General features: G+C 70.2%; 55 protein-coding genes and 1 tRNA gene (1 of these 56 cut by a window edge). 35 read left to right on the plus strand and 21 right to left on the minus strand.

Features of this window, described 5'->3' with window-relative positions:
* Positions 1-353, plus strand: a 353-nt coding sequence (locus JOY88_RS23090) for a group II intron maturase-specific domain-containing protein (RefSeq protein WP_367269790.1), incomplete at its 5' end; no start/stop codon positions are given.
* A gap of 189 nt (positions 354-542) precedes the next feature.
* Positions 543-935, plus strand: coding sequence for a PaaI family thioesterase (locus JOY88_RS07090; protein ID WP_293501535.1), 393 nt, complete (start codon positions 543-545; stop codon positions 933-935).
* 2 nt (positions 936-937) lie between these two features.
* Here the strand turns inward: JOY88_RS07090 and JOY88_RS07095 are convergent, their stop codons facing one another.
* Genes JOY88_RS07095 through thiD form a run of 4 tightly spaced genes read right to left on the minus strand, consistent with a single transcriptional unit; the run spans position 938 to position 5087 of the window.
* Positions 938-1414: an ASCH domain-containing protein gene (locus JOY88_RS07095; protein ID WP_293501537.1), complete on the minus strand. Its 477-nt coding sequence runs from the start codon at positions 1412-1414 to the stop codon at positions 938-940.
* A gap of 45 nt (positions 1415-1459) precedes the next feature.
* Positions 1460-2833 (minus strand): UDP-N-acetylmuramate:L-alanyl-gamma-D-glutamyl-meso-diaminopimelate ligase, encoded by a 1374-nt coding sequence (gene mpl / locus JOY88_RS07100; RefSeq protein ID WP_293501539.1) that lies wholly within the window; start codon positions 2831-2833, stop codon positions 1460-1462.
* 1 nt (position 2834) lies between these two features.
* On the minus strand, positions 2835-4121 hold the full coding sequence (gene hemL / locus JOY88_RS07105) for a glutamate-1-semialdehyde 2,1-aminomutase (RefSeq protein WP_293501541.1): 1287 nt from the start codon (positions 4119-4121) through the stop codon (positions 2835-2837).
* A gap of 18 nt (positions 4122-4139) precedes the next feature.
* Positions 4140-5087, minus strand: coding sequence for a bifunctional hydroxymethylpyrimidine kinase/phosphomethylpyrimidine kinase (gene thiD / locus JOY88_RS07110; protein ID WP_293501543.1), 948 nt, complete (start codon positions 5085-5087; stop codon positions 4140-4142).
* Positions 5088-5269: 182 nt separating this feature from the next.
* Between thiD and JOY88_RS07115 the strand changes: the two genes are divergently transcribed.
* From JOY88_RS07115 to JOY88_RS07145, 7 genes are all read left to right on the plus strand, one after another.
* Positions 5270-5422, plus strand: a complete 153-nt coding sequence (locus JOY88_RS07115) for a rubredoxin (RefSeq protein ID WP_056199756.1) — start codon at positions 5270-5272, stop codon at positions 5420-5422.
* Between the two features lie 61 nt (positions 5423-5483).
* Positions 5484-5873: a response regulator gene (locus JOY88_RS07120; RefSeq protein ID WP_293501545.1), complete on the plus strand. Its 390-nt coding sequence runs from the start codon at positions 5484-5486 to the stop codon at positions 5871-5873.
* A 26-nt stretch (positions 5874-5899) separates the two neighbouring features.
* Entirely contained in the window at positions 5900-6265 is a 366-nt protein-coding gene (locus tag JOY88_RS07125) for a response regulator transcription factor (RefSeq protein WP_293501547.1), read from the plus strand.
* Between the two features lie 84 nt (positions 6266-6349).
* Positions 6350-6880 carry a chemotaxis protein CheW gene (locus JOY88_RS07130; RefSeq protein WP_293501549.1) on the plus strand — a complete coding sequence of 177 codons (531 nt, stop codon included), beginning with the start codon at positions 6350-6352 and terminating at the stop codon, positions 6878-6880.
* Positions 6881-6952: 72 nt separating this feature from the next.
* Positions 6953-9301: a methyl-accepting chemotaxis protein gene (locus JOY88_RS07135; RefSeq protein ID WP_293501551.1), complete on the plus strand. Its 2349-nt coding sequence runs from the start codon at positions 6953-6955 to the stop codon at positions 9299-9301.
* Between the two features lie 33 nt (positions 9302-9334).
* A complete protein-coding gene (locus JOY88_RS07140; protein ID WP_293501553.1) occupies positions 9335-15133 on the plus strand; it encodes a hybrid sensor histidine kinase/response regulator in 5799 nt (1932 codons plus the stop codon).
* A gap of 3 nt (positions 15134-15136) precedes the next feature.
* Entirely contained in the window at positions 15137-16174 is a 1038-nt protein-coding gene (locus JOY88_RS07145; RefSeq protein WP_293501555.1) for a GGDEF domain-containing protein, read from the plus strand.
* On the opposite strand, the gene JOY88_RS07150 is transcribed toward JOY88_RS07145, so the two are convergent.
* Entirely contained in the window at positions 16152-17636 is a 1485-nt protein-coding gene (locus JOY88_RS07150; RefSeq protein ID WP_293501557.1) for a cryptochrome/photolyase family protein, read from the minus strand. The two genes, JOY88_RS07145 and JOY88_RS07150, sit on opposite strands and share 23 nt — an antisense overlap.
* A gap of 14 nt (positions 17637-17650) precedes the next feature.
* On the opposite strand from JOY88_RS07150, the gene JOY88_RS07155 reads away from it, so the two are divergent.
* The 8 genes from JOY88_RS07155 (at position 17651) to JOY88_RS07190 (ending at position 23138) form a co-directional block, all read left to right on the plus strand.
* Complete coding sequence (locus JOY88_RS07155) at positions 17651-18238, plus strand: YqgE/AlgH family protein (protein ID WP_293501559.1); 588 nt, start codon at positions 17651-17653, stop codon at positions 18236-18238.
* Positions 18238-18636, plus strand: a complete 399-nt coding sequence (ruvX, locus tag JOY88_RS07160; protein ID WP_293501560.1) for a Holliday junction resolvase RuvX — start codon at positions 18238-18240, stop codon at positions 18634-18636. Before JOY88_RS07155 ends, ruvX begins: the two co-directional genes overlap by 1 nt.
* Positions 18633-19118: a bifunctional pyr operon transcriptional regulator/uracil phosphoribosyltransferase PyrR gene (gene pyrR / locus JOY88_RS07165; protein ID WP_293501561.1), complete on the plus strand. Its 486-nt coding sequence runs from the start codon at positions 18633-18635 to the stop codon at positions 19116-19118. Before ruvX ends, pyrR begins: the two co-directional genes overlap by 4 nt.
* On the plus strand, positions 19118-20080 hold the full coding sequence (locus JOY88_RS07170) for an aspartate carbamoyltransferase catalytic subunit (RefSeq protein ID WP_293501562.1): 963 nt from the start codon (positions 19118-19120) through the stop codon (positions 20078-20080). Before pyrR ends, JOY88_RS07170 begins: the two co-directional genes overlap by 1 nt.
* Positions 20077-21381: a dihydroorotase gene (locus JOY88_RS07175; RefSeq protein WP_293501563.1), complete on the plus strand. Its 1305-nt coding sequence runs from the start codon at positions 20077-20079 to the stop codon at positions 21379-21381. The genes JOY88_RS07170 and JOY88_RS07175 overlap by 4 nt, the downstream gene beginning before the upstream one ends.
* Entirely contained in the window at positions 21378-22109 is a 732-nt protein-coding gene (locus JOY88_RS07180; RefSeq protein WP_293501564.1) for a lysophospholipid acyltransferase family protein, read from the plus strand. Before JOY88_RS07175 ends, JOY88_RS07180 begins: the two co-directional genes overlap by 4 nt.
* A 62-nt stretch (positions 22110-22171) precedes the next feature.
* On the plus strand, positions 22172-22483 hold the full coding sequence (locus JOY88_RS07185) for an autorepressor SdpR family transcription factor (protein WP_293501566.1): 312 nt from the start codon (positions 22172-22174) through the stop codon (positions 22481-22483).
* Entirely contained in the window at positions 22476-23138 is a 663-nt protein-coding gene (locus JOY88_RS07190) for an SdpI family protein (protein WP_293501568.1), read from the plus strand. Before JOY88_RS07185 ends, JOY88_RS07190 begins: the two co-directional genes overlap by 8 nt.
* Before the next feature lie 66 nt (positions 23139-23204).
* Here JOY88_RS07190 and JOY88_RS07195 read toward each other — a convergent pair whose 3' ends face one another.
* Positions 23205-23390: a hypothetical protein gene (locus JOY88_RS07195; protein WP_293501570.1), complete on the minus strand. Its 186-nt coding sequence runs from the start codon at positions 23388-23390 to the stop codon at positions 23205-23207.
* A 140-nt stretch (positions 23391-23530) separates the two neighbouring features.
* Entirely contained in the window at positions 23531-24274 is a 744-nt protein-coding gene (gpmA, locus tag JOY88_RS07200; protein WP_293501572.1) for a 2,3-diphosphoglycerate-dependent phosphoglycerate mutase, read from the minus strand.
* An 88-nt stretch (positions 24275-24362) separates the two neighbouring features.
* Between gpmA and JOY88_RS07205 the strand changes: the two genes are divergently transcribed.
* The 4 genes from JOY88_RS07205 to JOY88_RS07220 all read left to right on the plus strand — a co-directional run bounded on the left by JOY88_RS07205 (position 24363) and on the right by JOY88_RS07220 (position 26781).
* Positions 24363-24773, plus strand: a complete 411-nt coding sequence (locus JOY88_RS07205) for a rhodanese-like domain-containing protein (protein WP_293501573.1) — start codon at positions 24363-24365, stop codon at positions 24771-24773.
* A 36-nt stretch (positions 24774-24809) separates the two neighbouring features.
* Positions 24810-25070, plus strand: coding sequence for a glutaredoxin 3 (grxC, locus tag JOY88_RS07210; protein ID WP_293501575.1), 261 nt, complete (start codon positions 24810-24812; stop codon positions 25068-25070).
* 116 nt (positions 25071-25186) lie between these two features.
* Complete coding sequence (gene secB, locus JOY88_RS07215) at positions 25187-25660, plus strand: protein-export chaperone SecB (RefSeq protein ID WP_293501577.1); 474 nt, start codon at positions 25187-25189, stop codon at positions 25658-25660.
* Between the two features lie 122 nt (positions 25661-25782).
* The gene (locus JOY88_RS07220; protein WP_293501626.1) at positions 25783-26781 is read left to right on the plus strand and encodes an NAD(P)H-dependent glycerol-3-phosphate dehydrogenase; all 999 of its coding nucleotides are present in this window, start codon (positions 25783-25785) and stop codon (positions 26779-26781) included.
* An 81-nt stretch (positions 26782-26862) separates the two neighbouring features.
* Here JOY88_RS07220 and JOY88_RS07225 read toward each other — a convergent pair whose 3' ends face one another.
* Both JOY88_RS07225 and JOY88_RS07230 read right to left on the minus strand, forming a co-directional pair.
* Positions 26863-27333: a tRNA (cytidine(34)-2'-O)-methyltransferase gene (locus tag JOY88_RS07225; RefSeq protein WP_293501579.1), complete on the minus strand. Its 471-nt coding sequence runs from the start codon at positions 27331-27333 to the stop codon at positions 26863-26865.
* A 68-nt stretch (positions 27334-27401) separates the two neighbouring features.
* Positions 27402-28157, minus strand: coding sequence for a ComF family protein (locus JOY88_RS07230; protein ID WP_293501581.1), 756 nt, complete (start codon positions 28155-28157; stop codon positions 27402-27404).
* A 23-nt stretch (positions 28158-28180) separates the two neighbouring features.
* On the opposite strand from JOY88_RS07230, the gene JOY88_RS07235 reads away from it, so the two are divergent.
* The 7 genes from JOY88_RS07235 to JOY88_RS07265 all read left to right on the plus strand — a co-directional run bounded on the left by JOY88_RS07235 (position 28181) and on the right by JOY88_RS07265 (position 34042).
* A complete protein-coding gene (locus tag JOY88_RS07235; protein ID WP_293501583.1) occupies positions 28181-29104 on the plus strand; it encodes a class I SAM-dependent methyltransferase in 924 nt (307 codons plus the stop codon).
* A gap of 180 nt (positions 29105-29284) precedes the next feature.
* Positions 29285-30463, plus strand: coding sequence for a cytochrome c oxidase subunit II (gene coxB / locus JOY88_RS07240; protein ID WP_524539191.1), 1179 nt, complete (start codon positions 29285-29287; stop codon positions 30461-30463).
* A 28-nt stretch (positions 30464-30491) separates the two neighbouring features.
* Positions 30492-32138: a cytochrome c oxidase subunit I gene (gene ctaD, locus JOY88_RS07245; RefSeq protein WP_293501585.1), complete on the plus strand. Its 1647-nt coding sequence runs from the start codon at positions 30492-30494 to the stop codon at positions 32136-32138.
* A gap of 10 nt (positions 32139-32148) precedes the next feature.
* Entirely contained in the window at positions 32149-32259 is a 111-nt protein-coding gene (locus JOY88_RS07250) for a cytochrome oxidase small assembly protein (protein WP_293501587.1), read from the plus strand.
* A 1-nt stretch (position 32260) separates the two neighbouring features.
* On the plus strand, positions 32261-32869 hold the full coding sequence (locus JOY88_RS07255; RefSeq protein ID WP_293501589.1) for a cytochrome c oxidase assembly protein: 609 nt from the start codon (positions 32261-32263) through the stop codon (positions 32867-32869).
* Positions 32866-33108, plus strand: coding sequence for a DUF2970 domain-containing protein (locus JOY88_RS07260; protein ID WP_293501590.1), 243 nt, complete (start codon positions 32866-32868; stop codon positions 33106-33108). Before JOY88_RS07255 ends, JOY88_RS07260 begins: the two co-directional genes overlap by 4 nt.
* 49 nt (positions 33109-33157) lie before the next feature.
* Positions 33158-34042 (plus strand): cytochrome c oxidase subunit 3, encoded by an 885-nt coding sequence (locus JOY88_RS07265; protein WP_293501591.1) that lies wholly within the window; start codon positions 33158-33160, stop codon positions 34040-34042.
* 58 nt (positions 34043-34100) lie between these two features.
* Here JOY88_RS07265 and JOY88_RS07270 read toward each other — a convergent pair whose 3' ends face one another.
* Positions 34101-34322 carry a DUF2909 domain-containing protein gene (locus tag JOY88_RS07270; protein WP_293501593.1) on the minus strand — a complete coding sequence of 74 codons (222 nt, stop codon included), beginning with the start codon at positions 34320-34322 and terminating at the stop codon, positions 34101-34103.
* 63 nt (positions 34323-34385) lie between these two features.
* Between JOY88_RS07270 and JOY88_RS07275 the strand changes: the two genes are divergently transcribed.
* From JOY88_RS07275 to JOY88_RS07300, 6 genes are read left to right on the plus strand one after another with little or no spacing between them, the layout of a single operon-like run.
* Positions 34386-35060 (plus strand): SURF1 family protein, encoded by a 675-nt coding sequence (locus tag JOY88_RS07275; protein ID WP_293501627.1) that lies wholly within the window; start codon positions 34386-34388, stop codon positions 35058-35060.
* Positions 35011-35709 carry an SCO family protein gene (locus JOY88_RS07280; RefSeq protein ID WP_293501595.1) on the plus strand — a complete coding sequence of 233 codons (699 nt, stop codon included), beginning with the start codon at positions 35011-35013 and terminating at the stop codon, positions 35707-35709. Before JOY88_RS07275 ends, JOY88_RS07280 begins: the two co-directional genes overlap by 50 nt.
* A gap of 7 nt (positions 35710-35716) precedes the next feature.
* Positions 35717-36805, plus strand: a complete 1089-nt coding sequence (locus tag JOY88_RS07285) for a COX15/CtaA family protein (RefSeq protein WP_293501597.1) — start codon at positions 35717-35719, stop codon at positions 36803-36805.
* A 2-nt stretch (positions 36806-36807) separates the two neighbouring features.
* On the plus strand, positions 36808-37713 hold the full coding sequence (cyoE, locus tag JOY88_RS07290) for a heme o synthase (protein WP_293501599.1): 906 nt from the start codon (positions 36808-36810) through the stop codon (positions 37711-37713).
* On the plus strand, positions 37710-38312 hold the full coding sequence (locus tag JOY88_RS07295) for an SCO family protein (protein ID WP_293501600.1): 603 nt from the start codon (positions 37710-37712) through the stop codon (positions 38310-38312). Before cyoE ends, JOY88_RS07295 begins: the two co-directional genes overlap by 4 nt.
* Before the next feature lie 48 nt (positions 38313-38360).
* Positions 38361-39641, plus strand: coding sequence for an alkaline phosphatase family protein (locus tag JOY88_RS07300; protein ID WP_293501601.1), 1281 nt, complete (start codon positions 38361-38363; stop codon positions 39639-39641).
* 75 nt (positions 39642-39716) lie between these two features.
* On the opposite strand, the gene rpoH is transcribed toward JOY88_RS07300, so the two are convergent.
* The 6 genes from rpoH to JOY88_RS07330 all read right to left on the minus strand — a co-directional run bounded on the left by rpoH (position 39717) and on the right by JOY88_RS07330 (position 48645).
* Positions 39717-40631, minus strand: coding sequence for an RNA polymerase sigma factor RpoH (gene rpoH / locus JOY88_RS07305; RefSeq protein ID WP_293501602.1), 915 nt, complete (start codon positions 40629-40631; stop codon positions 39717-39719).
* 254 nt (positions 40632-40885) lie between these two features.
* A complete protein-coding gene (locus tag JOY88_RS07310) occupies positions 40886-41386 on the minus strand; it encodes a chemotaxis protein CheW (RefSeq protein WP_293501603.1) in 501 nt (166 codons plus the stop codon).
* Between the two features lie 31 nt (positions 41387-41417).
* Entirely contained in the window at positions 41418-44624 is a 3207-nt protein-coding gene (locus JOY88_RS07315) for a CHASE domain-containing protein (RefSeq protein WP_293501628.1), read from the minus strand.
* Between the two features lie 82 nt (positions 44625-44706).
* Positions 44707-47268, minus strand: a complete 2562-nt coding sequence (locus tag JOY88_RS07320) for an ABC transporter permease (protein ID WP_293501604.1) — start codon at positions 47266-47268, stop codon at positions 44707-44709.
* 34 nt (positions 47269-47302) lie between these two features.
* Positions 47303-48247, minus strand: coding sequence for a PA2778 family cysteine peptidase (locus tag JOY88_RS07325; RefSeq protein WP_293501605.1), 945 nt, complete (start codon positions 48245-48247; stop codon positions 47303-47305).
* A complete protein-coding gene (locus tag JOY88_RS07330) occupies positions 48244-48645 on the minus strand; it encodes a PA2779 family protein (protein ID WP_293501606.1) in 402 nt (133 codons plus the stop codon). Before JOY88_RS07330 ends, JOY88_RS07325 begins: the two co-directional genes overlap by 4 nt.
* A gap of 144 nt (positions 48646-48789) precedes the next feature.
* Between JOY88_RS07330 and JOY88_RS07335 the strand changes: the two genes are divergently transcribed.
* Positions 48790-48863, plus strand: a tRNA-Gly gene (locus JOY88_RS07335).
* An 85-nt stretch (positions 48864-48948) separates the two neighbouring features.
* Here JOY88_RS07335 and JOY88_RS07340 read toward each other — a convergent pair.
* The 5 genes from JOY88_RS07340 to JOY88_RS07360 all read right to left on the minus strand — a co-directional run.
* Entirely contained in the window at positions 48949-49416 is a 468-nt protein-coding gene (locus JOY88_RS07340; protein ID WP_293501607.1) for a hypothetical protein, read from the minus strand.
* Positions 49417-49435: 19 nt separating this feature from the next.
* Positions 49436-51139: an FG-GAP-like repeat-containing protein gene (locus tag JOY88_RS07345; RefSeq protein ID WP_293501608.1), complete on the minus strand. Its 1704-nt coding sequence runs from the start codon at positions 51137-51139 to the stop codon at positions 49436-49438.
* 117 nt (positions 51140-51256) lie between these two features.
* Positions 51257-52195 carry a diguanylate cyclase gene (locus JOY88_RS07350; RefSeq protein WP_367269792.1) on the minus strand — a complete coding sequence of 313 codons (939 nt, stop codon included), beginning with the start codon at positions 52193-52195 and terminating at the stop codon, positions 51257-51259.
* Entirely contained in the window at positions 52192-54762 is a 2571-nt protein-coding gene (locus JOY88_RS07355) for a response regulator (protein WP_293501609.1), read from the minus strand. Before JOY88_RS07355 ends, JOY88_RS07350 begins: the two co-directional genes overlap by 4 nt.
* Positions 54763-54947: 185 nt before the next feature.
* Positions 54948-55324 carry the final stretch of a bifunctional metallophosphatase/5'-nucleotidase gene (locus JOY88_RS07360; protein ID WP_293501610.1) on the minus strand. It continues 1300 nt past the right edge of the window, so the window shows 377 of its 1677 coding nt (coding positions 1301-1677); the start codon falls outside the window, past its right edge; it ends in the stop codon at positions 54948-54950.

Genomic DNA, 55324 nt, shown 5'->3' on the forward strand with positions numbered 1-55324 from the left:
TGGGCGCCATTGGACGCCTCAGGAGGCTCGCCGGCTCAAGCCTAAGCCGAATCGCACGCCGACGCGCCGACGCCGCCAGCCGTCACAGCGAGAGCGCCGTTCGCGGGCTCGATGGAGAAAACGGATTTTGCAGGGCCGACTACCTACTGGGCTGGAAGGCGTACTTCGGCATGGCGCAAACCCCAGGAGTCTGGCGAAGGCTGCACGCATGGCTGCGCCATCGCCTGCGGGCCATCCAACTCAGGCAATGGGGGGGCAAGCACGATCTACCGGGAACGCAAAGCCCGCGGCGCCGCGCGAACCGTAGCGAAGCGGATGGCGGGCAACAGCCGGAGTTGGTGGCGAAACAGTGATGGTCTGCTCAGGACGGTGCTGACCATCGGCTACTTCGACCGGTTGGGCCCGCCCGGCTCTCATGACCTCAAGCTCTCGAACCGCCCGGTGCGGACCCGCATGCCCGGTGGTGTGGGAGGGGCGGAACCGACAATGGCCCCCCTGTCCCGATGCTCGCTAGCATGCGGGCCTCTGCACCAGGAAGCTCCATGACCAGCACGCCCGCGCCCTACCTCCCCGACCACCTCGGCATCGTCGTCACCGCCAATGCAGGCGGGGAGGTGCAGGGTGAGATGCCGGTGCGGCAGCAGCTGATGGCGCCCAACGGATTCCTGCATGCCGGCAGCGTCGTCACGCTGGCCGACAGCTGTGCCGGCTACGGCTGCCTGGCCCACCTGCCGGCTGGCGCCGTGGGCTTCACGACCGTGGAGCTGAAGTCCAACTTCCTGGGGACCGCGCGCGACGGCACGGTGGACTGCGTGGCGCGGCTGGTGCATGGCGGGCGCACGACGCAGGTCTGGGACGCGGTGGTGACGCACCGCGAGACGGGCAAGACGATGGCCCTGTTCCGCTGCACGCAGATGGTGCTGTACGGGAAGTAAGCTCAGCGCGCCTCTGGCGGGAACACCACCCGGAAGCGCTCGCAGACGACCGGCATGGTGGCGCTGGGCACGCGATCGATGCGGGCGCATTCGCCGGCAAAGAACTCGGTGTGCAGGACCCGCCACGACGCCAGCGTGCCGTCGCCCTCGCCCTCGGCTCTCGCAAAGTCCTCGGGCACGGCATCGAAGGGGAGAACGTCCACCGCGGTCGTCTCGATGATGCACAGCGGCTCGCCGGCCCAGGACGTCACGATGCTGAGATCGCCGCAACGGGGCTGCGGCCTCTTCTCGAACTCGTAGACCCAGGCCAGGCTGGCGGTGGCCCGCTTGGCGCCGGTGAGCACCAGCTCGGCCAGCGTCGCGGCCAGGTGCTCGCTGCCGCCGAATGCGAAGGCTTCCAGGAACCGATGGCGATCAAGCGCAACCTGCGCCCGCTCGGCAGCGGCCCAGAAGGCTTCGTAGCGGCTTGGAATCCCCATGGTCGGCAGGGCAGCGTTTCGTCGCGCCGCGGGCCGGCGGCCGCCTTAGGCGGCCAGGGCCGCCAGCAGCTTGTCGTGGATGCCGCCGAAGCCGCCGTTGCTCATGCACAGCAGATGGTCGCCCGGCCTGGCGGCCTTGACGACCGCCTTCACCAGCTCATCGACATCGGCGCCGACGACGGCCTGTGCGCCCATGGGCGCCAGCGCCTCCCTGGCGTCCCAGCTCAAGCCCTGCTGGTTGCAGAAGGCCAGGTCGGCCTCCTCCAGTGCCCAGGGCAGTTGGGCCTTCATCGTGCCCAGCTTCATCGTGTTGGAGCGCGGTTCGAAGATGGCCAAGATGCGCTCGGCCGGCGCGATGCGGCGACGCAGGCCGTTGATGGTGGTGCGGATGGCGGTCGGGTGGTGGGCGAAATCGTCGTAGACCTTGATGACGCCGCCTTCACGTCTCACTTCGCCGCGCAGCTCCATGCGGCGACGCACGTTCTGGAACTCGGCCAGCGCGGCGGCGGCTTGCTCGGGCGGCACGCCCACATGCTCGGCTGCGGCGATTGCCGCCAGCGCGTTGAGCTGGTTGTGTTCGCCGATGAGGCCCCACTCGACGCGCGCGACCTTCAGGCCGCCGCGCAGCACATCGAAGGACTGCGGCTCGCCGCGGGCCCGCAGCATGCCGGCCTCCTCCTTCTTGGCGCCGAAGCGCTGCACCTCGCTCCAGCAACCGCGCGCGATGACGCGCTGCAGCGCCTCCTCGCGGGCGTTGACGACGAGGCGGCCGCTGGCCGGCACCGTGCGCACGAGGTGATGGAACTGCGTCTCGATGGCGGCCAGGTCGGGGAAGATGTCGGCGTGGTCGTGCTCGAGGTTGTTCAGGATGGCCGTGCGCGGGCGGTAGTGCACGAACTTGCTGCGCTTGTCGAAGAAGGCGGTGTCGTATTCGTCCGCCTCGATGACAAAGGCCTTGCCCTCGCCCAGGCGTGCCGACACGCCGAAGTTCTGCGGCACGCCGCCCACCAGGAAGCCGGGCTTCAGGCCGGCGTGCTCCAGGACCCAGGCCAGCATGGACGTCGTCGTCGTCTTGCCATGAGTGCCGGCCACCGCCAGCACATGACGGCCCTGCAGCACATGCTCGGCCAGCCATTGCGGGCCCGAGACATAGGGCAGGCCCGCGTCGAGGATGGCCTCCATCAGCGGAAAGCGCTCGCCGCGTGTGACGACATTGCCGATGACGAAGACGTCCGGCTTCAGTTCCAGCTGTTCGGCGCCGAAGCCGGTGATGAGTTCTATGCCCAGCGCCTCGAGCTGGGTGCTCATGGGCGGGTAGACGTTGGCGTCGCAGCCGGTCACGCGGTGGCCGGCCTCGCGCGCGAGCGCCGCCAGGCCCCCCATGAAGGTGCCGCAGATGCCGAGAATGTGGAGATGCATGTCAGCGCAGGGCGGTGCGTGCGGCCGCCAGCGTCGCGTCGATGTCCGCCGCGCTGTGCGCCGCCGACACGAAGCCCGCCTCGTACAGGGCCGGCGCGAGATAGATGCCGGCATCCAGCATCGCGTGGAAGAAGCGGTTGAAGCGCTCCTTGTCGGTCGTCATGACCGTCGTGTAGTTCTGCGGCAGCTCTGGCAGCAGGAAGAAGCCGAACATGCCGCCCTCGGAGTCGGCGCTGAAGGGCACGCCGTTCTCGGCGGCCACGGCCTTCAGGCCATCGACGAGCTGGCGCGTCTTGGCGGACAGCGACTCGAAGAAGCCGGGTTTCTGGATCTCGCGCAGCGTCGCCAGGCCGCAGGCCGTGGCCACCGGGTTGCCCGACAGGGTGCCGGCCTGGTAGACGCCGCCCTGCGGCGCCAGATGCTGCATGACCTCGCGCTTGGCGCCGAAGGCAGCCAGCGGCATGCCGCCGCCTATGACCTTGCCGAAGGTGGAGATGTCAGGCGCGAAGCCGGGGATGAGCCGGGCGTAATGAGCCTGCGCGGAACCCAGGCCGACGCGGAAGCCCGTCATGACCTCGTCCAGCACCAGCAGCGCGCCATGCTGGGTGCACAGGCGCCGCAGCGCCGTCATGAAGGGCAGCGATGCCCGCACGAAGTTCATGTTGCCCGCGATGGGCTCGATGATGACGCATGCCAGCTCATGGCCTGCCTCGGCGAACGCGGCCTCCAGCTGCTCGACGTTGTTGTATTCGAGGACGACCGTGTCCGCCGCCGCACCGGGCGTGACGCCGGCGCTGGTGGGGTGGCCGAAGGTGGCCAGGCCCGAACCGGCCTTCACGAGCAGCGCGTCGGTGTGGCCGTGGTAGCAGCCCTCGAACTTGATGAACTTGTGCCGGCCGGTGGCGCCGCGCGCCAGGCGGATGGCGCTCATCGTCGCCTCGGTGCCGGAGCTGACCAGGCGCACCTGGTCCATGCTGGGCACCAGCTTCAGGATCTCTTCTGCCAGTTCGATCTCGCGCTCGGTCGGCGCGCCGAAGGAGAAACCCTCGATGGCCGCTCGCTGCACGGCCTCCAGCACGGCCGGATGGCCGTGGCCCAGGATCATGGGCCCCCAGGAGCCGATGTAGTCGATGTAGCGCTTGCCTTCGGCGTCGACGATGTAGGCGCCCTCGCCGCGGGCGATGAAGCGCGGCGTGCCGCCGACGGCGCGAAAGGCGCGCACGGGGGAGTTCACGCCGCCGGGAATGACGCGGGCGGCACGCTCGAAGAGCTCGGAATTGCTGGCCATGAGAGGGAAATCAGGAGGTCAATGCATGCGCCGCGGCGTTTTTGGCGGCTGCTCTGGTTCGGGATCGGGCTCGAAGTCGGGCGGCTCGCCGCCGTCCTCGTCCGCCGCGGGCAAGGCCCAGAAGAAGCGGTCGGGAATGACGTTGCCCATGCCGGGGCGGAAGCCCGCGTCCAGCGACTGGTCGAGGAAGGACAGGGCCTCGCTGACGGCCGAGTGCAGCTCGGCGCCCACCGACAGCAGCGCCGCCAGCGCCGCCGACAGCGTGTCACCCGCGCCGACGAAAGCGGTCTCGAAGCGCTCGAACTTCTCGCCGGTAATGGGGCCTTGCGCGTTGGCCAGCACGTTGTCCACGTACTGGTTGGGCAGTTGCACGCCGGTCACCAGCACATGCTGGGCGCCGGCCTGTGCGGCGGCCACCGCCAGCTCGCGCGCCGAGGGACTGCGTTCGCTGTCCCAGTCAGGCAACAGGAAGTCGGTCATGGTCTTGTGGTTGCCCACCAGCACGGCCGTCTGCGGCAGCACCAGCTCGCGCAGCGCGTCCAGGTAGCTCTGCTGCTCGTCCTCGTCGATCCAGGCGACCGAAGGCAGGTAGGTCACCAGCGGAACGTCCGGGTAGTCGCTCAGCACCTCGGCGACGGCGCTGACCGCCTCTGCATTGCCGAGGAAGCCGACCTTCCAGGCCGTGATGGGCACGTCCTCCAGGATGTGGCGGGCCTGTTCGGCGACCGTGTCGGCGTCGAGGTTCTCATGCTCGAAGACCTCGGCGGTGTCGCGCAGCACGATCGCGGTGACGACGGGCAGGCAATGCGCGCCCATGGCCGCGATCGTGGCCACGTCGCCGGCCAGGCCGCCCGCGCCGGAGGCGTCGCTGGCGTTGAAGCTCAGCACGCAGGCCGGCGGCGGGCTTTCCTGTTCGTCTTGGGGGGCATCGACCTCGGGGTCGGTGGGGTTGGGTGTTGGGCTCATGGGGAAGTCATGGCGGGCGCGGACGAGGAGCTGCCGCAAAGCGTGGAGTCTGCCGCTAAAAGGGCGCTTGCGAGACCCTGGGCACAGGCGTTTGCCCTCAGCATTGCGCTCTCGGGCCCTGGCTAGAATGATTTGATTGTAGTGAGCAAACTCTGAGCACCGTGAGCGAACCCAGTACCTGGATGTGCCTGATCTGTGGATGGATCTATGACGAAGCTGCGGGCGATCCCGAGCATGGCATTGCGCCCGGCACGGCCTGGGCCGATGTCGACATGAACTGGACCTGCCCCGATTGCGGCGCACGCAAGGAAGATTTCGAGATGGTGCGCATCTGACCCTGCCTCACAGGCGGCCGAATGGGCCTGGCCTCGAGCTGAAGTTCCCAGGAGACGACGTTTGAACGAGCAAGTTTCCGGTGCGGGACCCACCCGCATCCTGGTCATCGACGACAGCAACACCATCCGTCGCAGCGCGGAGATCTTCCTGAAGCAGGGCGGTCACGAGGTGGCCCTGGCTGAGGATGGCTTCGATGCGCTGGCCAAGCTGGGCGACTTCCATCCCGATCTCGTGTTCTGCGACATCCTGATGCCGCGTCTGGACGGCTACCAGACCTGCGCCATCATCAAGCGCAACCCGCAGTTCTCGGGAGTGCCGGTAATCATGCTGTCGTCGAAAGACGGCCTCTTCGACAAGGCCCGCGGACGCATGGTGGGCTCGCAGGACTACCTGACCAAGCCCTTCACCAAGGACCAGCTGCTTCAGGCGGTGCTGCAGCACCGGCCCTGAGCGGCGCCCATCGAGAGAGAACCGCCATGAGCATTCACAACATCCTGCTGGTCGACGACTCCAAGACCGAGCTGCACGCGCTGTCGGAGATGCTGGGCAAGCGCGGCTTCAATGTGCGCACCGCCGAGAACGGCGATGAGGCCATGAAGCGCCTGGCCGAGGCCAAGCCCGACCTGATCCTGATGGACGTTGTCATGCCCGGCCAGAATGGCTTCCAGCTGACGCGCGCCATCACCCGCGACGAGCGCTACGCCGGCGTGCCCGTGATCATGTGCACCAGCAAGGGCCAGGAAACCGATAAGGTCTGGGGCATGCGCCAGGGCGCCAGCGACTACGTCGTCAAGCCCGTCAAGGCCGAGGAACTGCTCGCCAAGATCAAGGCCCTGGGCTGATCCCGTGATGCAGCCCGCACGCTCAGTTCGCTTATCGCTCCCCGAAGGGGCAAATCAGCGCCTTCCGGCGGCCGGGCGGCGTTGATGGCCAACAAGACCGCCCTCCGCGAACTGCAGCAGCGCCTGGCGGAGCGCATGCAGGCGGCGCGCGAGCAGACGCTGATCGCGAACTGGCTGGCCGTGGAATGCGCCGGCGTGGGTCTGCTGTTCTCGCTCAAGCAGGCCAGCGAGATCTTCGCCCCCGTGCCCATCAAGGCGGTGCCCTATGCCAAGCCCTGGCTGGCCGGCGTGGCCAACCTGCGCGGCGGCCTGTTCACGGTGGTCGACCTGGCCGTGTACCTGGGCTTGCGAGACCCCGCGCCCGGCCGCGCCGTGCCGACGCAGAGCCGCCTGGTGTCGCTGGGCAGCGACCTGAACCTGAACTGCGCGCTGCTCGTGGACCGGCTGGCCGGCCTGCGCAGCGACGAGCAGCTGCCGCTTGCCACCCAGCAGCCGGCCGGGCCATTGCCGCGCTTTGCCGGCGCGCTGCACCGCGACGAGGCCGGACGCCCCTGGCAGGAGATCAATCTCGAGGCGTTGTCGCGGCAGGAGGACTTCCTGCACATCGTCGCCTGATGCGCGCTCTGTTTCCAAGCTTCATGCCGCGCGCGAGCGCGGACATCACAAACACTGAAGGACGAGGGTGAGATGAGCCTGCTGGACAAACTCAGGGGAAAGCCCGAAGCCGATGAGCAGCCGCTGGTGCCACCGGAAAGTGTCGACACGACCCTCGATTCGCGCGCCAACGCTGGCTTCGATGCCGGCCACCATGCCGACTCCACCCTTGTTGGCGACGAGATCCACACGCGCGCCGAGATGCCGTCCATCATCTCGCAGGCCCTGCCATCCGAGCCGGGGCCGATCAGCGAGTTCCCGCCCAGCGGCGCGATGAGCTTCGCGCCGACGACGCAGGCGGCCGACCCCACGCAACTGCCGCCCGCGGCCCCCGCAGGGAAGCCAGGCGGGTTCTTCGGCCGCCACCGCCAGCGCGTGCTGACGGGCCTGGTGGCGCTGGGTTTCATCGGCACGGCCGTCTCCGTCAGCCTGGTGCTGGCGTCGTCCAACCGCAGCGCGGCGCAGGTGCGCGCCTCCGGCCAGGCGCTGATGCATTCGCAGCGCATGGCCAAGTCCGTGTCCGCGGCACTGGTCGGCAACCCGGCAGCCTTCGCGGAGCTGCGCGAGTCGGTCAGCACGCTGAGTGGCGTCGTCAACAACCTGAGCACCGGCGAGGGTGACCTGGCCATCGCGCCGGCCGCCGTGCAGCCGACGCTGGACACCCTCAAGCCACTGGTCGAGCGCGCGGAGAAGAACGGCAAGGTCGTGCAGGCGCAGGAAAAGATCCTGACCCAGGTGGGCCAGGCGCTGCGTGCCATCAACCGCCAGTCCAGCGACCTGCTGGAAAGTGCGGAGGCCGTGTCGTCGCAGGCCCTTCAGATCGGCTCCTCTGCCGGCGAGGTCTCCGCGGTCGGCCAGCTCGTCATGCTGACCCAGCGCATCGGCAAGAGCGCCAACGAGTTCCTGACCCAGGAGGGCGTCAGCCCCGAGGCCGTGTTCCTGCTCGGCAAGGACTTGAATTCCTTCAAGCTCATCACCGAGGCCCTGATCAGCGGCAGCCCCGAGCTGCGCCTGAACGCCGCGCGCGACCCGCAGCTGAAGGAGCGCTTGCAGACCCTGCTCAAGCAGTACGAGCAGACCCGCACCCAGGCCTCCGCGATCCTGGGCAACCTGCAGGGCCTGGTGTCTGCGCGCGAGGCGCAGACGGCCATCCTGAACGACTCCGAGCCACTGCGCAAAGGCCTGGAGCAGGTCGCCGGTGAGCTGGAGAAGTCCGGCGGTGCCGGCTGGGGCCTGATCCTGGCGCTGGCGCTGTCGCTGATTGCGCTGGTCGCAGGCGCCGTCGGTTTCCTGCGCCTCTTCGTGGCCGACCAGTCCGAGCGCGCGGCGCTCGCCGAGGCACAGAAGCGCGAGGCCGAGGCGCAGGAGCAGGAGGCCAAGCGCGTCAACGACGCCAACCAGGCGGCCATTCTGCGGCTGATGAACGAGCTGGCCAGTGTCGCCGAGGGCGACCTGACGCAGCAGGCGACGGTGACGGAGGACATCACCGGCGCCATCGCCGATTCAGTGAACTACACGGTGGAGGAGTTGCGCAACCTGGTCGGCCAGGTGCAGGCCACGGCCGCCCGCGTGACGGACACGACCGGCGCGGTGGACCAGACCTCCACCGACCTGCTGGCCGCCTCCAAGGAGCAACTGCACGAGATCCGAGCGACCGGCGAGGCCGTGCTGGGCATGGCGAACCGAATCACCGAGGTGTCCGCCCACGCGCAGACGACGGCCGAGGTGGCGCGCAAGAGCCGTCAGGCCGCTGAGCAGGGCCTGTCCGCGATGCAGAACAACATCGCCGGCATGAACGCCATCCGCGACTCCATCCAGGAGACCTCCAAGCGCATCAAGCGCCTGGGCGAGTCGTCGCAGGAAATCGGCGAGATCACGGAGCTGATCTCGGACATTACCGAGCAGACCAACGTGCTGGCCCTGAACGCCGCCATCCAGGCCGCGTCCGCCGGCGAGGCGGGCCGCGGCTTCTCGGTGGTTGCGGAGGAAGTGCAGCGCCTCGCGGAACGCTCCGGCGACGCGACGCGCCGAATTGCCGCGCTGGTCAAGACCATTCAGACCGACACCCACGACGCCGTGGCCGCCATGGAGCGCTCGACGCGTGGCGTGGTGGAGGGTACGCAACTGTCCGACGCGGCCGGCAAGGCGCTGGAAGACATCGACAGCGTGTCGCGCCAACTGGACCAGCTGATCGTGCGCATCTCCTCGCAGGCCCAGCAGGAGGCGGCGCATGCCAACGACGTGGCCTCCAACATCCAGCACATCTTCGCGGTGACGGAGCAGACCTCGGAGGGCACGCGCTCCACCGCCCAGATGGTGCATGAGCTGTCCCGCTCCGCCGAAGCGCTGCGTACTTCCGTGTCCCGATTCAAGGTGGCCTGACCGGCCCCCCGCACCGAGCAGAAAGCCCACCGCATGGACAGCTCCCTGCGCGACTCCGAATTCCCGGTCGACCTCAGCCCGCTGGCCTGGGTCCAGGAGGAATTGCGCCGTTCCCTGGAGTCGGTACACAAGACCCTGCGCCGCCTCGTGCGCGATGGCGGCGACAGCCGGCTCGCCGCCTTTGGTGCCGATGCCCAGCCCAGCGCGCCGCTGCAGCAGGCAGCGGCCCAGTTGCACCAGGTCAGCGGAGTGCTGTCCATGGTGGGCCTGCCGGCCGGCGCCGGCGTGCTGCGAGCCGCCGAGATGGCCGTGGCCCGACTGGCCGAGCGGCCGCTGGAGATCGAGGCCAGCACCGTCGACACCATAGAGCGGGCCGACTTCGCGCTGCTGGCCTATGTCGCCCGCCTGCTGGCCGGCAACAAGGCCTCGCCGCTGTCCCTCTACCCGAGCTATCGTGCGTTGCAGCAGCTCAACGGCGTCGAGCGCATCCACCCGGCCGACCTGTGGCCCTTCGACTGGACCTGGCGCAGCATCCCGCTGGAGGCCGGTGCGCCGCCGCGTTCACCCGAGGCCGTGCGCGCGCCCTTCGAGGCCGCGCTGCTGCGCCATATGCGCGAGCCCAGCTCCACGCATGCGGCCAACCTGTCGGGCCTGTGCGCCGGCCTTGCCGCCGCGCTGCCGGAGGGCACCTCGCGTACTTTGTGGCAACTGGCCGCCGCAGTCTTCGAGGGCCTGGCGCTGAAGCTGCTGGACAGCGACGCGTATACCAAGCGCCTGGGCTCCAAGCTGCTGCACGAGCTGCGCAAGGTCGGTGCCAGCGGCCAGGGCGACCAGGCGGACCCCGCGCGTGAACGCCTGGCCCAGGATCTGCTCTTCTTCTGCGCCCAATGCCGCGTCAGCCAGGGCGCCGGCCCGCGCCTGACGGCCGTGCATGAGGCCTACCGGCTGACCGACGAGCAGGCTGGCGACTACGAGGACGCCAGCCTGGGCCGCATCGATCCCGCCTGGGTCGCGCAGGCCAAGCGCCGCGTGCTGGCCGCCAAGGAGGGCTGGTCCAGCGCTGCCGAGGGCGACCAGCACCGGCTGGGCGGCCTGGACGAGCAGTTTGCCGCGCTGGCCGACTCGCTGACCCGGCTCTTCCCCAGCGGAGAGGTGCTGGCCCAGACGCTGCAGCGCGCTGTCGTCGCGACGCTGCGCTCGCGTGCGGCGCCGCCGCCGGCCTTGGCGATGGAGGTCGCCACCAGCCTGCTTTACGTCGAAGCCGCGCTAGAGGATGCCGCCTTCGACCAGCCTGACCAGGCCGACCGCGTGCGCCGCCTGGCGCGCCGCGTCGAGGCCGTCGCCCATGGGCAGGCGGCGGAGCCGCTGGAAGACTGGATGGAGGACCTGTATCGCCGGGTCTCCGACCGCCAGACGCTGGGCAGCGTCGTGCACGAGCTGCGCGCCAGCCTGGCGGACATCGAGCGGCAATGCGACGAGTACTTCCGCAGCCCGACGCAGCGCGAGCTGCTGATCCCCGTGCCGGGACAGCTGCAGGCCATGCGCGGCGTGCTCAGCGTGCTGGGCCTGGACCAGGCCGCCCAGGCCACCGTGCGCATGCGCGACGAGGTCGACGGCCTGGCCAACACCGAGATCGACTTCAACCGCCCTGGTGCGCGCGATGTCTTCGAGCGCCTGGCCAACAACCTTGGCGCCCTGGGCTTCCTCATCGACATGCTCAGCGTGCAGCCGGCCCTGGCCAAGCGCATGTTCCGGTTTGACGAGGCCACGGGTCGTCTGGACGCCGTCATGGGCCGCCGCGAAGGCGCGGTCGAGCTGCCCGACTTCGAGGCCAGTGGCTTCCACGTCGACCTCGACGCCGAGCCGCCGGCCTCGCCCGCATTGGAGGCGACGCAGCCCCTGCATGTCGATCTGGGCAGCATGGACCTGCCCGACCTCAGCTTGCCCGACGTCGACCTGTCGCAGCCCGCGCCGGTCGTCGCGCCGCCGGCGCCCAGCGTCGCCGACGACCCGGAGATGCGCGAGATCTTCCTGGAGGAGGCTGACGAGGTCATCGCCAACGCGCGTACCGCGCTGGCCGAACTGCGCCAGCAGCCGGCCGACCATGGTCAGCTCACCGTCGTGCGCCGCGCCTTCCACACGCTCAAGGGCAGCGCCCGCATGGTGGGCCTGGACGACTTCGGCGAAGGCGCCTGGGCCTGCGAGCAGCTCTACAACGCCCGCCTCGCCGAGGCCGGCCCGCAGGCCGATGCGGCCCTGCTGGGCTTTACGGCCGAGGCACTGGACTATTTCGACCATTGGCGCCAGCAGATTGCCGGCACCGCGCCTGGCCACAGCCTGCCGGACCCGCTGCGCCGCAGCGCCGATTCCCTGCGCCTGCAGGGCCAGCCCCTGCCGCTGCACTGGCCTGCGCAAGCCCCGGCCATGGCACCGATGCCGGAGCCCGCCGAGTCCGCCGAGCGGGCCGAGGCTGCTGCCGAAGTGGTCGAGATGGAGGCGGCGCTGGCGCCCGACTTCGTGCTCGAGCTGGACGCGCCGCCCGCCGAGGTGCCGCTGCCGGTGCCGGAGGTGACGCTGGACCTCGACGCGCCCGAATGGCTGGACGACGAGCCCACCATGGACCTCGCCGCTGCCCTCGACGTGCCGGCCGAACCGCCGCCCGCGCCGCCAAGGGAGGAGCAGACGCTGGCCAATTTCGGCGTCATCCTCGACCTGGACCATGAGCCCGATGCCGTCGTGTCGGTCGATGAGGCGCTGGCTGAAGCGCCGCCCAGGCCGGAGGAGGTCACACTGGCCTTGCCACGGCTGGTGGTGGACAACGCGGCGACACCTGAGCCGGCGCCTGTGGACCCGGAGGAGGGCTTCAAGCTCATCGGACCGCTGCGCATCAGCATCGCCCTCTTCAACATCTTCTTGAACGAGGCCGACGAGCTCTCGCGCAAGCTGTCCATGGGCCTGGCCGAATGGGCGGCCGAGCTGAACCCGCGGGTGCCGCCGAACTGCGAGGCCCTGGCCCATGCGCTGGCCGGCAATGCGGCGACGGTTGGCTACGAAGAACTGTCCGCGTTGGCTCGCGAGCTCGAGCATGCACTGGGCCGTGCCCAGCGCGCCGTGCGGCACGAGGAGGCAGAAGCCGAGCTGTTCGTGCGAGCCGCCGACGACATCCGTCGACTGCTGCACCAGTTCGCAGCCGGCTTCCTGAAGCCAAACGATCCCGAGGTCGTCAGCCGCCTGCATGCCTACGAGCCGCAAGAGGAGTCGCTCACTGCCGCCTCCGAGCTGGACGGACTGCCCGTCGAAGCCGTCATCGCGATGCCGTTGGATGAGTCCATCGAGTTGACCGAGTTTGTCGAAGCCGCACCAGAGCCGCTGCTGGGCGTGGAGCCCGCACCCGAGCCCGAGCCCGAGCCCGCACCCGAGCCCGAGCCCGAGCCCGAGCCAGGCTTGCCCGACAACATCGAGCCCGACCTCTATCCCATCTTCGAGGAAGAGGGCCGCGACCTGCTGCAGCAACTGCACGGCGCGCTGCGCGACTGGCTGGCCCATCCGGGCGAGCTGGGCCGCTCCGACGCCTGCATGCGTGCCCTGCACACCTTCAAGGGCGGCGCTCGCCTCGCTGGCGCCATGCGTCTGGGCGAGCAGGCCCACCACCTGGAGTCGGCCATCGAGGCGCTGCTGCGTGCCGGCAGTGCCGACCACGCTCAGGTCCAGGCGCTGCAGCATGAGGGCGATGCGCTAGAGCATGCCTTCGAGGCTTTGGGCCGCAGCCTGACGGCCGCCGCATCGCCGCCAGCGCCCACAACCGTCGCACCACCACCACCTGCGCCGGCAGCCCGGCCCGTGGTCCCGGTCCCGGTCCCGGTCGAGGCGTCGCCGGCCCCGCCCGCCACGGCCGACAGGCCTGCCGAGCCGGCCCGCGAGATCGACTGGAGCCGCTTCACCGATGGCGCCGAGATCGCCGCCGGCAGCGACAACCTGGCGATCGGCCTGGCTCAGGTGCGCGTGCGCGGCAGCCTGCTGGAACGCATGGCCACGCAGGCCGGCGAGGTCAGCATCCGCCGCGCGCGCATGGAGTCCGAGCTGGCCCAGATGAAGAGCGCGCTGCTGGACCTGGACGACAACCTGGAGCGTATGCGCACCCAGCTGCGCGAGCTGGAGCTGCAAGCCGAGGCCCAGATGCACACCCAGCAGGAGCTGGCGCAGCAGGGCGGCCGCGAGTTCGACCCGTTGGAGTTCGACCGCTACACCCGCTTCCAGGAACTGACACGCATGCTGGCCGAGTCGGTCGGCGACGTTGCCACGTTGCAGCGCGCGCTGGGGCGCAACGTGCAGACCGGCGAAGACGAGCTGGCCGCGCAGTCGCGGCTGACGCGCGAGCTGCAGGACGACCTGTTGCGCACCCGGCTGGTCGAGTTCGACTCCGTCGGCGAGCGCATGCACCGCGTCGTGCGCCAGGCTGCCCGCGACGGCGCCAAGCAGGTCAGGCTGGAGATAACCGGCGGCCAGACCGAGCTGGACCGTTCGGTGCTGGAGCGCACGGCCGGCGCTTTCGAGCACCTGCTGCGCAACAGCGTCGCCCATGGCATCGAGTCGCCCGAGGCGCGTGCCGCGGCCGGCAAGGACCCGGTAGGCACGCTGCGCATCGACGTCGGCCAGCATGGCAACGAGGTGCTGCTGAACTTCTCGGACAACGGCGCCGGCCTCAACCTCGCCCGCATCCGCGAGCGCGGCCTGCAGCTGGGCCTGATCTCGCCCGACGACGCGCCCGACGAAGCCCAACTGCAGCGCCTGATCTTCGCGCCGGGCTTCTCGACGGCCAGCCAGGTCACCGAACTCAGCGGCCGCGGCATCGGCATGGACGTCGTGCGCGCCGAGGTCGGCACGCTGGGCGGCAGCATTGAAACCACGTCGACGGCCGGGCAGGGCACCAGCTTCCTGCTGCGCCTGCCGTTGACGACGGCGCTGACGCAGATCGTGCTGCTGCAGAGCGCGGACCAGGTCGTCGCTGTGCCGGCGGCGCTGATGGCCTCTGTGCAGCGCGTGCCGGTCGAGGCGGTCGAGCAGGCCTATGCCACCGGCAAGCTGCAGCATGGCGGTGTCGAGATGCCGTTCTACTGGCTGGGCGGCCTGCTGGGCCATGTCGGTCGTGGCCACACCCACGGCCGCCATGCCCACGTCGTGCTCGTGCGCAGCGCCCAGGCGTCGCTGGCCCTGCATGTGGACGAAGTCATCGGCAACCAGGAAGTCGTCGTCAAGAACCTCGGCGCCCAGCTCAACCGCGTGCCGGGCCTGGCGGGCATCAGCCTGCTGGCCTCTGGCGACGTGGCGCTGATCTACAACGTCGTCGCGCTGGCCGACTGGTATGGCGTCGAGGCCCGGGCACGCATGGTCGCGGCCCAGGCGCAGTCGTCGGCCCCGCTTCAGGCGGAGCCGGTGGCCGAGGTGGTGCTGGCACCGCTGGTGCTGGTCGTCGACGATTCACTGACGGTGCGCCGTGTGACGCAGCGTCTGCTTGAGCGCGTCGGCCTGCGCGTCATGCTGGCCAAGGACGGCCTGGACGCGATGGAGAAGCTGGCCGGCGACGAGTTGCCCGCGGTGGTGCTGTCCGACATCGAGATGCCTCGCATGGACGGCTTCGACCTGGTGCGCAACATGCACGCCGATGCGCGGCTTGCCGGCCTGCCGGTCATCATGATCACGTCGCGAATCGCGCAGAAGCACCGCGACTACGCTGCCCAGCTCGGCGTGGACCACTATCTCGGCAAGCCCTACGACGAGGACCACCTCCTCGGCCTGATCCAGCAGTACACCCAGCGGACCGTGGCGGCCTAGCCCATGTCCCAGGTCGTCGATCATCTTGCCGAGCTGACCGGGTTCCGTGACCGGGACGTCATGGACGTCACGCTTGTCATGGCATTGCGCGACCTGCTGGAGCCGGAGTCGGTGGCGATCTACCGCTGCGTAGGCGAGCCTGGCGAGGAGCGCTGGCTGACCCGTGCCCACCTGCGCGCTGGCGACGCCGTCGCGTCAGCCGACCCGCTGTGGGCCAAGCCCGCGGCGCTGCCGCCGGCCAGTGCCCATCCGCTACGCCTGGAGGCCATGCGCAGCCGCAGCGTGACGCAGGTGGCGCAGGCCGGGCAGTGGCTCTACCTGTTCCCGATCGCGACCGACCGCGACGTCATCGGTGTCATAGAGATCCTGTCCACGCGCCGCCTGGGCACGGGCGCGCAGCGCATGGTCAGCAGCGTGCTGCGCATCTATCACAACTTCCAGGGCCTGTTGGACTACTCCGAGCGTGACACGTTGACCGGCCTGCTCAACCGCAAGACCTTCGACGAGAGCTTCCTGAAGGTGCTGTCCGACATCCCGGCCAAGCACGCGCTCAAGTACGAGGCCGAAGACCGCCGCCACGAGACGGCCACGCCACACTATGTGCTGGGTGTCATCGACATCGACCACTTCAAGTCCGTCAATGACCGTTTCGGCCACCTGATTGGCGACGAAGTGCTGCTGCTGCTGTCGCGGTTGATGCGCGGCTCCTTCCGGTTCCACGACCTGCTCTATCGCTTCGGCGGCGAGGAGTTCGTGGTGCTGATGTGCTGCGACGAGGAGATCCATGCCGGCGAGGCCTTCGAGCGTCTGCGGGTGAACACGGAGCGCTACGCCTTCCCGCAGGTGGGGCGCATCACCGTCAGCATTGGCTTCACCGAGGTGCGCGCCGGCGATGCGCCGGCCGCCGCCTTCGAGCGCGCCGACAAGGCCGTCTATCACGCCAAGGCACATGGCCGCAACCAGGTGCACAACTACGCGGCCCTGATCGCCAGCGGCGTGATCCAGGAAACCGCTCAGCTCAGCGACGTCGAGCTGTTCTGAGTCCAACGGCCTCGCCGGGCGGCAGCGTTCGCGACTTGACGACGGCATAGCGCGCCAGCGTCCGTTCCCGAGCCAGGGCATGGTCGACGGCGGGCCGCGGGTAGTCCACGCCCGCCATCGCCAGCGGCGCCCGCTCCCAGGGCGCATGGATGGTCTTGTCGTCCAGGGCGGCCAGTTCGGGACAGTAGCGGCGGATGAAGCGACCTCTGGCATCGAACTTCTCGCTCTGCGTGGTGGGGTTGAATACGCGAAACCAGGGCTGGGCGTCGCAGCCGCTGCTGCTGGCCCATTGCCAGCCACCGTTGTTGGCGGCCAGGTCGAAGTCCAGCAACTGCCGGGCGAACCAGGCCTCGCCGCGGCGCCAGTCCAGGCCCAGGTCCTTGCACAGAAAGCTGGCCGTCACCATGCGCAGGCGGTTGTGCATGTAGCCGGTCTGGTGGAGTTGGCGCATGGCCGCGTCCACCAGCGGGAAGCCGGTGCGGCCCTCGCACCAGGCCTGGAAGAGGGCGTCGGCCTGCGGGCCGGTGTCCCAGCGAATGGCGTCGTACTCGGGCCGGAAGGAGGCCGTCATCGCGTGCGGGTGGTGGTGCATGACCTGGTGGTAGAAATCGCGCCAGATCAGCTCCGACAGCCAGACCTCGGCTCCATGGTCGCCGCCCTGCATGCGCTGGTGGGCCAGGCGCGCCAGGCGGCGCACGGACAGGGTGCCGAAGCGCAGGTGCACGCTCAGGTAGCTGGGCCCCTTGAGGGCCGGGAAGTCTCGTTGGGCGGCGTACCGGTCGATACGGTCCAGGAAGTCGTCCAGCAGCGCCCCGGCACCGCGGCTGCCCCGGCCCACATGCCTGCTCAGGCCGCCCGGCTCGAAGCCGATGTCCTGGAGCTCCGGCACGCCCCGGGCCTGGTCGCTGCGCGCGAGCGCCCGCGCATGCCGCTCGACCGGGTAGCCGCTCAGGTAGAACCCGTCCACCTTGCGCAGCCAGGCGTTCTTGTAGGGCGTGAAGACGCCGTAAGGCCCGCCCGCCGCCGTCATGACCTCGCGGCGCTCGAAGACGACATGGTCCTTGAACGTGCGCAGCTCGGTGCCGCAGTCACGCAGCCGCCCGGCCACGACGACGTCGCGTTCCAGGGCCTGCGGTTCGTCGTCGTGGTTGGCGAACACGGCCTGCACTCCCAGCTCGGTGGCCAGGCGCGGGATTTCGTCGGCGGCGAAGCCGTGGCGGACGATCAGCGCACCACCCAGTCGGCGCAAGTCCTCGTCCAGCACCTGCAGCGCGTCGAGGATGAACTCCACGCGCCGGTCCGTGCGGGGCAGGGCGTCGAGGATGGTGCGGTCCAGCACGAAGGCGCAGAACACCTGTTTCGCGCTCCGTAGCGCCCGATACAGCGCGGCGTGGTCGTCCACGCGCAGGTCGCGGCGGAACCAGACGAGGGCGCGGTCGACCTGATTGGCGGAGGGGTTCATACCCGCAGAATAAAATGGTTGCCATGCCCGCCGACCGGATCGTCCTGACCAACCAGTTCCTCATCGCCATGCCCGGCATGGCCGACGAGGCTTTCGCCGGCACTGTGGTCTACCTCTGCGAGCACAACGACAACGGTGCGCTGGGGCTGGTCATCAACAAGCCCATCTCCTTGACGCTGGGCACGCTGTTCGAAAAGGTCGAGCTGAGCCCGCCCAGCGAGCCGCTGGCAGAGACCCCGGTGTTCTACGGCGGCCCGGTTCAGACCGACCGCGGATTCGTGCTGCACGAGCCGCTGGACGAGGAGGGCGGCCACTACAACGCGACTCTGGCCGTGCCCGGCGGCCTGGAGATGACCACCAGCCGCGACGTGCTGGAGGCCTTGTCCAATGGCGCCGGCCCCAAGAAGCTGCTCGTCACGCTGGGCTACAGCGGCTGGGCCGCCGGCCAGCTGGAAGAGGAAATCGGCCGCAATGGCTGGCTGACGGTGGACGCCTCGCCGGCCATCATCTTCGACACCCCTGCCGAGCTGCGCTACGAGAAGGCCCTGGGCCTGCTGGGCATTGACCCGCGCATGCTCAGCTCGGACGCGGGGCATGCGTGATGAAGGCTGACGCCCTCACACCGGCCCACCAATCCTTCCTAGCTTTTGACTTTGGCACCCGCCGCATCGGCGTGGCTTCGGGCACGCGCCTGCTCGGCGCCGCCGAGCCGCGGGTGACGCTCAAGAGCGGCGACTTCGACGCCATCGCCGCCCTCATCAAGACCTGGCAGCCCGACGCCCTCGTCATCGGCGTGCCGCGCCACCCTGACGGCGCGCCGCACGAGATGACTGCCAAGGCGCAGAACTTCGGTCGCCGGCTCTGCGGGCGCTATCACCTGCCTGTCTTCGAGGTGGACGAGCGCTACACCAGCGTCGAGGCCGAGGCGGAAGGCGCGCACGACGTGGATGCCGCGGCCGCCGCACTGATCCTGGAACAGTTTTTCCGAGAACACCCATGAGTGAACTGCTGCTCGATGCCGAGGCCCTGTACCTCGAGCTCAAACGCGGTGTGCAGCGCCTGCTGACACCCGACACCGCCCTGGTGGGCATCTGGAGTGGCGGCGCCTGGCTGGCCGAACGCCTGGCGGCCGACTTCAGCGTCGCCTCCGGCACCATCTCCAGCGCCTTGCACCGCGACGACTTCGGCTCGCGCGGCCTGGCCAAGGCCGATCACACGACGCTGCCCTTCGACGTCAACGGCCGCGACATCCTGCTCATCGACGATGTGCTCTATACCGGCCGCACGACGCGCGCCGTCATCAACGAGCTTTTCGATTTCGGCCGCCCGGCGCGTGTGCAGCTCGCCGTGTTGGTGGACCGCGGCGGGCGCGAACTCCCCATAGAGCCGGCGTTCTCGGCGGCGCGTGTGACGCTCAGGGCCGACCAGAGCCTGCGCCTGGCCCGCGCCGACGGCGGTCGCTTCTCGTTCGAGGTGAAGTGATGCTCAGCAAACGCAATCCCCAGCTGAACAAGCATGGTGAGCTGATCCACCTGCTGTCCGTCGAAGGCCTGCCGCGCGCGGTCATCGAGCAGATCCTGGATACGGCGGGCAGCTTCCTGTCCGTCAACGACCGCGAGGTCAAGAAGGTGCCGCTGCTGCGCGGCAAGTCGGTTTTCAACCTGTTCTTCGAGAACAGCACGCGCACCCGAACCACCTTCGAGATCGCGGCCAAGCGCCTGTCGGCGGATGTCATCAACCTGGATATCGCGCGCAGCTCCACGGCCAAGGGCGAGACGCTGCTGGACACGGTAGCCAACCTCAGCGCCATGCACGCCGACATGTTCGTCGTGCGCCACAGCGAGAGCGGCGCTCCCCACCTGATCGCTCAGCATTGCGCGCCTCACGTGCACGTGGTGAACGCCGGCGACGGCCGCCATGCGCACCCGACGCAGGGCCTGCTGGACATGTACACGATCCGGCACTTCAAGAGCGACTTCCGCAACCTCACGGTGGCCATCGTCGGCGACATCGTGCATTCGCGCGTGGCCCGCAGCGACATCCATGCGCTCAGTATCCTGGGCGTGCCGGAGATCCGTGCGGTGGGCCCCAAGACGCTGGTGCCCGGCGACCTGCGCGACATGGGCGTGCGCGTCTGCCACGACATGGCCGAGGGCGTGCGCGACGCCGACGTCGTCATCATGCTGCGACTGCAGAACGAGCGCATGAACGGCGGCATGCTGCCCAGCAGCGGCGAGTTCTTCAAGCACTTCGGCCTGACGCCGGACAAGCTGGCACTGGCCAAGCCCGACGCCATCGTCATGCATCCGGGGCCCATCAACCGTGGCGTGGAGATCGCCTCCGAAGTGGCGGACGGCAAGAGCAGCGTCATCCTGCCCCAGGTGACATTCGGCATCGCGGTGCGCATGGCCGTCATGGCCATTCTGGCAGGGAACGAAGCATGAAGATCCTCATCAAGAACGGCCGTCTTGTCGATCCGGCCTCCAATCTTGATCGCGTCGGCGACGTCGCCATCGCCAATGGCCGCATCGTGCACTTGGGCGATGCGACCGATTTCGCCGCCGAGCGCGTGGTCGATGCGACGGGTCTCGTCGTCGCTCCCGGCCTGGTGGACCTGTGCGCCCGCCTGCGCGAGCCCGGCCATGAGCATGAAGGCCTGCTGGAGAGCGAACTCGCAGCCGCGGCCGCCGGCGGCGTGACCAGCCTCGTGTGCCCGCCCGACACCGACCCGGTGCTGGATGAGCCGGGCCTGGTCGAGATGCTGAAGTTCCGTGCCCGCAAGCTGAGCCGCTGCCGGCTGTTCCCGCTCGGCGCGCTGACGCGCCAGCTGGAGGGCGGCGCGCTGACCGAGATGGCCGAGCTGACCGAGGCTGGCTGCATCGGCTTCTCGCAGGCCGAGGTGGCCATCAAGGACACGCTGGTGCTGAGCCGGGCGCTGCAGTATGCCGCGACCTACGGCTACACCGTCTGGCTGCGCCCGCAGGACGCCTGGCTGGGCGGCGGCGTGGCCGCCAGCGGTGCGGTCGCGACGCGGCTGGGCCTGTCCGGCGTGCCGGCTGCGGCCGAGACGGTGGCGTTGCACACCATCTTCGAACTGGTCCGCGCGACTGGCGCCCGGGTGCACATCTGTCGCCTCAGCAGTGCGGCCGGCGTCGAGCTGGTGCGCGCCGCCAAGCGCGAGGGCCTGCCCGTCACGGCCGACGTGTCCATCAACTCGCTGCACCTCAGCGACGTCGACATCGGCTACTTCGACTCGGCCATGCGTCTGACGCCGCCGCTGCGCCAGGGCCGCGACCGCGATGCGCTGCGCGCCGGCCTGGCGGACGGCACCATCGACGCCCTGGTGTCCGATCACATGCCCGTCACCAGTGACGAGAAGGCCGTGCCCTTCGCCGAGGCCACGCCCGGCGCGACGGGCCTGGAGCTGCTCTTGAGCCTGAGCCTGCGCTGGGCCCGGGACGCCGGCCTGCCGCTGCAGCGCGCGCTGGCCGTCGTCACGGCCGAGCCGGTACGCGTGCTGGGCAGCGCACTGGGCTCGCTGGCGGCCAGCGCCGGCCGCCTGGTCGAGGGCGGCGTGGCCGATGTCTGTGTCTTCGACGCCGGCGCCAGCTGGGCCGTGACCTCCGAGGCGCTGACCAGCCAGGGCAAGCACACGCCGTTCGCGTTCGCTTCCAGCGGCTTCGAGCTGCCGGCACGGGTGCGCTGCACGCTGGTCGCGGGCCATATCGCCTACGGGGCTGAATGAGAAGCCTGGTCGCCGCCTGGCGCCTCGCGCGCCTTGCGCCCCACACGCTGCACGGCCTGTGGATCGTCAGGCGGCGCTTCGACCTGCTAACGGCGGCCGAGCGGCATGGGCTGATCCAGTGGTGGTCCATCAAGACGCTGCGCATCCTCGGCATCACGCTGGAGTCCGAGGGCCAGGCCGTGCCGGCGGGACATCTGATGGTGGCCAATCATGTCTCCTGGCTGGACATTGCGGCGGTGCATGCGGTGCTGCCGCAGGCCCGCTTCGTCTCCAAGGCCGACGTGAAGCATTGGCCGCTGGTGGGCGCCCTTGTCGAGGGCGCCGGTACCTTGTTCATCGAGCGCAGCAGCAAGCGCGACGCGCTGCGGGTGGTGCACCAGACGGCCGCCGCGCTTCAGGCGGGCGACTGCGTGGCCGTCTTCCCCGAGGGCACCACGGGCGCGGGCCCCGAGCTGCTGCCATTCCACGCCAACCTGCTGCAGGCGGCGGTGTCCGTGCAGGCGCCGGTACTGCCCGTGGTGCTGCGCTGGCATGAGCCGGACGAGCGCTTCAGCAGCGCGGCCCGCTTCATCGGCGACACGACGCTGTTGCAGAGCCTGTGGCGCATCGCCTCGGCACGAGGCCTGGCCATTTCGGTCCAGATGCTGCCCAGCGTCATGGCCGGGGACCAGGACCGACGCGGCCTGGGCGAGGTGCTGCGCAGTCAGATCGCCGCCCGGTTGGGCTGACTCGTGCCCCTCTGGCGCCGGGGGCTTGCCTTCTGTTTTGTTAATTTGCAAAATAGCGAATCATGGACAAGGTCTTCAAGGCATTGAGCGATCCGACGCGGCGGCGCATCCTGCAGTTGCTGCGCGAGCGCGAGATGACGGCCGGCGAGCTGGCCGACTGCTTCGACCTGTCCAAGCCGACGCTGTCGGGCCACTTCGCCGTGCTGCGCGAGGCCGACCTCGTGAGCTCCGACCGCGCCGGCACCACGATCACCTATCGACTCAACGTGTCGACGCTGGAGGAGGCCTTGCTGGGCTTCGCCGAGGTCTTCGGCATCGGCGAGACCAAAGTCAGATCCTCAACCCGCCGCAAGCCCGGAGGCTCACATGCTTGAACGATTCAGCACTCCCATCCAGATCGCGCTGATCGCGGCCATGGCGCTGGCGGGTGCCTGGGCTTTCGCCCAGCTGCCGGCGGGCGCCCTGGTGCCGGTGCATTTCAACGCGCAGGGCGAGGCCGATGGCTGGGCCAGCGCCGGCAAGGGTCTCTTCATGCTGCCGCTGCTGGCACTGGTACTCCTCGGCCTGCGGTGGCTGCTGCCGCGCCTGGATCCGCGTGGCGAGAACCTGCGCAAGTCGGGCAAGGCCATCTCGACGATCTGGGTCGCGGTCTCCCTGCTGCTGGCACTGGTGCAGGCCCAGGTGGTCGCGATGTCGCTGGGCCTGTCGGGGCCGGTGCCCAAGCTGCCGATGCTGCTGGTGGGCGGACTTTTCATCGCCATGGGCAATGTGCTGGGCAAGCTGCGCGCCAACTACACGGTGGGCATCCGCACGCCGTGGACGCTGGCCAACGAGCGTGTCTGGGACCAGACGCACCGCTTCGCCGGCAAGGCCTTCGTCGCGGCCGGCCTGCTGTTGCTGGCGCTGTCGATGTCGCCCCTGCCGGCCCGATGGCAGGCCGTCCCGATCTGCGTCGCAACGCTGACCGCAGCGCTGGCATCGGTGTTCAAGTCCTACTGGCTGTGGCGCCGGCAGGGCGGCGGGGACTGAGCTGGTTCAGCCCGGCCCGGCCCGCGTGTCGCCGCGGGTCCGCTGCCCCAGGCCGATGGCGCCGTTTCAGCTGCGCGTGACCTGCCGGGCCGGCTCGGCCGCGTACTCGTCCGCCTCGCGTTCGTTCCGGCTGTTGACGCCGGCGAGCTGGACGTGCTCCAACAGATCCAGGCCCAGCGCGCGGGCGAGGTGCCCCAGCGATTCGCCGACATGGGCGATGCGGTAGTGGTGGAGGTTCAGCTGCAACTGCACGCGCGGCGAGCCAGGCGCCGCCGGCCAAGTCCGGCGCCTGGGCCCGGCGGTGCGGCAAATCGCGCCGCATGAATCGCCCGGCATGTCGCGGCGGCTGATGGGCTCGACCGTCCGCGCCGGCCCCGCCAGCACCGCTTCGCTCAGGCCTTGCCCTGAGCCGCGACGGCGGCGGCGGCCTTGGCGGCCGCCTCGGCGTCGCCCAGGTAGTAGCTCTTGATGGGCTTGAGGTCGGCGTCCAGCTCGTAGACCAGCGGGATGCCGTTGGGGATGTTGACGCCGACGATGGCGTCGTCGGCGATGCCGTCCAGGTACTTCACCAGCGCGCGGATGCTGTTGCCATGGGCGGCGATCAGCACGCGCTGGCCGGACTTGATGGTCGGCGCGACGGTCTCGTTCCAGAACGGCAGCACGCGGGCAACGGTGTCCTTCAGGCATTCGGTCAGCGGCACTTCGCCGTCGGCCAGGCCGGCATAGCGGCGGTCGCCGCGCTCGCTGCGCGGGTCTCCCGCCTCCAGTGCCGGCGGCGGCGTGTCGTAGCTGCGGCGCCAGACAAGCACCTGTTCATCGCCGTACTGCTTGGCCATGTCGGCCTTGTTCAGGCCTTGCAGCGCGCCGTAGTGGCGCTCGTTCAGGCGCCAGGCATGGCGCACCGGCAGCCAGGTGCGCTCCATCTGGTCCAGGCAATGCCACAGCGTCCAGACGGCGCGCTTGAGCACCGAGGTGTAGGCGATGTCGAAGTCGTAGCCGGCTTCCTTCAGCAGCCGGCCAGCCGTCTTGGCCTGTTCCACGCCGGTGGGCGTCAGGTCCACATCGGTCCAGCCGGTGAAGCGGTTTTCCAGGTTCCAGGTCGATTCGCCGTGGCGGATGAGGACGAGCTTGTACATGGGCGGGATGCGCACAGAGGGTGGGAAGCCGCGGATTATCCGGCCCGGCGATAATGATCGGCTTCGTTGAATTACACGGGATGCTTGCTTGAACTTCCTGATCGAGAACTGGTTTCTGCTCGTCGCTGCCCTGGTGTCCGGCGGCATGCTGCTCTGGCCCCTGCTGGTGTCAGGCTCACAGGGGGCCGCCATCGGCCCGGCCGAGGCGGTGCAACTGATCAACCGCGAGAAAGGCGTGCTCATCGACGTCAGCGAGCCGGAGGAGTTTGCCAAGGGCCACGCGGTCGGCGCGCGCAACATCCCCTTCGGCCAGATGGAGGGCCACAAGTCCCTGCCCAGCAACAAGGCCCTGCCGCTGGTGCTGGTGTGCCCGACCGGCGCACGCGCCGGCCGCGCCGCGGGCATGATGCGCAAGCTGGGCTATGAGAAGGCCCAGGCGCTGGCAGGCGGCCTCAAGGCCTGGCGCGACGCCAATCTGCCGATCGAGAAGTCCGCCTGAGCGGATCATCGCAAGACTGCCCGAGAGGATTGGTGAATGGCTTCCGTCAAGATGTATACGACCCTGGTCTGCCCGTTCTGCGTGCGCGCCAAGATGCTGCTGAAGCAGCGCGGCGTGGAGCAGATCGATGAGGTTCGCGTCGACCTGAACCCGGCCGAGCGCCAGTCCATGATGGACAAGACCGGCCGCCGCACGGTGCCGCAGATCTTCATCGGGGACACCCATGTGGGTGGCTGCGACGACCTGATCGCGCTGGATCAGCAGGGCGGTCTGATGCCCTTGCTCCAGGCCGCGTGATTTCAAGCCCGGGCAAGCCCGATCGGCTTGTCACGGGGCCTCGCTCATAATCCCTTCACCGCCCGCAGCACAGCGCCTGCGGGCTTTTGTTTGACTTCTCCGCTCGAAAGAATCCCATGGCCGACGAGATCCAAGCTGCCCCCGAGGGCACCCCCGTGTTCCAGATCCAGCGCATGTACCTGAAGGATCTGTCGCTGGAGCAGCCCAACGCGCCGCACATCCTGCTGGAGCAGCAGCAGCCGCAGGTCGATATCAACCTGACGCTGTCGGCCGAAAACGTCACCGACGGCATCTACGAGGTCTGCGTGACGGCCACCGTCAACACCAAGGTCGGCGACAAGACGCTGTTCCTGGTCGAGGCCAAGCAAGCCGGCATCTTCGAGATCCGCAACGTGCCGCAGGACCAGGTCGAGGGCATCCTCGGCATCGTCTGCCCGCAGATGGTCTACCCCTATCTGCGCGCCATCGTCTCGGACGTCTGCACCCGCGCCGGCTTCCCGCCCGTGCTGCTGACCGAAGTGAACTTCCAGGCCATGTTCGAGGCCCAGCAGGCCCAGCGCGCCGCCCAGGGCGGCCAGTCGGTCAACTGAGCCTGGACCGAGGACAGGCCTGGCGGCCTGCGGGCCGGCGGGCATGAGCCCCGGCCGTGATGACGCCCCGCCGAGCGCGGGGCGTTTTGTTTTCTTGGTGGACACTTCCGCGCATGACGACGATGAAGATCAGCGTGCTTGGCGCCGGCGCCTGGGGCACGGCCATGGCCATCCAGGCGGCCAATGCCGGTCATGAGGTGAGTCTGTGGGGGCGCGATGCCGCAGCCGTGGCGCAGATGCGTGCGAGCCGCCGCAACGCGGCCTACCTGCCCGACAGCGATCTGCCTGCCGCGCTGGGCCTGACCGCCGACCGCGAGGCCTCCATCGCCCATGCGGCGCAGGGTCTGACCATCGTCGCCACGCCGATGTCCGGCCTGCGCGAGACGCTGGCCGCGCTCCCGTCCACGCAGCGCGTGCTGTGGCTGTGCAAGGGCTTCGAGGCCGGTACGGGGCGGTTGGGCCACGAGATCGCGCGCGAGCTGCAGCCGGGGATGCGCGTGGGCGTGCTGTCCGGCCCCAGCTTCGCGCAGGAGGTGGCGGCCGGCCGGCCCACGGCCCTGGTCGCGGCCAGCGAGGACGCCGACCTGGCCCAGGCCGCCGTCGATGCCTTCCATGGCGACCGGCTGCGCGTCTACACCTCCAGCGACCCCGCAGGCGTCGAGGTCGGCGGCGCGGTCAAGAACGTCATGGCCATCGCGGTGGGCGTCTGCGATGGCCTCTCGGGCGTCGCGCCGGATGCGCCGGGGCTGAATGCGCGCGCCGCGCTCATCACCCGCGGCCTGGCCGAGATGCTGCGCCTGGGCCAGGCGCTGGGTGCGCGGGCCGAGACCTTCATGGGCCTGTCGGGCCTGGGCGACCTCGTGCTGACGGCCACAGGTGACCTGTCGCGCAACCGCCGCGTCGGCCTGATGCTGGCGCAAGGCCTGGCCCTGCCGCAGATCCTGGCCCGGCTCGGTCATGTGGCCGAGGGCGTCTACAGCGCGCCAACCGTGCTGGCGCGGGCCCGCGCGGCCGGTGTCGAAATGCCCATCACCGAGGCCATGGTGGCCTTGCTGGACGGCCGGCTGCGCGTGTCCGAGGCGGTTGCGCGCCTGATGGGGCGCGACGCGAAGGCGGAGTAGGGCGGGTCCATGGGCTGAGCGCCAGGCCGTTCCCGGGGCTCGTCATTGCGAAGGTATTCCTTGGATGAGGGGCCTTGGGCCTCAGACTCCGCCGGCATAGCCGTTCTGCCGCCAGGCCTCGAAGACGGCGACCGCGACGCTGTTGCTCAGGTTGAGGCTGCGCTGGCCTGCGCGCATGGGCAGGCGCACGCGCTGCGCCGTGGGGAAGCCGTCGCGCAGCGCCGGCGCCAGTCCGGCCGTTTCGCTGCCGAAGACCAGCCAGTCGCCCGGCTGCCACGCGACCTCGCCAAAGGGTCGGCTGCCGCGCGTCGTGAAGGCGAACATGCGCGCCGGGTCGGGCGACTCGGCTGCGAGCAAGGATGCCCAGTCGGCGTGGCGCTGCACGCGGGCGTACTCGTGGTAATCCAGGCCGGCGCGCTGCAGCAGCCGGTCCTCCATCGAGAAACCCAGCGGTTCGATCAGGTGCAGGCTGCAGCCGGTGTTGGCGGCGAGCCGGATCACGTTGCCGGTGTTGGGCGGAATCTCCGGCTGGACGAGGACGATGTGGAACATGGTCGGGAGTATCGGGCCGGCCCAAGAGGGGGAGCCCGGACACATTGCGTCCGGCGGTCGCGAGCGCTTCATTCGTCCCCGGGCTCGGGCGTGCGCGCGATGACCCAGGCCTGCACGCTCATCACGCCGGTGTTGAGCAGCAGGCCGGCCAGTTCGAACAGTGTGGCGCCGCTGGTCATCACGTCGTCCAGCAGCGCGACGCTGCTGCCGCGCAGGCGGGCCGCGTGCAGCGGCTCGACGGCGAAGACGCCGCGCACATTGGCCGCGCGCGCCTCCAGTTGGAGTTCGGCCTGGCGACGGTTGTGGCGCACGCGCTGCAGCAGCTCGGGCTTGCAGCGCAGGCCGCGCCGCCGCGCCAGCGCGCGGGCCAGTTCGTGCGACTGGTTGTAGCCGCGCTCGCGCAGGCGATCGGCCGACACCGGTACGGGCAGCAGCCAGTCCGGTGCTTCGACCGCGGCCGCGCTCAGCGCCGTGTTCAGTCGCTCCAGCAGGCTCTCGCGCAGGTCCAGCGCCTGGTGGTACTCGTACTGCTGCAGCAGGCCATCCCAGGGAAAGCGGTAGTCCAGCGCGGCGATGGTGCGGTCCAGCGGCGGCGCCTCGCGCAGGCAGCGCCCGCATTGCGGTCGCGGCCGGCCGAGGAGCTCCAGCGGCAGGCGGGCCGCGCAGGTCCAGCAGCGCGGCTGCGGGCGGGCGTAGAGGGCCAGGCAGCCCTCGCAAATGGTCTGGCGGCTCCAGGTCCGGCAGACGGTGCATTGGCCGGCGCAGCGCAGCAGCACCTTCCCGATCGGTGCGGGCTTGCAGGCGGGCAAGGGACGCTCGGGCATCGCCTCAATATACTGAGCGGCCCATGAACGAGCCGGCATCGACCCCTACTTCAAACAAGGGGCCGCGGCCCCAGGACCTGGACGCGGCCGCGCTGCTCCACCACGCGCGGCGCCTGGCCGGAGCCCAGCAGTCGCCTTGGCTGCATGCCGAGGTGGCGGGCCGCATGGCCGAGCGCCTGGGCTACATCAAGCTCCAGCCGGCCCGCGTGCTCGACGCCTCGCCCACGTTGGGCGCCAGCGCGGAACTGTTGCGGCTGGCCTATCCGAGCGCCCAGCTGCTGTGGCACGAGGCGGACGCCGTGCTGGCCACGCGTGCCGCCCAGGCGCGCGCGCTGAACTGGTGGCGCAAGCTGCGTGGTGAGTCCCTGGGGCAGGTCGAGGCGCTGCCAGCCCGGCCCGAGGTGGACCTGCTCTGGTCCAACATGGCCCTGCATGCCTGTGCCGACCTGCCCGCGCTGCTGGGCGCCTGGCAGGCCAGCATCGCGGTGGGTGGCTTCGTCATGTTCTCCTGCCTGGGGCCGGACAGCTTCGTCGAGCTGCGCGCGCTTTACGCCCGCAACGGCTGGGGCCGGCCGGCGCCGGACTGGTGGGACATGCACGACATCGGTGATCTGGTGCTGAAGGCCGGCTTCGCCGACCCCGTCATGGACCAGCAGAGGCTTCGCCTGACCTGGGCCAGCCCCGAGAGCCTGCTGGCGGACTTGCGTGCGCTGGGCGGCAATCTGGCGCCGACGCGCTTCGCCGGCCTGCGCGGGCGCGCCTGGCGCGAGCGGCTGCTGGTGGAGCTGGATACGCTGCGCGACGCCGAAGGGCGGCTGGCGCTGACGTTGGAGCTGGTGTTCGGCCATGCCTTCAAGGCCGCGCCGCGGCTGACCGTCGCGGCCGAGACGCATGTGTCCGTCGACGCCATGCGCGCCTCGCTGCGCAAGGGGCGCGAATCGGGCTGAAGGTGGGTGATTCCCCGGGGCTGGCGCGCCCCTGAGGCGGGATGGGCCTGGGCTAAACTCTTGCGCCGCATCAAGGACTGGCACAAACCCGGTCCACTCCACGGAACTTGCGTTGCAAATCAGGTCGTATGACCGGATTGCAAGCCCCGCTTTTCAAAGAACCAAGTGACAACCATGACGATGATGAACGCACGAGTGCAGAGCGCCTCACGCGCTTGGGGCCGTTGGGCCGCGGCGGCGACGGCCCTGGCGGCGGGCCCGGCCCTCGCGGTGAACGACCTCAAGGGCGGCCCGGGCGTCAATCAGATCAATCTGCACGAGCCGGTGACCAACATCGCCCGTGACCAGATGTGGTTGCACAACTTCATGCTGATCGTCTGCCTCGTCATCTTCGTGGCGGTGTTCGGCGTGATGTTCTATTCCATCTTCAAGCACCGCAAGTCCAAGGGCGCGGTGTCCGCCAACTTCCACGAGAGTGTGGCCGTCGAGATCGCCTGGACCGTGGTGCCCTTCCTCATCGTCATCGGCATGGCGCTGCCGGCCACCAAGGTGGTCGTCGCGATGAAGGACACGACCAACGCCGACGTGACCATCAAGGCTACCGGCTACCAGTGGAAGTGGGGTTACGACTACCTGAAGGGCGAGGGCGAGGGCATCAGCTTCCTGGCCACGCTGGACACCGAGCAGCGCGAGCAGTCCAACTCCGGCAATCCCGCGCCGGTCGACGACTACCTGCTCAAGGTCGACAACCCGCTGATCGTGCCGGTGGACAAGAAGGTCCGCATCATCACGACGGCCAACGACGTCATCCACGCATGGATGGTGCCGGCCTTCGGCGTCAAGCAGGACGCCATCCCCGGCTTCGTGCGCGACACCTGGTTCAAGGCCGAGAAGGTGGGCGACTACTACGGCCAGTGCGCCGAGTTGTGCGGCAAGGAGCATGCCTACATGCCCATCCACGTGAAGGTCGTGTCCGCCGAGGACTACACCAAGTGGGTCGAGGGCAAGCAGAAGGAAATGGCCGCCAAGGCCGACGACCCGAGCAAGGTCTGGGAGCAGGCGGCCCTGATCGCCCGCGGCGAGAAGGTCTATGCCGCCAACTGCGCGGTCTGCCACAAGCCCGACGGCACCGGTGCCGGCCCGATCAAGCCGCTGGACAAGTCGCCCGTCGTGCTGGCCGAGAACCACCTGGAGCAGATCCAGGTCGTGCTGAACGGCCGCATGGACAAGGGCATGCCCGCCTGGAAGCAGCTGAGCGACACCGACATCGCCGCGCTGATCACGTACACGAAGAACAGCTGGTCCAACAAGACGGGTCAGACGGTGCAGCCGGCCGAAGTGGTCGCCGCGCGCAAGTAAGCCCGAACGCCGAATCAGAGGAAATCACATGAGTGCAGTGCTCCCCCCCCACGGCGTTCACGGTGGCCACGCTGGCGACCACGCCCACGACGATCACCACGACCATCACGCCCCCACCGGCTGGCGCCGCTGGGTCTTCGCGACCAACCACAAGGACATCGGCACGCTGTACCTGCTGTTCAGCTTCACGATGCTGATGATCGGCGGCATCCTGGCGCTGTGCATCCGCGCCGAGCTGTTCAAGCCGGGCCTGCAGTTCTTTAATCCTGAGCTGTTCAACCAGTTCACGACCATGCACGGCCTGATCATGGTGTTCGGCGCCATCATGCCGGCCTTCGTGGGCTTCGCGAACTGGATGATCCCGCTGCAGATCGGCGCCAGCGACATGGCGTTCGCGCGGATGAACAACTTCAGCTTCTGGCTGCTGATCCCGGCGGCCATCATGCTGGTCGCTAGCTTCTTCATGCCCGGCGGCGCCCCCGCCGCGGGCTGGACGCTCTACGCGCCGCTGACGCTGCAGATGGGCCCCTCCATGGACGCCGGCATCTTCGCGATGCACATCATGGGTGCCTCGTCCATCATGGGCTCCATCAACATCATCGTGACCATCCTCAACATGCGCGCCCCCGGCATGACGCTGATGAAGATGCCGATGTTCGCCTGGACCTGGCTGATCACGGCCTACCTGCTGATCGCGGTGATGCCCGTGCTGGCCGGCGCCATCACGATGACGCTGACGGACCGCCACTTCGGCACCGCCTTCTTCAACCCCGCGGGCGGCGGCGACCCGGTCATGTACCAGCACATCTTCTGGTTCTTCGGCCACCCCGAGGTCTACATCATGATCTTGCCGGCCTTCGGCATCGTCAGCCAGATCGTGCCGGCCTTCGCCCGCAAGCGCCTGTTCGGCTATGCGTCCATGGTGTACGCCACGGCGTCCATCGCGATCCTGTCCTTCATCGTCTGGGCCCACCACATGTTCGCCACCGGCATGCCGGTGACGGGTCAGCTGTTCTTCATGTACGCGACCATGCTGATCGCCGTGCCCACGGGCGTGAAGATCTTCAACTGGCTTGCGACGATGTGGCGCGGCTCGATGACCTTCGAGACGCCCATGCTGTGGGCGGTCGGCTTCATCTTCGTGTTCACGATGGGCGGCTTCACCGGCCTGATCTGCGCGATGGCCCCCATCGACATCCAGATCCAGGACACCTACTACGTCGTGGCGCACTTCCACTACGTGCTGGTGGCCGGCTCGCTGTACGCCCTCTTCGCCGGCGTGTACTACTGGGGGCCGAAGTGGACCGGCGTGATGTATTCGGAGACCCGCGGCAAGATCCACTTCTGGGGCTCGCTGATCTTCTTCAACGTCACCTTCTTCCCGATGCACTTCCTCGGTCTGGCCGGCATGCCGCGCCGCTATGCCGACTACCCGATGCAGTTCACCGACTTCAACCAGATCGCCACCATCGGCGCCTTTGGTTTCGGCCTGATGCAGGTGTACTTCTTCCTCTTCGTCGTTGTCCCCATGATGCGCGGCAAGGGCGAGAAGGCCGTACAGAAGCCCTGGGAAGCCGCCGAGGGCCTGGAGTGGGAAGTGCCGTCGCCGGCGCCCTTCCACACCTTCGAGGAGCCGCCCAAGCTGGACGCCTCGGCCACCCGCATCGTCGGCTGAGGGATATCGCATGACGCCCGAGCAACGCAAGGCCAACCGGCGGCTGGGTTTGATCCTGCTGTCGGTGGCGCTGGTCTTCGGCCTCGGCTTCATCGCCAAGATGACGCTGTTCGCGCACTGACATGCGCCTGCTCGACGCCCTGCGCCGCGACAACCGCCAGCTGCTCACCAAGCTGGCGCTCATCGTTGCGCTGATGTTCGGCTTCGGCTACGCGCTGGTGCCGCTCTACAAGGCGATCTGCGAGGCGCTGGGCATCAACGTGCTTTCGCTGTCCGAGCGGCAGACGCTGCTGGCCGACAAGGGCATCGCCAACGGCAACGGCCAGATCGACTACAGCCGCGAGATCACGGTCGAGTTCGACACCAATGCGCGCGGCCCCTGGGACTTCAAGCCGGCGGTGCGCCACATGACGGTGCACCCGGGCGAGCTGGGCCAGGTCATGTACGAGTTCCGCAACAAGCAAGGCCGCACCATGGCCGCGCAGGCCATTCCCAGCTATGCGCCGATGCAGGCCAGCGCGCATTTCAACAAGCTGGAGTGCTTCTGCTTCAACGAGTACACGCTGAAGCCGGGCGAGAGCAAGCAGTGGCCGGTCGTGTTCGTCATCGACCCCAAGCTGCCCAAGGACGTGAAGACCATCACCCTGTCCTACACCTTCTTCGAGGTGGCGGGCAAGGGCGGGGTCAAGCTAGGCGAGGCGCCCAAGGGCGGCGCGGGAGCCGCGCTGTGAGCGAGCCCGGCAAGGATCTGAAGGAGGCAGTGGGCCGCAAGGCGTCGCTGCTGCAGACGGTCTCGGCCGTGGCCTGGGGCTTCTTCGGCGTGCGCCGGGGCAAGGATCACGCGAACGACGTGGCCAAGCTCAACCCGGTGCACCTGATCATCGCGGGCGTGCTGGGCGCGGCCCTGTTTGTATTGGTGCTGGTGCTGCTGGTCCGTTGGGTCATCAGCAGCGGCGTGGCCGGCGCCTGAGCGCCGGTCGCGACAAGGTTCAGAACGAGAGTAGAACTAGGAGAACGACATGTCGGCAGCGACAACCCCGGGCAAGGCCCCGTACTACTACGTCCCGGCGCCCTCGCGGCATCCGGTGATGGCCGCCATTGGCCTGTTCTTCGTCATCCTCGGTGCCGGCCAATGGGTCAACGGCCATGGCTGGGGCATGTACTCGCTGTTCGGCGGCCTGGCCCTGTGGGCCTTCGTGCTGCAGCAATGGTTCCGCGACGCCATCGGCGAGAGCGAGGGCGGCCTCTACAGCGACCGCATCGATGTCTCCTTCCGCTGGAGCATGGGCTGGTTCATCTTCTCGGAGGTGATGTTCTTCGCCGCCTTCTTCGGTGCGCTGTACTGGGCCCGGGTGTTCTCGGTGCCCTCGCTGGGCAGCCTGGAGAACTCGCTGCTGTGGCCGGACTTCAAGGCCATCTGGCCCAGCACCGCGCCGGGCTTCACCGCCGCGCCGGGCGGTACCGTCGAGGCCTTCAGCACCATGGGCCCCTGGCCCATCCCGACCATCAACACCGCGTTGCTGCTGACCTCGGGCGTCACGCTGACCATCGCCCACCACGCGCTGATCGCCGGCCACCGCGCCAAGACCATCGCCTGGATGTGGGTCACCGTGCTGCTGGGCGTGACCTTCCTGGGCTTCCAGGCCTATGAATACCACCACGCCTATGCCGAGCTCAACCTCAAGCTCAGCTCCGGCATCTTCGGCTCGACTTTCTTCCTGCTGACCGGTTTCCACGGCTTCCACGTCTGCGTGGGCGCGCTGATGCTGCTGTTCATCACCATCCGCCTGATGAAGGGCCACTTCACGCCCGAGCGCCACTTCGGCTTCGAGGGCGCGGCCTGGTACTGGCACTTCGTCGACGTCGTCTGGCTGGGCCTGTACGTCGTCGTCTACTGGATGTGACGCGGGCCACCCCGCAGGACACAAGCGCCGCAGTCGCGGCGCTTTTTTTTGAGTCCAATCAGGACCGCAGCGGCAGCCCCGTCGGCTGTATCCAGCCCAGCTTCCAGCTCAGCAGGATGATGAGGAACAGCGCCACCGAGAGCGCCACTCGCACAGCTAGCGCGCGCGCCATGTTGGGGCTGCGCCGACCGTCGCTGCGGCCCTTGCGCAGCATGAAGACGCCGGCCGCCGCCAGTGCGCCGAGGATGCCGATGAAGGCGATCAGGAACACGAATTTCATGGCGATGGATTATCCGCGCGGGGTGCCGGCGTGAACGCCAGGCGCTGGCTGCTGCTGGGCGCCATGCTGCTGGGCGCGGCGCTGACCGCGCGCCTGGGTGTCTGGCAGCTCGACCGCGCGCAGCAGAAGCTGGCCCTGCAGGCCGCCATCGACGCCGAGGCCGCCCGGCCGCCGCTGACCAACGCCGAGCTGGGCGGCGAACAGCAACTGCACCGCCGCGTCGCGCTGCGCGGTCGCTGGGCCGCCGAGCGCACCGTCTGGCTGGACAACCGGCCCATGGACGGCCGCGCCGGCTTCTACGTCGTCACGCCGCTGCGCCTCGCGGGCCGCGACGAGGCCATCCTGGTGCAGCGCGGCTGGGTGCCGCGCGACCCGTCCGACCGCAGCCGCCTGCCGTCGCTGGCCACGCCGGCCGGCGAGGTCGAGGTCGGCGGCCGCCTGGCCGCCTCGCCGTCGCGGCTTTACGAGCTGGGCGAGGGCGCGTCGGGTGCGATCCGGCAAAATCTCGATGCTGCGGCCCTGGCCGCCGAGTCAGGGCTCAAGCTGCTTCCACTGACCGTCGTGCAGACCGCCGGCACCGACGACGACGGCCTGCTGCGCCACTGGCCGGCGCCGGACCTTGGCCTGCACAAACACTATGGCTACGCCTTCCAATGGTTCGCGCTCTGCGCGCTGATCCTTTTCCTCTATGTCTGGTTCCAACACCTCCGTCCCTGGCTCCGCCGCCGGCAGTCCTGAGCCGCTGAGCTTCGCGGTGCATAGCCTGCCCGACCCGCGCGTGCCCCCCCAGCAGCGCTCCGGGCGCTGGAAGATGCTGCTGGTGCTGGCCGTCTGCGCGGCGCCGGTCGTCGCGTCCTACTTCACCTTCTACGTCGTCAGGCCCAGCGGCTCGGCCTATGGCGAGCTGATCGCGCCCACCGTCGACCTGCCTGCCGACCTGCCGCTGGCCGACCTGCAGGGGCGTGCGGTGCCGGCCGACTCGCTGCGCGGCCAGTGGCTGCTGGCCGTCGTCCAGCCCGCGGCCTGCGGCGCGGCCTGCGAGCGCCAGCTCTATGTGCAGCGTCAGCTGCGCGAGATGCTCGGCAAGGAGCGCACGCGCGTCGACAAGGTCTGGCTCATCCCGGACGAGGGCATGCCTCGCCCCGAGGTGCTGGCCGCCGTCGGCCAGAAGGGCGTGGAGGTCACCGTGCTGCGTGTACCGCAGCAGCGCCTGGCCGCCTGGCTGAAGCCCGCGCCCGGCAAGGCCCTGAGCGACCACTTCTACGTCGTCGATCCCATGGGGCGCTGGATGCTGCGCGCCCCGGCCGAACCCGACCCCAAGAAGTTCAAGGCCGACCTCGACAAGCTGCTCAAGGCCAGCGCCGGCTGGGACAGCCCGGGTCGTTGAGCTCGCGATGAACGACGTGCTGCTCCCCCTGGGCCAGGTCGCCGCCATCGGCGGCGCGGTCGCCCTCGGCCCGCTGATCTGGTGGCGCCAGCGTTCGCGCGATCACAGCCCCGCCGGCCGGCTGCGCGCGCTGACGCTGCTGACGCTGTTCCTGACCTTCGACCTCATCGTCTTCGGCGCCTTCACGCGCCTGACCGATTCCGGCCTGGGCTGCCCCGACTGGCCCGGCTGCTACAGCGCGGCCAGCCCGGTCGGCGCCCACCACCACATCGAGGCGGCGCAGACCGCGATGCCCACCGGCCCGGTCACGCATGGCAAGGCCTGGATAGAGATGGTCCATCGCTACCTGGCCAGCGGCGTGGGCCTGCTTATCCTCGTCATGACGGTGCTGGGCTGGCGGCTCAGGCGCGCGGCCGGCGAAGCCGCGCCCTCGGCCTGGCTGCCGACGCTGACCTTCGTCTGGGTCTGCGTGCAGGGCGCCTTCGGTGCGCTGACCGTCACGATGAAGCTGTTCCCGGCGATCGTCACGCTGCACCTGCTGTTCGGCCTGGGCCTGCTGATGCTGCTGGCCTGGCAGCATGAGGCCTATCGGCCGCGCCCCATCGCGCTGCGGCCCGGGCTGCGCCTCGCGGTCGCCGCCGTCCTCGTGCTGGTCCTGGTCCAGGTGGCGCTGGGCGGCTGGGTCAGCACCAACTACGCGGTGCTGGCCTGCGACGAGTTCCCCACCTGCCACGGCGGCCAGTGGTGGCCACACCTGGACTTCGCCCAGGGCTTCCAGCTCTGGCGCGAGCTGGGCCAGCGTGCCGACGGCAGCTACCTCGGCTTCGAGGCCCTGGCCGCCATCCACATGGCCCACCGCATCGGCGCCTTCGGCGTCTTCGCCGCAGTCATCGCGCTGGCCTGGGTGCTGCGCGGGTCGGCGCCGGCCTGGTCGAGGGGGCTGCTCGCCGCCGCCGGCTGGCAGCTGGCATCCGGCCTGTCCAACGTCGTCCTCGACTGGCCCATAGGCGCCGCCCTGGCCCACACCGCCGGCGCGGCCGTGCTGCTGGGCCTGCTCACCACCTTGCTCGCGCGCCTGCAGCGCGCCCAATCCTGACCATGGCCTCCACATCCACCGCCAGTGCCATCGTGCACAGCCCGCGCTGGCAGCAGTTCTACCAGCTCACGAAGCCCAAGGTCGTTCAGCTCATCGTCTTCTGCGCCGCCATCGGCATGGCCCTGGCCGTGCCGGGCCTGCCCGACCTGCAGCAGGCGCTGACCATGCTCGCGGCCATCGCCGGCATCTGGCTGGTGGCGGGCGCGGCGGCGGCCTTCAACTGCCTCATCGAGGACGGCATCGACGCGCGCATGAAGCGCACCGCCTGGCGGGCCACCGCCAAGGGCGAGCTGAGCCGCCCGCGGACGCTGGCCTTCTCGGCGCTGCTGTGCGGCATCGGCATGGCCATCCTGGGTGTCTACGTCAACCTGCTGACGATGTGGCTGACCTTTGCCACCTTCGTCGGCTATGCCGTCATCTACACCGTCATCCTGAAGCCGATGACGCCGCAGAACATCGTCATCGGCGGCGCCTCCGGCGCCATGCCGCCGGTGCTGGGCTGGGCCGCGCTGCGCGGCGAGCTGGGCCCCGAGCCCTGGCTGCTGTGCCTCATCATCTTCCTGTGGACGCCGCCGCACTTCTGGGCGCTGGCGCTGTACCGCGCCGAGGACTATGCCCGCGCCGGCCTGCCCATGCTGCCGGTCACGCATGGCAACGACTACACGCGGCTGCAGATCCTGCTCTACACCTGGGTGCTGTTCGCGGCCACGTTGCTGCCCTTCCTGACCGGCATGAGCGGCTGGTTCTACCTCGTCAGCGCCGTGGTCCTGGGCCTGGGCTTCTGCGGCTATGCCTTCCGGCTGTGGCGCGCCTATTCGGAGATGCTGGCGAGGCGGACCTTCTGGTTCTCCATCTGGCATCTGTCGCTGCTCTTCGCGGCCTTGTTGATCGACCACTACATCGCATGAACACCCGTCGCTTCGCCCTGGCCGCGCTGGCCGCGCTGACCCTGGCCGCCTGCCAGAAGTCCGGCCCCGACAAACCTGCCTTCAAGGGCATAGACCTGACCGGCGCCGAGTACGCCCGGCAGCTGAACCTGACCGACCAGGACGGCCGGGCCCGCTCGCTGGCCGACTTCAAGGGCAAGGTGCTGGTGGTCTTCTTCGGCTACACCCAATGCCCCGACGTCTGCCCGACGACCATGGCCGAGGTGGCCGAGGTCAAGCGCTCGCTGGGCGCTGACGGCGACAAGGTGCAGGGCATCTTCGTGACCATCGACCCCGAGCGCGACACCGGCCAGCTGCTGAAGGCCTACATGGCCAGCTTCGACCCCAGCTTCGTCGCGCTGCGCGGCAGCGCCGAGCAGACCCAGGCCGCCGCCAAGGAGTTCAAGGTCTTCTACGCCAAGGTGCCGGGCAAGACGCCCGACACCTACACGATGGACCATACGGCCGCCAGCTTCATCTTCGACACCGAGGGCCGTGTGCGCGTCTATGCCCGCTATGGCTCCGGCGCCCAGCCGCTGGCGGACGACATCAAGCTCCTGCTGGCCGAGAAGAAGAGCTGAGTCCGCATGGCAAACCGCGACTCTCGCCGTGCGAGGCCATGGGCCGCCTTGGCCACGGCCGTCACCTGCCTGCTGGCTGCAGCCGTCTTCACGCTGTCCGGCTGCGCCACCTCGGGGCCGGGCGAGGCCCCGTCGCAGCCGCCGGTGTCGGGCAGCGCAGCCGCGCGCCAGCCGGTGACGATCCTGATCTCCATCGACGGGTTCCGCGACGACTACTTGCGGCGCGGCGTCAGCCCGACGCTGTCGCGGCTGGCGGCCGCCGGCGTCACGGGCATCATGCATCCGTCCTTCCCGTCCAAGACGTTCCCCAACCACTGGACGCTGGTGACCGGCCTGCGCCCGGATCGCCATGGCATCGTCGGCAACCGGATGGAGGCGTCCGAGCGCAAGGAGGTCTTCACCATGGCCACGGACGATCCCTGGTGGTGGGACGCGGCGCCGCCAGTGTGGGTGGATGCGGAAAAGGCCGGCATACGCACCGCCGCGATGTTCTGGCCGGGCGCGAACGTCGCGTTCGGCGGGGCGTCGGGACCCACCGGCACGCGCCCCTCGGACTGGGTGCCCTACAACCAGGCCGTGAACGACTCGCAGCGGGTGAACACGGTGCTGGACTGGCTGCGCCGGCCCGAGGAGATACGTCCCAGCTTCGTGACGCTGTACTTCGACAAGGTCGACGCGGCCGGCCATCTCCATGGCCCTGACGGCGCGCAAACCACCCAGGCGGTGGCCGAGGTCGACGCGGCGATCGGCACGCTCGTGGCCGGGTTGAAGGCGCTGGGCCAGCCCGCGAATCTCGTCATCGTGGCGGATCACGGGATGGCCGCGACCAGCAGCGAGCGCACGATTGCGCTGGACACGCTGGTCGATCCCAGTCGCTACCACCTGGTCGAGACGGGCACCTTTGCCAGCCTCGCGCCGCTGTCCGGTGCTGCCGAGGAAGTGGAGCGGTCCCTGCTCGTGCCGCATGAGCACATGCAGTGCTGGCGCAAGGCCGACATCCCGGCGCGGTTTCACTACGGATCGAACCCGCGCATTCCGCCCATCCTGTGCCTGGCCGAGCCCGGCTGGCTGATCCTGGCCAGCGCGCCGCGCCAGCCTGCCAGCGGCGGCAACCATGGCTACGACAACATGGCGCCGGAGATGAATGCCTTGTTCATCGCGCACGGTCCTGCCTTCGCGGCGGGCCGGGTGCTGCCGGACTTCGAGAACGTGGATATCTACCCGCTGCTGCGCCGGTTGATCGGGTTGCCGGCGGCCGCCGGCGTCGATGGCGATGGCGTGGTGTTCCGGGGCGTCTTCAGGGGGGGCGCCACTCCGGGGGGCGACTGACGGCCGTCGCGCCGACGCCAGCCAGGGGCGAAAAAAAGGCCTGCAAGCAGGCCCGGTTGTCGGCGGCGCAGCAGCTCAGGCCGCCGTCAGCGCCTTCTTCATCTTCTTCATCGCGGCCACCTCGATCTGGCGGATGCGCTCGGCCGACACGCCGTACTCGGCTGCCAGTTCGTGCAGCGTCATGCCGCCCGAGGCGTCGTCGTTCACCTTCAGCCAGCGCTCCTCGACGATGCGGCGGCTGCGCGGGTCCAGCACGTCCAGCGCACGGGCGATGCCGTCGCCGGCCAGCGCATCACGCGAGCGGGCTTCGATGACGCGCGTCGGCTCATGGCTCTCGTCGGCCAGGTAGGCGATGGGTGCGAAACCCTCGCCGTCATCGTCGGTCTGGGGTTCCAGCGCGACGTCGCCGCCCGACAAGCGGGTCTCCATCTCCAGCACTTCCTCGCGCTTGACGTTGAGCTCGCGGGCCACATGGGCCACCTCGGCCTCGCTCAGCGTGTTGCGGTGCGTCTGGCCGTCGGCCTGCTCGGCCTTGAGCTGGTGCTTCATAGAGCGCAGGTTGAAGAACAGCTTGCGCTGCGCCTTGGTCGTCGCGACCTTGACCATGCGCCAGTTCTTCAGGATGTACTCGTGGATCTCGGCCTTGATCCAGTGCATGGCATAGCTGACCAGGCGAACGCCCTGGTCGGGGTCGAAGCGCTTGACGGCCTTCATCAGGCCCACGTTGCCCTCCTGGATCAGGTCGCCCTGGGGCAGGCCGTAGCCGACGTACTGGCGCGAGATGGACACGACCAGACGCAGGTGCGACAGCACCATGCGGCCGGCGGCCTCCAGGTCGCCCTTGTCGCGCAGGCTGCGCGCGGCCGAGCTCTCCTCCTCCGCGGTCAGCAGCGGCAGGCGGTTGACGGCGGAGATGTAGGCGTCCAGATTGCCCAGCGAGGGCACCATGGCCCAGGGGTCGCGGACGGCAATGGCAGAAGCAGCAGACATCGTCTTGAATCCTTCAGAACCGCAGCGTGGAAGTACCGCGGCGAGAAAGATATTAGCACTCCAATCCGGCGAGTGCTAAGGGTGGCGGTGTCGAGGGTGAAAAGCAGTGTTTCCGGGGATGAAACAGTTGGCGCGCGCTAACTTTCTTCATGCCACGCCGCCTGCACCCGGTCCTGGCTCACGTCTGCCGACCTGCATGTCGCCGGGCCTTGTCGGGCGTCGGACAGGCGGCAGGGGCTGTCTTCGGCCTGGATTCAGTCAACCAGGCCGAAATCCGGGCTGGCGAGCATCGCCTCGATGTCCAGCAGGATCAGCATGCGCTCGCCGAGCTTGCCCAGGCCGGTGATGAAGCGGGCGTCCAGCGCAGCCGGCACCTCGGGGCGGGGCTTGATCTTGTCGGCGCCCAGCTCCAGCACGTCGGACACCGAGTCCACGACGATGCCGACCACCCGGCCGGTCAGGTTCAGCACGATGACGACGGTGAAGGCGTTGACCTCGCCAGGCTGGCCCAGGCGCAGCCGCAGGTCCAGGATGGGGACGATGATGCCGCGCAGGTTGACGACGCCCTTGACGAAGGCTGGCGCGTTGGCGACTCGCGTGGGCGGTTCGTAGGAGCGGATCTCCTGCACGCGCAGGATGTCCAGGCCGTATTCCTCCGCACCGATGCGGAAGGTCAGGAACTGCTGGCCAGCGGCATGCGCCAAGACCTGCACGGCCTGGGCGCCGGGGCTGGGAACGAGGTCGGTGGAGCTCATCGGGGACGGTGTCGGATGGGAAGGCTGGGCCTCATTCTGCCCGCGCCGTCCCCCCGCCCGTCGCCAACAGTTCGTCGACCAGGGCCAGCACCTCGCGCACGTCCAGCGGCTTGGTGAGGTAATGCTCGGCACCGGCCGCGTGCGCCGCGGCGATCTGTTCCGGCTGGGCGTTGGCCGACACGACGACGACCGGCGGCCGTGGCCCGCGCAGCCGGCCCAGCAGCGCCCGGCCGTCGCCGTCGGGCAGATGCCAGTCCAGCAGCAGCAGGCTCGGTGGCCGCTCGCGCAGGGCGAGCAGGCCGGCCTCGACCGTCCCTGCCACTTCCAGGTCGATGTCGGGGCGCTGCGCCAGGATGCTGCGCATGACCTCGGCGTTCAGCGGGTTGTCCTCGACGTAGAGCAGGTGCCGCCTGGGTCCGGCGCCGGGCCGGGCGGGCGTGTCGTGGGCGTCGTGGGCGTCGTGGGCGTCGCCCCCGACCCGGATCGTCGCGGTGCCCGCCGCGGCCAGCCTCAGTACGAAACAGGCGCCGGGGCCCTGCGCGGGGTCCAGGGCCTCGGCGCGCAGGCTGCCGCCCATCATTTCGGCCAGGCGCCGACTGATGACGAGGCCGATGCCGGTGCCCGGCAGCCCGCTGTGCTCGCGGCCGAGGCGGTTGAAGGGCTGGAACAGCTTGGCACGCTGCTCGGCCGTCAGGCCCAGGCCGGTGTCGCGCACGGCGATCTCGACCCAGCCCGGCTCGGGGCTGCCGGCCGTTATGCCGATGCTGCCGCCGGGGCGGTTGTACTTGACGGCGTTGCTGAGCAGGTTTGTCAGGATCTGCGTGACCCGCGTCGGATCTCCGACGATGCCCACGTGGCTGGCGTCGATGTGCTGGTTGATGGCCAGGCCCCGCTCCGCCGCCTGGCCCTGCACCAGCGCCAGCGCTCGGTCCAGCAGCGGCTGCAGGGGGAGCGCCGCCATCTCCATCCTCAGCGAGCCGGCCTCGATGCGTGACAGGTCCAGCGTGTCGTTGATCATCTCCAGCAGGTGCCAGCCCGCCTGGGCGATCTGCTGGGCGCGACCGCGCTGGCCCGGCGGCAGCGGCTCGGCGGCGTCCATCTGCATCAACTGGGTGAAGCCCAGGATGGCGTTCATGGGCGTGCGCAGCTCATGGCTCATGCGCGAAAGGAACTCGTTCTTGGCCTGGTTGGCAGCCTCGGCCGCCTCGCGGGCCCGGTCCAGCTCCTCGATGCGCAGCTGGTCGGTGATGTCCTCGACGATGCCCACCAGCCGGTGCGGCCGGCCATCCGTGCCGCGCAGCAGGCTGACGAGGGCGCGCGCATGGGCGATGCGGCCGTCCGGGCGGACATAGCGCTTCTGGCGCCGGTAGAACGGGATCTCGCCGCGCATCAGCCGGCGCGTCAGGCGGATGTCCTCGCGGCGGTCGTCGGGATGGGTCAGGTCGACGGAACGCTTGGCCGCCAGCGCCTCGGCCGGGTAGCCCACCAGGTTGCAGAACTGCGCATTGACTTCCTGGAAGCCGCCGTTCAGGTCGGTGAAGGCGATGCCTATGGGCGCCGTCTCGAAGACGCTGCGAAAGCGCTGCTCGCTCTGGTTCAGGGCACGCTCGCCCTGGGCACGGCCGGCGACCTCGCGCGCGAGCGCCGCGGTGCGCTCCCTCACCAGGGCCTCGACGTGCAGGGTGCGCCCCGACATCAGCAGCAGCAGCGCGCCCACCATGGCGGTGGCGAGCAGGCCCACCAGCGCGAAGGCCCAGCTGCGACCCGGCGCCGGCAGCGGGCCGGGCAAGTCGTAGACGCGCACCTCCCAGCGCCGGCCGCCGAACTCCAGCGGCATCTTGACCAGCGGCAGCGCCGAGTCGCCGCCGCGCTGCACGGCCTCGCAGCCCAGGCGGCCGCCCAGCCGCGTGTAGAGGGCGTCGGGCTCCAGGTCGACCAGGCAGGCCCCCAGGTACTCGGGCCAGTCCGCGGCCAGCCTGGAGAGCAGCAGGTCGGGCCGCAGCGTCGCGAAGACGACGCCGTCCAGCGCCGCCTCGTCGCGCCGCGCCTGGTCGCGGTACAGCGGCTGGTAGAGGACCACGCCGACCGCCGCGTCCCGGTCCTGCGACAGCTGGATGCCCGCCGAGGCCGTCGGGAGCCCCGCGGCGGCAGCCCGTTCGATGGCGGCGCGCGCGCCCGGGACGGTGCGCACATTGATGCCCAGCGCGCCGGCATTGCGCGACAGCGGCTCGATGAGGCGGATGGCCAGCATGTCCTCGTCCGCGGGCGGCGTCAGGTCGCCGGCGCGCCGCCGGTCGCGGGCCCGGTAGCTGCCGGGGAAGGCATCGGCAGCCGCCGCAGCGTTGAAGCGCTCGACATCGGCGCGCGCGACGCGCAGCGTCAGCCCAAGCGCGATCAGCGGGCTGTCCTGGGTCAGGAAGCCGCTGGTGGCGCGCGCGAACTCCTCGCGCGTCGGCCGTGGCTTGAGCTTGACCATGCCGTGCAGGCCCTCCAGCGCCAGCAGCGGCTCGCGCAGGCGGCCGGCCAGCGCCTGGGCCGCGTTGGTCGCCTCGCGCGTGAAGTCGGCGCGGCTGCGCTGGCGGTCCCAATCGACCGTGGCCGCCACGCCCATGCCGACCAGCAGAGTCGTCAGCAGCATGGGCAGGCCGACGCTGAAGCGGCGCGCGCTCCAGGCAGTGCGGGGCTGTCCGATCAGCGCCAGCGTGATGGGCGTGGCGATCAGCACGCCCATCAGGTCGCCCGTCCACCAGACCAGCCAGACGTTGCCCATCTGCGCGCGGGCGATGGTGTCGGTCGCCATCAGCACCAGCGTCGCGCAGCTCGGGCTGACGAGACCCGCGAGCGTGATCGCCGCGAGATAGGCGCCCACTTCGCGCGGCGACGCCAGCAGCAGCGGCCGGCCGCACCAGCGCCGTATCAGCAACGTGCCGACGGCGCCCTGGGCCGCGGCGCCCAGCGCGATGCCCGCGGCCAGCGGCAGCACCTGGCTGCTGAGGTGGCCCAGCATCGCGGCCTGCACGATGAACGAGCCCAGGGCCACGGCCGGCAGGTAGCGCAGGCCCAGCACCAGCAGCACCGCGAGCCCCCAGCCCGCAGCCGGGTAGAGCGGCGCCACTTCGTAGGGCGGCAACACCATCAGCAGGCCCAGCCGGCCCAGCAGCAGGTAGATGGCGGTGATGCCGGCGGACAGCGCCAGATAGCGGCCGATGCCGCGGGCGGACGACAGGGCGCCGGGCATGGTCACGGGCGCACCCTTCGGCCGGCGGCATTGCCTGGCCGACAGCGCGGCCAGGCGTGCTTGGCGCGGCCCGGCGCGGCGCTCATTTGGCCTGGGCCTCGCGCAGCGTCTGCACCACCGGCCGCTGCAGCACGCCGCGCAGGCTCCACCAGCCAGCGCTCCAGGCCAGCAGTGCGCCCACCGCGGCGCTGGCCAGGGGCACCCAGGGCTTGAGCTGCCAGTCGAACTGGAAGACGTAGCGTGCCAGCAGTGCCGCCAGCACCAGCGCCACCGCACCGGCCAGGAAACCCGCCAGCGCGCCGACGCCCAGCAGCTCGGCACGCTGTACCTGGGCCAGCAGCGAGGACGGCGCGCCCAAGGCGCGCATCAGGGCGAACTCGCGCGTGCGCGCCTCGCGGGTGCTGCCCACGGCGGCCAGCAGCACCACCAGGCCGGTCGCCAGCGTGAAGCCGAACAGGAACTGCACGGCCTGGATGACCTGGTTCAGCACGCCCTGCACCTGGTTGAGCTGGGCCGACACGTCGATGACGGTCAGGTTGGGGAACTGCCGCGCCAGCGCGCGGTCCAGCTTGGCGGCCGGAGGGCTGCGGTAGGCGGCGATCTGCGTGGACGGCAGATCGGGGAGCTCCGCGGCCTCGAACAGCACGAAGAAATTGACCCGCATCGACGACCAGTCCACCTTGCGCAGGCTGGTGACGCGGCCCTGCACCGGCTGGCCGGCGATGTCGAAGGCCAGTCGGTCGCCCAGCTTGAGCCCCAGCGAGTGCGCCAGGCCCTCTTCCACGCTCATGCCCATCTCGCCCGGTTTCGTGTCTCCCCAGCGGCCGGCCACGATCTGGTTGTGCGCCGGCTGCGTGGCGGCGTTGCTGAGGTTGAATTCGCGCTCGGCCAGGCGCTGGGCACGCGCCTCGGCGAAGTGCCGGCCCTGCACGGCCTCGCCGTTGATCGCCGTCAGCCGGCCGCGGATCATGGGATACCAGTCGTAGCCTTGCACGCCGGCATCGGCCAGCGTCTTGCGGAAGGCCTCGGCCTGGTCGGGCTGGATGTTGATGACGAAGCGGTCGGGCGCCGACGCCGGCGTGGCCTGGCGCCAGCTGGAGACCAGGTCGGTGCGCAGCAGCACCAGCAGCGCCAGCGCCAGCAGACCCACGGCCAGCGACGCCACCTGCATGACGGCAAAGCCCGGCCGCGCGGCGACCTGGCGCGTCGCCAGCAGCAGCCAGCGCGGCACGCCCGCGCCGCTGACATTGCTGGGCACGATGCGCCGCAGCAATTTCACGGCAACCCAGGCCAGCAGCGCGAACAGCAGCACCGCGCCGGCAAAGCCCGCTGCCGCGATGCCGCCCAGCATCAGGTCGTCGGCCAGCACCACGAGGATGGCGGCCAGGCCCACCACGCCCGCGCCCAGCACCAGCAGCGAGCCGGCCTTGGGCGCGCCCAGGTCGCGGCGGATCACGCGCAGCGGCGGCACGGCCGCCAGCTGCAGCACCGGCGGCAGCCCGAAACCCAGCAGCAGCGACAGCCCCAGTCCCAGCCCCAGCAGCGCCGGCCAGATGCTGGGCGGCGGCAGGCTCACGTCGACGAGGCCGGCCAGCAGCGACACGAAGACCTGGTGCAGGCCCAGGCCCACCAGGACGCCGGCCAGGCTGGCGGCCAGGCCGGCCAGCGCGAACTCCAGGCCATAGGCCCAGGCGATGCGCCGCTGCGGCTGACCCAGCACGCGCAGCATGGCGCAGGCGTCCAGGTGGCGAGCCGCGAAGTCGCGCGCCGCCAGCGCCACGGCCACGGCTGCCAGCAGGGCCGACAGCATCGCGACGAGGCGCAGGAAGCGCGCCGCGCGGTCCAGCGTCTGGCGCATCTCGGGCCGCCCCGATTCCAGCGACTCCAGTCGCACGCCGCGCAGCCCGTCCTTCTTGATCTGTTGCTCGGCCGCGTCGACGAAGCGCCGCACGGCGTCCGGTGCCGCGCCTGGGCCGGGCACCAGCGCCAGGCGGTAGGTGATGCGGCTGGCCGGCTGCACCAGGTGGGTGGAGGCCAGGTCGGACTCGGCCAGCAGCACGCGCGGCGCGAAGTTCATGAAGCCGGCGCCGCGGTCGGGCTCGGTCTCGATGAGGGCGCCCACCCGCAACTGGCTGTCGCCCAGCAGCAGCGGGTCGCCCGGCTTCAGCCCCAGGCCGTCGGCAACGGCCGGGTCTATCCAGACCTCGCCAGCCGCTGGCGCGTCGCCGCGGCCGGGCAGGGCCTCGCGCAGCGCGATGCGGCCGCGCAGCGGATAGCCCGCGCTGACCGCCTTGACGGCGACCAGGCGGCTCTCGCCGCCCTGGGCATCGGTCGCGCGCGCCATGCTCGGGAAGGTGGCGCTGCGTACCGCCGCCAGCTTCAGCTCGCGGGCCAGGTCGACCAGGGGCTGGGGTGTGGGCTGGTCGCTGGCGACGACGGCGTCGCCGCCCAGCAACTGGGCCGCATCGCGGCGCAGGCCCTGGTCCAGCCGGTCCGACAGGAAGGCCACCGCGCACAGCGCGGCGACGGCCAGGGCCACGGCCAGCATCAGCAGGCGCAGCTCGCCGGCGCGCCAGTCCCGCAGCAGCTGGCGCCAGGCAATCGACAACGTGGCGGGCGGACGCGAAACGGCAGGGGACGACATGCGCGCGACTGTAGCCGCGCGGCGGTGCGAAAGCTCAGTCCGTGGTGGCGGCCCAGGTGGTGCGGGCCGCCTCGCGCCAAGCCGGCTCGGCCGCCTCGGCGCGCTGCAGGCCGCGCAGGGCCGCAGCGCGGGCCCCTGCGCGGTCGCCCGCGTCCAGGCGCAGCCGGGCGAGATTGATCCAGGCCACGGCGCTGTCGTGGCGCTGTGCGGCGGACTCGAAGGCGGTGCGCGCGCCAACGGCGTCGCCGGCTGCGTTCAGCGTGTTGCCCAGGCCGATGCCGGCCAGTAGATTGCCCGGCCAGCGTGCCAGCAGCGCGCGCCAGGCCTGGGCGGCCCGCCCCGGCGGCGCGGCGCGCTCGAAGCCGAGGGCGGCCTCCTGCGCATCGGCCTCGGTCGCGGTGGCGGCCAACTGCTCGGGCGGCAGCACGGCGATGGCCCAGCGGCCGGCGCGCGTCCAGGTGTAGTCGAAGGTGCGCAGCGGCAGCGTGGCGCGCTCGGTCGTGCCACTGCGCAGGATGATCTCGCGCGCTTCCAGGTCGTAGCCGACGACGACGGCGTAATGCCAGCGCGGGATGAGCTCCAGGCCCAGGTTCTGCAGCACGACGACGACATGGCCGGCCGCGACCTCGCGCAGCAGCGCCTCCAGCTCGCGCGGCAGCCGGGTCGCCACGGCGCCCTGGCGGCGGGCGCCGCCCAGCATCTCCAGCTGCAGCGTGCCGGCCCGCGAGGGCAGGAAGACGGCGTCGGCCAGGCGGTCGGGGTCGGCGGGCAGGCCGATGTCGGCCAGCGCCGTGGCGAGGGCGGCGGGGCCGCAGTGGTCGCGCGTCTGCGGGAAGAAGGGCGTCTCTGCACGCTCGACGCGCGGCGGGAGGTCGGGCGGCGGCTTGGCCAGCAGCGCAGCCGTCTGCGGCGGCGTGAAGAACGTCGCGCAGCCGGACAGCAGCAGTGCGGCCAGCGCCGCGGCGCAACGGGCGATCAACGCATCGAGCGCGTGAACGGGAACACCTTGGTCAGGCCGAGGATGTCGGTCACCAGCAGGATGATGAAGATGGTGAACAGCACGCCGACGACGTCGCTGCTGCCGGCCGGGGCGTTGTCGATCTGCGTCAGCATCTGCTGGGCCTCGGTATCGGTCAGTGCGTCGACGCGGGCGCGCATCTCGTCGACGGCGACGCCGCGGGCCTGCAGCATGGCGGCGAGGTCGGCGCGGTCCAGCACGGCCTGCAGCTTGGCGTGGGCCTCGCTGCGGGCCGGTTGAAGGGCGGCGGCGGCCTGCTCGGTGCCGATCAGCGCCGTCGGCGCAGCCTGGGCCATGCCGCTGAAGACGACGGAGGCAACGAGGAGCGAGGTCAGTACGCGGCGGGCGGGGTTGTTCATGTCGTGCTCCTGTGGGCGGGCGATGTTGGAATGGGGCGGCATGCTAGGGCGGCCAGCGCGCCGTGGCGCGGTGCAGCCGCCATGTCGCGGCCTTGTCCTACATGTCCAGGCATGCCTGGCGATCACGTAAACTCGCGGCCCGATGCGGGTGTAGTTCAATGGTAGAACTTCAGCTTCCCAAGCTGACTACGTGGGTTCGATTCCCATCACCCGCTCCAAATGCAGACGGCCCCTTTCGGGGCCGTTCGCATTTGGAACGAGACCCCGGGATGGGATTCCGCTGCCTTGACGGCCTCGCCGCCCTCAGGGCTGCCCCCCCCCCCCGCCACTTCGCAGCAAGGCCCCCGCGAGCTCCCGCAGATGGGGCTCGGGATCGCTGGTCGACAGTGCGCGCAGCCGCTGCAGCATGGCCGGCGATGTCAGCGTCGCGGCCGCGCTCAGGGCCACCTTGCGCACACCGGCGTCCGGGTCGTGCTGCAGCGCATCGAACAAGGCCTCGCCATGCGCGGGGGCGAGGTTGCGGATGCCCGCGGCGGCGGCCACGCGCATCAGCGGTTCGCTGCGGCCCTGCGCCAGGCGCAGGGCGGTGGTGGCGTCGGGGTGGGGGATCAGGCTGGCCAGGTAGGTCGCCTTGCTGGCCAGCGCGAGGTCGGCGCCGCCGATCAACTGCTTGAGCGCCGGCAGCGCGGCGGCACCCAGGGTCCGGGCGGCGGCGGCGTAGTCGGGCTCCTCGGGGTCGAGCCAGGTCTTGACTTGCGGGATGTCGGCCATGGTGCTTGCTCCTCGGGACTCAGGTGGCGAAGGTCATCGGCGCGGCGCGCATGGTGTTCACCTCGGTGCTCACCAGGTCGGGCGGCGGGTTGGTGATGTTGGCCGTGCCGTTGCCGGTCATCAGCCGGTTGTTGTCGTTCACGTGTGGCAGGCCCAGCACATGGCCCACCTCGTGAGCCATGGTCCACTGCGTGGCGATGGACGCCACGACGGCGCCGGGTCGCCCGGCGGGATGGGCGGCGCAGCCGTTGTAGGCCGGTACCGTGGAGCGCACGAAGTAGACGACGACATCGCTGCCCCAGGCGAAGTTGCGGTTGCCGAACAAGGTGTTCTGCTCGCCGGTGGTACTGCCCATCGTGCAGGCCCCCACGTCGCAGTCCACCAGGGCGGGCAAGTTCAGCGTCTCGGTGCTGACGCGGTGCACGCGGATGCCGACCGCCTCGTAGACCCTCTGCATGGCCTGCATCATCTGGTCGATGGGCAGCGTGGGGGTGGACAGCACCTTGATGTGCAGTCGCACCGTCTGCTCGCCGACCTCGAAGCGGTTGTCCGCCGTGTTGAGCAGCCAGCCGCCGGCAAATCGCGTGCCGTTGGCGGCCATGGTCAGCGCGTCGAAGCCGCTGCCGGTGAAGCGCAGCAGGCCCAGGCCCCAGGGGCTGGTGACGAGCAGGTCGGCGCGGTTGTCTCCGTTGAAGTCGCTGACCGCGTCGAAGTGGTTGTCGGCCGTGTTGAGCAGCCAGCCGCCGAAGCGCGTGCCGTTGGCGGCCATCGCCGGCACGCTGAAGCTGCTGCCGGCGAGCTTGAGCACGCCCAGGCCCCAGGGGCTGGTGACGATGAGTTCGTTGCGACCGTCACCGTCGAGATCGGCCGCCCGGATGATGCGATTGTCCAGCGTGTTCAGCAGCCAGCCGCCGAAGCGGGTGCCGTTGGGCGCCATCAGCTTGGCGTTCAGCGTGTTGCCGGCCAGCCCCAGCACGCCCAGGCCCCAGGGGCTGGTGATGACGATGTCGGCACGGCCGTCGCCGTCGAGGTCGGCCAGCGTCACGATGTGGTTGTCGGCCGTGTTCAGCAGCCAGCCGCCGAAGCGCGTGCCGTTGGCGGCCATCACCGGCGCGGCGAAGCTGGCGCCGGCGAGCTTGAGCACGCCCAGCCCCCAGGGGCTGGTGACCATGAGTTCGTCGTGGCGGTCGCCGTCCAGGTCGCCGACCGCGCTGAAGCGGTTGTCAGCTGTGTTGAGCAGCCAGCCGCCGAAACGTGTGCCGTTGGCCGCCATCAGGATGCTGGTGAAGCCGGAGCCCGCGAGCTTGAGCACGCCCACGCCCCAGGGGCTGGTGACGAGGATCTCGTCGCGGCCGTCGCCGTCGAAGTCGCCGATCGGGCCAAAGCGGTTGTCGCCGGTGTTGAGCAGCCAGTCGCCGAAGCGCGTGCCGTTGGGCGCCATGACGACGGGCGCGAAGCTGGCGCCGATCTTGCGCAGCAGCGCGATGCCCCAGGGGCTGGTGACCAGCATCTCGACGCGGCCGTCGCCGTCGAAGTCGCCGATCAGGTCGAGGCGGTTGTCGGCGGTATTCAGCAGCCAGCCGCCGAAGCGCGTGCCGTTGGCGGCCATCACCGTGGCCGAGAGCGCGCCTCCGGTCAGGCTGAGCAGTCCAAGGCCCCAGGGACTCGTCACGGGGATGTCGGCCCGCCCGTCACCATCGAAATCGCGTTTCCTCGTCACCATGGCGAGCTCCTCGAAGCGTGGAGCCGCCATGCTCCGGGGGGCGTTCGGCACTGTCTTCAGCAGGTTTGTGGACCCGGCCCGTCGCGGCGCCCGCCGCGTCCACAAGTGAGGGGACGATCAGCCCGCCACCCAGCTCACCCGCCCCCGCCCCGCCGCCTTGGCCAGATACAGCGCCCGGTCCGCCGCCTCGACCAGTCCCTGGGCCTGCGTGCCGGCCGACACGCCCAGGCTGATCGTCACGCTGCTCTCGATGGCCGGATGCGGCAGGGCCAGCTTGCGCACCGTGTCCTCCATCAGCTGCGCGACGCCGATGGCGCCGGCGAGATCCGTGTCGGGCAGCAGGCAGACGAACTCCTCGCCGCCGTAGCGTGCCAGCAGGTCGGTGGGGCGGCGCAGGCAGGCGCGCAGCGCGGTAGAGACGCGGCGCAGGCAGTCGTCGCCGGCCAGGTGGCCGAGGGCGTCGTTGAAGCGCTTGAAATGGTCCACGTCGGCCAGCACGACGGCCAGCGGCGCGCGCGTGCGCTGGGCGCGGCGCGCCTCGGCGGCGAGGCGCTCGTCGAAGTGGCGGCGGTTGTGCACGCCGGTCAGGCCGTCGACGAAGGCCAGCTCGCGCAGCAGGTCGGCCTGGGCCTTGAGCGTCAGCTGGGTGCGCACGCGGGCACGCACGACGGTGGGGTTGAAGGGCTTGGTGATGAAGTCGGCTGCGCCGGCGTCCAGCGCGCGGGTCTCGTCCTCGGGCCGGTCCTGCGCGGTGACGAAGATGACGGCGATGGCGCGCAGCTGCGGGTCGGCCTTCAGCTCCGCGCAGAGCTGATGGCCATCCATGCCGGGCATCTGCACGTCCAGCAGCACGAGGTCGGGCTGGCGCTCGCGGCACAGCTGCAGCGCGCGGGCGCCGTCGGTGGCCATCAGCACCTGGCAGTCGGCCGCGAAGACCCGGTGCAGGGCCTGGATGTTGACGGGCTGGTCGTCGACGATGAGCAGGCGCGGGCGGCGATCGGGCAACGCCGGGTCCTGCTGCAGCGTCACCAGGCCGGGCAGGGCGAGTTGCATCATGGCTGTGCCTCCAGCGTGGCGCGCAGTTGCTGACACAGGCTCAGGGCCGCGGGGAAGTCGAGGGCGGCCATGGCGGTGTCCAGCGGCGCGACAGTGTCGGCCGGCAGCAGGGGCCGCAGCGCCTGATGGGCATCCAGGGCTTCGAGGTCGGCGCCGTCCAGCAGCGTGGTGAGGGCATCCAGGCGCTGGGCCAGCTGGCCCGGTGGTGCGGGGGCGGTCTCCACCCCGGTCGGGTCGTCCTGCTGGGCCTGGCGCGCCAGCAGGGCAGCGCCGAAGCGGTCCAGCGCCGCGAGGTCAGCCTCGCGGCGCTCGAGGAAGCGGCGGTGCCATTCGGGGCTGGGCTGGGCGGCATGCTCACCCTCGGCGGCCAGCGCGGCCAGTTCGCCGGCACCGAGCATGGCGGCCAGACCACGATAGCCGTGCAGGCCGCGCGCGGCGCTGCGGCCGCCCTTGGCCAGGGTCGGGGCGAGCTTGCGGTCCTGCTCGTGCAGGGCGGCCAGCGTGCGCTCGAAGAGCTCGACGCGACCCGACATGCGCGCCAGCGCTTCGGCCAGCGCGATGCCGGCGCGGCCGGCGTCGGCCAGCAGGGCCGGGGGCAGCTCGGCGGCCATGGCGTGCCCCGGGGGCGGCGCCGTGCCGCAGCGGCGCCGCAGCACGGCGACCAGGGTGTCGGGGTCGAAGGGCTTGCCGATGTGCTCGTCCATGCCGGCATCCAGGCAGGCCTTGCGTTCGGCGTCGAGGGCGCCGGCCGTCATCGCGATGACGGGCAGGGTCAGGCCCAGCTGGCGGCGGATCAGCCGGGTCGCCGTCGTGCCGTCCATGACGGGCATCTGCACGTCCATCAGCACGGCGTCGAACCCTCGCCGGCCGCGCGTCTGGGCCAGAAGGGTCAGGGCCTGCTGGCCGTCGCCGGCCAGCACTACGGTGGCGCCCTCCAGCGCCAGCAGCTCGCGCGTGACCTGCTGGTTGCCCGGGTTGTCCTCGACGACGAGGAGGCTGAAGCCGGCCAGGCGCTGCGGCGCGGGCTCGGGTGGCGGGCCTTCGCCGCGGCGGGCCTGGCGGGCGGCGGTGACGGCCTGTTCCAGCAGGGTCGCCGTGACGGGCTTGACGAGGAAGCCATCGAGCAGGGCCTGCTCGGCAGCGCTGCGCTGGGCCAGGCGTTCGCGGTCGTGGCTGGTGACCATCAGGATCAGCGGCTCGGCGCCGAGCCGCTGGCGCAGGCGCACGGCGGTCTGCCAGCCGTCCATGCCGGGCATGACCCAGTCCAGCAGCACGACGTCCGGCGTGTCGCCGACCATAAGCTCCAGGGCTTCGGCGGCTCCGGCCGCCAGCCTGACCCGCCAGCCCAGGGATTCGGCCAGCGCGCCGATGACGCGGCGCGCTTCGGCGTGGTCGTCGATGACGAGGACCCGCAAGGCGTCCCCGGCCGGGCGCGGCGCCGGCGCGTCGGCGGGCAGCGGGAAGCTCAGCGTGAAGCCGAAGCGGCTGCCCTGGCCGGGCGTGCTCTGCAGGTGGATGTCGCCGCCCATCAGGCGCACGAGGCGGCGGCTGATGGCCAGACCCAGGCCGGTGCCGCCGAAGCGCCGCGCCGTCGACACCTCGGCCTGGCTGAAGCCGGAGAAGATGCGCTCCTGCTGCTCTGGCGCGATGCCGATGCCGGTGTCGCGCACGGAGAAATCCAGCACGACGCTGCCGGCGCTTCGCGCAGCCTGGGTGATGCCGAGCACGACCTCGCCGGCCGGAGTGAACTTGATGGCGTTGCCGGCCAGGTTGATGAGGACTTGCTGCAGGCGCAACGCGTCGGCGACGATGACGGGCGGCAGCTTGGGGTCGAGGTCGAAGAGCAGTTCCAGCTCGCGCTTGTCGACGTTGGCGGCGAGGATGACGGAGAGGTCGCGCAGCAGCTCGTCCAGGCGCGTCGGGTGCGGGTCCAGGCTGAGGCGGCCGGCCTCGATCTTGGAGAAGTCCAGCACGTCGTTGAGCAGGCCCAGCAGGCCGCGCGCCGCGCCCTCGCTCTTGACGGCGTAGTCGCGCTGGCGGGCGTCCAGCGGCGTCTTCTGCAGCAGGCGCAGCATGCCCAGCACGGCGTTCATCGGCGTGCGGATCTCGTGGCTCATGTTGGCCAGGAAGCGCGTCTTGGCCTGCGAGGCGCGCTCGGCGGCGAGGCGAGCCTGGGCCTGCGGGGTCAGGTCCAGGCAGGTCAGCACCAGGCCTCCGTCGGGCAGTGGCGCGGTACGGGCCTCGATGAGGTGGTCGCCTGCGCGGCAGGTCTCCAGGCGGTTGGCGTTCGGGTCACGGCCCAGGGCCAGGGCAGCCTCGACGGCGGCTCGGGCCGGCTCGCCCTGACCGTAGTCGCCGCGGGCGGCGAAGAAGAGGATGAGGTCGTCGAAGCGCAGCGGCGGTTCTTCGAACAGCGAGGCCGGCACGTTCAGCAGGCGTTCGAATTCGGCGTTGTGCACGAGCAGGCGGCGCTCGGCGTCGAAGACGGCCAGGCCGCAGGGGAGGTGGGCGATGACCTCGCGGATCAGCGGGCTGGGCGGCGGGCTGCCTGGGGCGCCCGCAGCCACGGCGGCGGCCCGAGGCGGACCGCCTGCGCCATCTTGTATTTCCCTGGCCGCCATCGTTCTCCCGACTCGCTGGCGCCCGACGCTACCGGGTCGGGCGCTTCGAGTCTAGGGTGGGCGTCTCGGCACCCCGGGACGGGGTAGCCGCAAGAGGTTACAGGTTTGCCCTAGTGCCTCGGCGCGGTCTGTCAGTCCCGCACGATGCGGCCGGGAGCGGCCTGCACGACAGCCTGGGGGTTGTCGCGCAGCAGGTCGACGAGCGCGTCGATGTCGGTGCCGAGCACGGCGCGGTCACGGCCATGCTTGAAGCCGGTCTGGGCGTCGCCGCCTTCGGACAGGAAGTTGTTGACGACGACGCGGTAGTCGCGGGTGCGGTTCAGCGGCTGTCCGTCGATGAGGATCTCGCCGAGCTGGGCCGTGCCGTCGGCGCCCATGCGCCAGTGGTAGCGCAGCGTGGACGAGGCCTGCAGCATGCGCGGCGAGGCGTCGCCCTTGGGCAACTGGCGCTGCAGGATGTCCCACAGCTGCTGGCCGGTCAGCGTCAGCGCGACGATGTCATTGCCGA

Source organism: Roseateles sp. (assembly GCF_019237615.1).
Taxonomy (GTDB): Bacteria; Pseudomonadota; Gammaproteobacteria; order Burkholderiales; family Burkholderiaceae_C; genus Pelomonas.

Coding starts and splice junctions, on each gene's coding strand:
- JOY88_RS07090 (WP_293501535.1), top strand. CDS start 543: ATGACCAGCACGCCCGCGCCCTACCTCCCCGACCACCTCGGCATCGTC.
- JOY88_RS07095 (WP_293501537.1), bottom strand. CDS start 1,414: ATGGGGATTCCAAGCCGCTACGAAGCCTTCTGGGCCGCTGCCGAGCGG.
- mpl (WP_293501539.1), bottom strand. CDS start 2,833: ATGCATCTCCACATTCTCGGCATCTGCGGCACCTTCATGGGGGGCCTG.
- hemL (WP_293501541.1), bottom strand. CDS start 4,121: ATGGCCAGCAATTCCGAGCTCTTCGAGCGTGCCGCCCGCGTCATTCCC.
- thiD (WP_293501543.1), bottom strand. CDS start 5,087: ATGAGCCCAACACCCAACCCCACCGACCCCGAGGTCGATGCCCCCCAA.
- JOY88_RS07115 (WP_056199756.1), top strand. CDS start 5,270: ATGTGCCTGATCTGTGGATGGATCTATGACGAAGCTGCGGGCGATCCC.
- JOY88_RS07125 (WP_293501547.1), top strand. CDS start 5,900: ATGAGCATTCACAACATCCTGCTGGTCGACGACTCCAAGACCGAGCTG.
- JOY88_RS07130 (WP_293501549.1), top strand. CDS start 6,350: ATGGCCAACAAGACCGCCCTCCGCGAACTGCAGCAGCGCCTGGCGGAG.
- JOY88_RS07135 (WP_293501551.1), top strand. CDS start 6,953: ATGAGCCTGCTGGACAAACTCAGGGGAAAGCCCGAAGCCGATGAGCAG.
- JOY88_RS07140 (WP_293501553.1), top strand. CDS start 9,335: ATGGACAGCTCCCTGCGCGACTCCGAATTCCCGGTCGACCTCAGCCCG.
- JOY88_RS07145 (WP_293501555.1), top strand. CDS start 15,137: ATGTCCCAGGTCGTCGATCATCTTGCCGAGCTGACCGGGTTCCGTGAC.
- JOY88_RS07150 (WP_293501557.1), bottom strand. CDS start 17,636: ATGAACCCCTCCGCCAATCAGGTCGACCGCGCCCTCGTCTGGTTCCGC.
- JOY88_RS07155 (WP_293501559.1), top strand. CDS start 17,651: ATGGTTGCCATGCCCGCCGACCGGATCGTCCTGACCAACCAGTTCCTC.
- ruvX (WP_293501560.1), top strand. CDS start 18,238: ATGAAGGCTGACGCCCTCACACCGGCCCACCAATCCTTCCTAGCTTTT.
- pyrR (WP_293501561.1), top strand. CDS start 18,633: ATGAGTGAACTGCTGCTCGATGCCGAGGCCCTGTACCTCGAGCTCAAA.
- JOY88_RS07170 (WP_293501562.1), top strand. CDS start 19,118: ATGCTCAGCAAACGCAATCCCCAGCTGAACAAGCATGGTGAGCTGATC.
- JOY88_RS07175 (WP_293501563.1), top strand. CDS start 20,077: ATGAAGATCCTCATCAAGAACGGCCGTCTTGTCGATCCGGCCTCCAAT.
- JOY88_RS07180 (WP_293501564.1), top strand. CDS start 21,378: ATGAGAAGCCTGGTCGCCGCCTGGCGCCTCGCGCGCCTTGCGCCCCAC.
- JOY88_RS07185 (WP_293501566.1), top strand. CDS start 22,172: ATGGACAAGGTCTTCAAGGCATTGAGCGATCCGACGCGGCGGCGCATC.
- JOY88_RS07190 (WP_293501568.1), top strand. CDS start 22,476: ATGCTTGAACGATTCAGCACTCCCATCCAGATCGCGCTGATCGCGGCC.
- gpmA (WP_293501572.1), bottom strand. CDS start 24,274: ATGTACAAGCTCGTCCTCATCCGCCACGGCGAATCGACCTGGAACCTG.
- grxC (WP_293501575.1), top strand. CDS start 24,810: ATGGCTTCCGTCAAGATGTATACGACCCTGGTCTGCCCGTTCTGCGTG.
- secB (WP_293501577.1), top strand. CDS start 25,187: ATGGCCGACGAGATCCAAGCTGCCCCCGAGGGCACCCCCGTGTTCCAG.
- JOY88_RS07220 (WP_293501626.1), top strand. CDS start 25,783: ATGAAGATCAGCGTGCTTGGCGCCGGCGCCTGGGGCACGGCCATGGCC.
- JOY88_RS07225 (WP_293501579.1), bottom strand. CDS start 27,333: ATGTTCCACATCGTCCTCGTCCAGCCGGAGATTCCGCCCAACACCGGC.
- JOY88_RS07230 (WP_293501581.1), bottom strand. CDS start 28,157: ATGCCCGAGCGTCCCTTGCCCGCCTGCAAGCCCGCACCGATCGGGAAG.
- JOY88_RS07235 (WP_293501583.1), top strand. CDS start 28,181: ATGAACGAGCCGGCATCGACCCCTACTTCAAACAAGGGGCCGCGGCCC.
- coxB (WP_524539191.1), top strand. CDS start 29,285: ATGATGAACGCACGAGTGCAGAGCGCCTCACGCGCTTGGGGCCGTTGG.
- ctaD (WP_293501585.1), top strand. CDS start 30,492: ATGAGTGCAGTGCTCCCCCCCCACGGCGTTCACGGTGGCCACGCTGGC.
- JOY88_RS07250 (WP_293501587.1), top strand. CDS start 32,149: ATGACGCCCGAGCAACGCAAGGCCAACCGGCGGCTGGGTTTGATCCTG.
- JOY88_RS07255 (WP_293501589.1), top strand. CDS start 32,261: ATGCGCCTGCTCGACGCCCTGCGCCGCGACAACCGCCAGCTGCTCACC.
- JOY88_RS07265 (WP_293501591.1), top strand. CDS start 33,158: ATGTCGGCAGCGACAACCCCGGGCAAGGCCCCGTACTACTACGTCCCG.
- JOY88_RS07270 (WP_293501593.1), bottom strand. CDS start 34,322: ATGAAATTCGTGTTCCTGATCGCCTTCATCGGCATCCTCGGCGCACTG.
- JOY88_RS07275 (WP_293501627.1), top strand. CDS start 34,386: ATGCTGCTGGGCGCGGCGCTGACCGCGCGCCTGGGTGTCTGGCAGCTC.
- JOY88_RS07280 (WP_293501595.1), top strand. CDS start 35,011: ATGTCTGGTTCCAACACCTCCGTCCCTGGCTCCGCCGCCGGCAGTCCT.
- JOY88_RS07285 (WP_293501597.1), top strand. CDS start 35,717: ATGAACGACGTGCTGCTCCCCCTGGGCCAGGTCGCCGCCATCGGCGGC.
- cyoE (WP_293501599.1), top strand. CDS start 36,808: ATGGCCTCCACATCCACCGCCAGTGCCATCGTGCACAGCCCGCGCTGG.
- JOY88_RS07295 (WP_293501600.1), top strand. CDS start 37,710: ATGAACACCCGTCGCTTCGCCCTGGCCGCGCTGGCCGCGCTGACCCTG.
- rpoH (WP_293501602.1), bottom strand. CDS start 40,631: ATGTCTGCTGCTTCTGCCATTGCCGTCCGCGACCCCTGGGCCATGGTG.
- JOY88_RS07310 (WP_293501603.1), bottom strand. CDS start 41,386: ATGAGCTCCACCGACCTCGTTCCCAGCCCCGGCGCCCAGGCCGTGCAG.
- JOY88_RS07315 (WP_293501628.1), bottom strand. CDS start 44,624: ATGCCCGGCGCCCTGTCGTCCGCCCGCGGCATCGGCCGCTATCTGGCG.
- JOY88_RS07320 (WP_293501604.1), bottom strand. CDS start 47,268: ATGTCGTCCCCTGCCGTTTCGCGTCCGCCCGCCACGTTGTCGATTGCC.
- JOY88_RS07330 (WP_293501606.1), bottom strand. CDS start 48,645: ATGAACAACCCCGCCCGCCGCGTACTGACCTCGCTCCTCGTTGCCTCC.
- JOY88_RS07340 (WP_293501607.1), bottom strand. CDS start 49,416: ATGGCCGACATCCCGCAAGTCAAGACCTGGCTCGACCCCGAGGAGCCC.
- JOY88_RS07345 (WP_293501608.1), bottom strand. CDS start 51,139: ATGGTGACGAGGAAACGCGATTTCGATGGTGACGGGCGGGCCGACATC.
- JOY88_RS07350 (WP_367269792.1), bottom strand. CDS start 52,195: ATGATGCAACTCGCCCTGCCCGGCCTGGTGACGCTGCAGCAGGACCCG.